This window comes from Serratia sp. CY38905, assembly GCF_052168875.1.
Classification (GTDB): Bacteria; Pseudomonadota; Gammaproteobacteria; order Enterobacterales; family Enterobacteriaceae; genus Serratia; species Serratia sarumanii.
The window spans coordinates 171,130-228,800 of sequence record NZ_JBJNLV010000004.1; the positions used below are offsets into that span (position 1 = coordinate 171,130).

50 protein-coding genes and 1 other annotated feature (2 of these 51 only partly in view) are annotated in these 57,671 nt (G+C 60.5%); of the genes, 16 read left to right on the top strand and 34 right to left on the bottom strand.

The window, feature by feature from the left end; all coding sequences use genetic code 11:
- The 4 genes from kefC to carA all read right to left on the bottom strand — a co-directional run.
- On the bottom strand, positions 1-1,085 hold the 5' portion of the coding sequence (kefC, locus tag ACJ8MK_RS12110) for a glutathione-regulated potassium-efflux system protein KefC (RefSeq protein ID WP_033637070.1). It extends 769 nt beyond the left edge of the window; the window shows 1,085 of its 1,854 coding nt (coding positions 1-1,085); the start codon lies at positions 1,083-1,085; its stop codon lies off the left edge, out of view.
- Positions 1,078-1,635: a glutathione-regulated potassium-efflux system oxidoreductase KefF gene (gene kefF, locus ACJ8MK_RS12115; RefSeq protein ID WP_342134364.1), complete on the bottom strand. Its 558-nt coding sequence runs from the start codon at positions 1,633-1,635 to the stop codon at positions 1,078-1,080. Before kefF ends, kefC begins: the two co-directional genes overlap by 8 nt.
- 176 nt (positions 1,636-1,811) lie before the next feature.
- On the bottom strand, positions 1,812-5,036 hold the full coding sequence (carB, locus tag ACJ8MK_RS12120; RefSeq protein WP_038873387.1) for a carbamoyl-phosphate synthase large subunit: 3,225 nt from the start codon (positions 5,034-5,036) through the stop codon (positions 1,812-1,814).
- Between the two features lie 18 nt (positions 5,037-5,054).
- Positions 5,055-6,203, bottom strand: coding sequence for a glutamine-hydrolyzing carbamoyl-phosphate synthase small subunit (gene carA, locus ACJ8MK_RS12125; RefSeq protein ID WP_048232622.1), 1,149 nt, complete (start codon positions 6,201-6,203; stop codon positions 5,055-5,057).
- 116 nt (positions 6,204-6,319) lie between these two features.
- Here carA and ACJ8MK_RS12130 point away from each other — a divergent pair, with 116 nt between their 5' ends.
- Positions 6,320-6,547, top strand: a complete 228-nt coding sequence (locus ACJ8MK_RS12130) for a hypothetical protein (protein WP_342176428.1) — start codon at positions 6,320-6,322, stop codon at positions 6,545-6,547.
- Between the two features lie 126 nt (positions 6,548-6,673).
- Here the strand turns inward: ACJ8MK_RS12130 and dapB are convergent, their stop codons facing one another.
- The 4 genes from dapB to pvcA form a co-directional block, all read right to left on the bottom strand.
- Complete coding sequence (dapB, locus tag ACJ8MK_RS12135; protein ID WP_033649157.1) at positions 6,674-7,495, bottom strand: 4-hydroxy-tetrahydrodipicolinate reductase; 822 nt, start codon at positions 7,493-7,495, stop codon at positions 6,674-6,676.
- A 263-nt stretch (positions 7,496-7,758) separates the two neighbouring features.
- On the bottom strand, positions 7,759-9,018 hold the full coding sequence (locus ACJ8MK_RS12140) for a glycosyltransferase (protein WP_060419492.1): 1,260 nt from the start codon (positions 9,016-9,018) through the stop codon (positions 7,759-7,761).
- Between the two features lie 24 nt (positions 9,019-9,042).
- The gene (locus ACJ8MK_RS12145; RefSeq protein WP_442517767.1) at positions 9,043-9,906 is read right to left on the bottom strand and encodes a TauD/TfdA dioxygenase family protein; all 864 of its coding nucleotides are present in this window, start codon (positions 9,904-9,906) and stop codon (positions 9,043-9,045) included.
- A gap of 96 nt (positions 9,907-10,002) precedes the next feature.
- Complete coding sequence (gene pvcA / locus ACJ8MK_RS12150; RefSeq protein ID WP_033637062.1) at positions 10,003-10,968, bottom strand: L-tyrosine isonitrile synthase; 966 nt, start codon at positions 10,966-10,968, stop codon at positions 10,003-10,005.
- Between the two features lie 211 nt (positions 10,969-11,179).
- On the opposite strand from pvcA, the gene ACJ8MK_RS12155 reads away from it, so the two are divergent.
- Entirely contained in the window at positions 11,180-12,085 is a 906-nt protein-coding gene (locus ACJ8MK_RS12155) for a LysR family transcriptional regulator (RefSeq protein ID WP_230199958.1), read from the top strand.
- Positions 12,086-12,358: 273 nt separating this feature from the next.
- Here the strand turns inward: ACJ8MK_RS12155 and ispH are convergent, their stop codons facing one another.
- The 5 genes from ispH to ribF are packed head-to-tail and all read right to left on the bottom strand — an operon-like array spanning position 12,359 to position 18,075.
- A complete protein-coding gene (gene ispH / locus ACJ8MK_RS12160) occupies positions 12,359-13,312 on the bottom strand; it encodes a 4-hydroxy-3-methylbut-2-enyl diphosphate reductase (RefSeq protein WP_033637058.1) in 954 nt (317 codons plus the stop codon).
- A complete protein-coding gene (gene fkpB, locus ACJ8MK_RS12165; RefSeq protein ID WP_033637057.1) occupies positions 13,293-13,763 on the bottom strand; it encodes an FKBP-type peptidyl-prolyl cis-trans isomerase in 471 nt (156 codons plus the stop codon). The genes ispH and fkpB overlap by 20 nt, the downstream gene beginning before the upstream one ends.
- Position 13,764: 1 nt before the next feature.
- On the bottom strand, positions 13,765-14,274 hold the full coding sequence (gene lspA, locus ACJ8MK_RS12170; RefSeq protein ID WP_041033196.1) for a signal peptidase II: 510 nt from the start codon (positions 14,272-14,274) through the stop codon (positions 13,765-13,767).
- Between the two features lie 13 nt (positions 14,275-14,287).
- Entirely contained in the window at positions 14,288-17,104 is a 2,817-nt protein-coding gene (gene ileS / locus ACJ8MK_RS12175) for an isoleucine--tRNA ligase (RefSeq protein WP_442517768.1), read from the bottom strand.
- Positions 17,105-17,136: 32 nt separating this feature from the next.
- Positions 17,137-18,075, bottom strand: coding sequence for a bifunctional riboflavin kinase/FAD synthetase (gene ribF, locus ACJ8MK_RS12180; RefSeq protein WP_033649147.1), 939 nt, complete (start codon positions 18,073-18,075; stop codon positions 17,137-17,139).
- A gap of 390 nt (positions 18,076-18,465) precedes the next feature.
- Between ribF and rpsT the strand changes: the two genes are divergently transcribed.
- Positions 18,466-18,729 carry a 30S ribosomal protein S20 gene (gene rpsT, locus ACJ8MK_RS12185; protein WP_004932960.1) on the top strand — a complete coding sequence of 88 codons (264 nt, stop codon included), beginning with the start codon at positions 18,466-18,468 and terminating at the stop codon, positions 18,727-18,729.
- Between the two features lie 71 nt (positions 18,730-18,800).
- Here rpsT and nhaR read toward each other — a convergent pair whose 3' ends face one another.
- From nhaR to dnaK, 4 genes are all read right to left on the bottom strand, one after another.
- Positions 18,801-19,700 carry a transcriptional activator NhaR gene (gene nhaR, locus ACJ8MK_RS12190; protein ID WP_004932962.1) on the bottom strand — a complete coding sequence of 300 codons (900 nt, stop codon included), beginning with the start codon at positions 19,698-19,700 and terminating at the stop codon, positions 18,801-18,803.
- Positions 19,701-19,892: 192 nt separating this feature from the next.
- Positions 19,893-21,059 carry a Na+/H+ antiporter NhaA gene (gene nhaA / locus ACJ8MK_RS12195; RefSeq protein ID WP_442517769.1) on the bottom strand — a complete coding sequence of 389 codons (1,167 nt, stop codon included), beginning with the start codon at positions 21,057-21,059 and terminating at the stop codon, positions 19,893-19,895.
- A gap of 236 nt (positions 21,060-21,295) precedes the next feature.
- Complete coding sequence (dnaJ, locus tag ACJ8MK_RS12200) at positions 21,296-22,420, bottom strand: molecular chaperone DnaJ (RefSeq protein WP_033637051.1); 1,125 nt, start codon at positions 22,418-22,420, stop codon at positions 21,296-21,298.
- Between the two features lie 106 nt (positions 22,421-22,526).
- On the bottom strand, positions 22,527-24,440 hold the full coding sequence (dnaK, locus tag ACJ8MK_RS12205) for a molecular chaperone DnaK (protein ID WP_004932972.1): 1,914 nt from the start codon (positions 24,438-24,440) through the stop codon (positions 22,527-22,529).
- A gap of 325 nt (positions 24,441-24,765) precedes the next feature.
- On the opposite strand from dnaK, the gene satP reads away from it, so the two are divergent.
- Complete coding sequence (satP, locus tag ACJ8MK_RS12210) at positions 24,766-25,365, top strand: acetate uptake transporter (protein WP_033649275.1); 600 nt, start codon at positions 24,766-24,768, stop codon at positions 25,363-25,365.
- A gap of 44 nt (positions 25,366-25,409) precedes the next feature.
- Here satP and ACJ8MK_RS12215 read toward each other — a convergent pair whose 3' ends face one another.
- The 3 genes from ACJ8MK_RS12215 to tal all read right to left on the bottom strand — a co-directional run bounded on the left by ACJ8MK_RS12215 (position 25,410) and on the right by tal (position 28,533).
- Positions 25,410-26,717 carry an MFS transporter gene (locus tag ACJ8MK_RS12215; protein WP_033637050.1) on the bottom strand — a complete coding sequence of 436 codons (1,308 nt, stop codon included), beginning with the start codon at positions 26,715-26,717 and terminating at the stop codon, positions 25,410-25,412.
- Positions 26,718-26,841: 124 nt separating this feature from the next.
- The gene (mog, locus tag ACJ8MK_RS12220) at positions 26,842-27,429 is read right to left on the bottom strand and encodes a molybdopterin adenylyltransferase (protein ID WP_004932980.1); all 588 of its coding nucleotides are present in this window, start codon (positions 27,427-27,429) and stop codon (positions 26,842-26,844) included.
- Between the two features lie 150 nt (positions 27,430-27,579).
- Positions 27,580-28,533 carry a transaldolase gene (gene tal, locus ACJ8MK_RS12225; protein WP_033637049.1) on the bottom strand — a complete coding sequence of 318 codons (954 nt, stop codon included), beginning with the start codon at positions 28,531-28,533 and terminating at the stop codon, positions 27,580-27,582.
- Between the two features lie 383 nt (positions 28,534-28,916).
- Between tal and ACJ8MK_RS12230 the strand changes: the two genes are divergently transcribed.
- Both ACJ8MK_RS12230 and yaaA read left to right on the top strand, forming a co-directional pair.
- Positions 28,917-30,353 carry an alanine/glycine:cation symporter family protein gene (locus ACJ8MK_RS12230; protein WP_033637048.1) on the top strand — a complete coding sequence of 479 codons (1,437 nt, stop codon included), beginning with the start codon at positions 28,917-28,919 and terminating at the stop codon, positions 30,351-30,353.
- A 106-nt stretch (positions 30,354-30,459) separates the two neighbouring features.
- The gene (gene yaaA, locus ACJ8MK_RS12235) at positions 30,460-31,236 is read left to right on the top strand and encodes a peroxide stress protein YaaA (protein WP_033652891.1); all 777 of its coding nucleotides are present in this window, start codon (positions 30,460-30,462) and stop codon (positions 31,234-31,236) included.
- A gap of 46 nt (positions 31,237-31,282) precedes the next feature.
- Here the strand turns inward: yaaA and thrC are convergent, their stop codons facing one another.
- The 5 genes from thrC to ACJ8MK_RS12260 form a co-directional block, all read right to left on the bottom strand.
- Entirely contained in the window at positions 31,283-32,572 is a 1,290-nt protein-coding gene (gene thrC, locus ACJ8MK_RS12240; protein WP_033649143.1) for a threonine synthase, read from the bottom strand.
- 3 nt (positions 32,573-32,575) lie between these two features.
- A complete protein-coding gene (thrB, locus tag ACJ8MK_RS12245; protein WP_047569370.1) occupies positions 32,576-33,505 on the bottom strand; it encodes a homoserine kinase in 930 nt (309 codons plus the stop codon).
- A gap of 1 nt (position 33,506) precedes the next feature.
- On the bottom strand, positions 33,507-35,966 hold the full coding sequence (thrA, locus tag ACJ8MK_RS12250) for a bifunctional aspartate kinase/homoserine dehydrogenase I (RefSeq protein ID WP_033649141.1): 2,460 nt from the start codon (positions 35,964-35,966) through the stop codon (positions 33,507-33,509).
- Between the two features lie 24 nt (positions 35,967-35,990).
- Positions 35,991-36,108: a sequence feature (Thr leader region), on the bottom strand.
- The gene (gene thrL, locus ACJ8MK_RS12255; protein WP_071525951.1) at positions 36,047-36,133 is read right to left on the bottom strand and encodes a thr operon leader peptide; all 87 of its coding nucleotides are present in this window, start codon (positions 36,131-36,133) and stop codon (positions 36,047-36,049) included. (Overlaps the previous feature by 62 nt.)
- Positions 36,134-36,327: 194 nt before the next feature.
- A complete protein-coding gene (locus ACJ8MK_RS12260) occupies positions 36,328-37,014 on the bottom strand; it encodes a tRNA/rRNA methyltransferase (protein ID WP_033652888.1) in 687 nt (228 codons plus the stop codon).
- Between the two features lie 629 nt (positions 37,015-37,643).
- Between ACJ8MK_RS12260 and arcA the strand changes: the two genes are divergently transcribed.
- A complete protein-coding gene (gene arcA, locus ACJ8MK_RS12265) occupies positions 37,644-38,360 on the top strand; it encodes a two-component system response regulator ArcA (RefSeq protein WP_004933003.1) in 717 nt (238 codons plus the stop codon).
- A 51-nt stretch (positions 38,361-38,411) separates the two neighbouring features.
- On the opposite strand, the gene creA is transcribed toward arcA, so the two are convergent.
- Entirely contained in the window at positions 38,412-38,891 is a 480-nt protein-coding gene (gene creA / locus ACJ8MK_RS12270) for a protein CreA (protein ID WP_033637043.1), read from the bottom strand.
- Positions 38,892-39,233: 342 nt separating this feature from the next.
- Between creA and robA the strand changes: the two genes are divergently transcribed.
- Entirely contained in the window at positions 39,234-40,103 is an 870-nt protein-coding gene (gene robA / locus ACJ8MK_RS12275) for an MDR efflux pump AcrAB transcriptional activator RobA (protein ID WP_033637041.1), read from the top strand.
- Here the strand turns inward: robA and gpmB are convergent.
- Positions 40,100-40,747: a 2,3-diphosphoglycerate-dependent phosphoglycerate mutase GpmB gene (gene gpmB, locus ACJ8MK_RS12280; protein ID WP_025305227.1), complete on the bottom strand. Its 648-nt coding sequence runs from the start codon at positions 40,745-40,747 to the stop codon at positions 40,100-40,102. The genes robA and gpmB overlap by 4 nt on opposite strands.
- Positions 40,748-40,848: 101 nt before the next feature.
- Here gpmB and yjjX point away from each other — a divergent pair, with 101 nt between their 5' ends.
- The gene (yjjX, locus tag ACJ8MK_RS12285; protein ID WP_033637040.1) at positions 40,849-41,367 is read left to right on the top strand and encodes an inosine/xanthosine triphosphatase; all 519 of its coding nucleotides are present in this window, start codon (positions 40,849-40,851) and stop codon (positions 41,365-41,367) included.
- Positions 41,368-41,378: 11 nt separating this feature from the next.
- Here yjjX and trpR read toward each other — a convergent pair whose 3' ends face one another.
- Positions 41,379-41,708 carry a trp operon repressor gene (gene trpR / locus ACJ8MK_RS12290; protein ID WP_004933017.1) on the bottom strand — a complete coding sequence of 110 codons (330 nt, stop codon included), beginning with the start codon at positions 41,706-41,708 and terminating at the stop codon, positions 41,379-41,381.
- Positions 41,709-41,762: 54 nt separating this feature from the next.
- Entirely contained in the window at positions 41,763-43,691 is a 1,929-nt protein-coding gene (gene sltY, locus ACJ8MK_RS12295; protein WP_033637039.1) for a murein transglycosylase, read from the bottom strand.
- A 633-nt stretch (positions 43,692-44,324) separates the two neighbouring features.
- On the opposite strand from sltY, the gene ACJ8MK_RS12300 reads away from it, so the two are divergent.
- The 4 genes from ACJ8MK_RS12300 (at position 44,325) to ettA (ending at position 48,526) form a co-directional block, all read left to right on the top strand.
- Complete coding sequence (locus ACJ8MK_RS12300) at positions 44,325-44,936, top strand: YfiR family protein (RefSeq protein ID WP_369783288.1); 612 nt, start codon at positions 44,325-44,327, stop codon at positions 44,934-44,936.
- Entirely contained in the window at positions 44,933-46,180 is a 1,248-nt protein-coding gene (locus ACJ8MK_RS12305) for a diguanylate cyclase domain-containing protein (RefSeq protein ID WP_033637037.1), read from the top strand. Before ACJ8MK_RS12300 ends, ACJ8MK_RS12305 begins: the two co-directional genes overlap by 4 nt.
- Before the next feature lie 38 nt (positions 46,181-46,218).
- Positions 46,219-46,716: an OmpA family protein gene (locus tag ACJ8MK_RS12310; protein ID WP_033649136.1), complete on the top strand. Its 498-nt coding sequence runs from the start codon at positions 46,219-46,221 to the stop codon at positions 46,714-46,716.
- Between the two features lie 142 nt (positions 46,717-46,858).
- The gene (gene ettA / locus ACJ8MK_RS12315) at positions 46,859-48,526 is read left to right on the top strand and encodes an energy-dependent translational throttle protein EttA (protein WP_025159620.1); all 1,668 of its coding nucleotides are present in this window, start codon (positions 46,859-46,861) and stop codon (positions 48,524-48,526) included.
- Between the two features lie 29 nt (positions 48,527-48,555).
- Here ettA and ACJ8MK_RS12320 read toward each other — a convergent pair whose 3' ends face one another.
- Complete coding sequence (locus ACJ8MK_RS12320) at positions 48,556-49,461, bottom strand: AraC family transcriptional regulator (protein WP_047569381.1); 906 nt, start codon at positions 49,459-49,461, stop codon at positions 48,556-48,558.
- A gap of 163 nt (positions 49,462-49,624) precedes the next feature.
- On the opposite strand from ACJ8MK_RS12320, the gene ACJ8MK_RS12325 reads away from it, so the two are divergent.
- Both ACJ8MK_RS12325 and ACJ8MK_RS12330 read left to right on the top strand, forming a co-directional pair.
- Positions 49,625-50,593 (top strand): SDR family NAD(P)-dependent oxidoreductase, encoded by a 969-nt coding sequence (locus ACJ8MK_RS12325; RefSeq protein ID WP_103829914.1) that lies wholly within the window; start codon positions 49,625-49,627, stop codon positions 50,591-50,593.
- A gap of 13 nt (positions 50,594-50,606) precedes the next feature.
- Entirely contained in the window at positions 50,607-51,602 is a 996-nt protein-coding gene (locus ACJ8MK_RS12330) for an NADP-dependent oxidoreductase (protein ID WP_103829913.1), read from the top strand.
- 41 nt (positions 51,603-51,643) lie between these two features.
- Here the strand turns inward: ACJ8MK_RS12330 and ACJ8MK_RS12335 are convergent, their stop codons facing one another.
- Positions 51,644-52,555, bottom strand: coding sequence for a LysR family transcriptional regulator (locus ACJ8MK_RS12335; protein WP_033637033.1), 912 nt, complete (start codon positions 52,553-52,555; stop codon positions 51,644-51,646).
- Positions 52,556-52,652: 97 nt separating this feature from the next.
- Between ACJ8MK_RS12335 and ACJ8MK_RS12340 the strand changes: the two genes are divergently transcribed.
- Entirely contained in the window at positions 52,653-53,654 is a 1,002-nt protein-coding gene (locus ACJ8MK_RS12340) for a zinc-binding alcohol dehydrogenase family protein (RefSeq protein WP_033652880.1), read from the top strand.
- A gap of 31 nt (positions 53,655-53,685) precedes the next feature.
- Here the strand turns inward: ACJ8MK_RS12340 and ACJ8MK_RS12345 are convergent, their stop codons facing one another.
- The 3 genes from ACJ8MK_RS12345 to radA form a co-directional block, all read right to left on the bottom strand.
- Positions 53,686-55,119 (bottom strand): glycosyltransferase family 39 protein, encoded by a 1,434-nt coding sequence (locus ACJ8MK_RS12345; protein WP_033649129.1) that lies wholly within the window; start codon positions 55,117-55,119, stop codon positions 53,686-53,688.
- 132 nt (positions 55,120-55,251) lie between these two features.
- A complete protein-coding gene (gene nadR / locus ACJ8MK_RS12350) occupies positions 55,252-56,526 on the bottom strand; it encodes a multifunctional transcriptional regulator/nicotinamide-nucleotide adenylyltransferase/ribosylnicotinamide kinase NadR (RefSeq protein ID WP_033637030.1) in 1,275 nt (424 codons plus the stop codon).
- A 58-nt stretch (positions 56,527-56,584) separates the two neighbouring features.
- A protein-coding gene (radA, locus tag ACJ8MK_RS12355; protein ID WP_025159617.1) for a DNA repair protein RadA crosses the window boundary here: on the bottom strand, positions 56,585-57,671 show its 3' portion. It continues 299 nt past the right edge of the window; the window shows 1,087 of its 1,386 coding nt (coding positions 300-1,386); the start codon falls outside the window, past its right edge — the gene reads right to left on this strand; the stop codon is at positions 56,585-56,587.

Below are 57,671 nucleotides of genomic sequence, written 5' to 3' on the forward strand. Positions count from 1 at the left end.
GTCAGCGACTTGGCCCATTCGACCGGCAGTACGCCGGCCAGCTGCGCGGCGCTGAAGATCACGAAGGCGAATTCACTGCCCTGCCCCAGCAGAATGGCAAACAGGCCGCGCTGGCGCTTCGGCACGCCGAGCAGCGGCCCAATCAGCCACAGCAGCGCCGCCTTGATCAGCATAAAGCCCAGCAACAGAGAGGCGATCAGCAGCGGGTGATGGAACAGCGTGCCGAAGTCGATCGACATGCCGACGCCGATAAAGAACAGCCCCAGCAGCAGCCCTTTGAACGGCTGAATATCGCTCTCCAGCGCGTGGCGGTATTCCGAGCTCGCCAGCAGCACCCCGGCGAGGAACGCCCCCATCGCCATCGACAGCCCGGCCATCTCCAGCAGGATGCCGAAGCCGAACACCAGGAACAGCGCCACGGCGCTGAACACCTCGCGCATGCCCGAACGGGCGACGAAGTGCAGCAGCGGGCGGGTGACGTAGCGGCCGAGCAGCACCACCATCGTCAACGCGCCCACCACCTTGGCCGCCGACAGCACGAAAGCGCCCAGCGTGGTGGTGGCGCCGCTGCTGGCCAGCAGCGGGATCATCGCCACCAGCGGGATCGCCGCGATATCCTGGAACAGCAGCACCGCAAACGCGCTGCGGCCGATCGGCGACGGCGTCAAATTACGTTCACTCATCGCCTGCATGGCGATGGCGGTGGATGAGAGGGCCAGCGTCAAACCTATCAGCAGCGCCACCTTCCAGTTGAGGCCGAGGAAGTAACAGAAGGCGCTCAGCGCCAGGCCGCAGCCCACCATCTGAATGCTGCCGCCGCCGAATACCGAGGCGCGCAGCGTCCACAGCCGCTTGGGATCCAGCTCCAGGCCGATGATAAACAGCATCAGCACCACGCCGATCTCGGCGAAGGTCAGGATCGATTCGGCGTCCGACACCAGCTTCAGCCCCCAGGGGCCAATGATGCAGCCGGCGATCAGGTAGCCGAGCACCGAGCCCAGCCCCAGACGCACCGCGATCGGCACGAACAGCGCGGCGGAGCCGAGGTAGATCAGCCCCTCGATCATCATGTGGTGATTATCCATGGCTGGCCTCCCGAGTTTCCGCTTCGGCATGTTCCATCAGATAGTCGACCAACCGCTGCCGGTAGGCTTCGCCGGCGGCGAGCAGCGCCGGTTCGTTGCAGGTAAAAGTATTATGTACGGCAAAATAGGGTTGCCAGTTCATGCCGCAGTAGATCGCCGTGGCCTGCAGCGGCTGCGCCAGCGCAGCGAAGTTGGGAAAGTCGCCCAGCTCGAAGTGGTGCTCGTCGCCGCCGCTGGTCACCGCCCACAGGCAGTCTTTACCCACCAGCTCGTTGCCGTCGTGGCCGTAGGCCCAGCCGTGCTCCAGCACTTTGTCGATCCACAGCTTCAACAGCGGCGGGAAGCTGTACCACTGCATCGGATGCTGCAGCACCACCAGGTCGGCGCGCTCCAGCGCCCGCTGCTCGGCGTTGATATCGATATTGAAATCGGGGTACAGCTCATACAGCGAGCGCACCTCTACCTCGGGGAGATCCCTCACCGCCTGCAGCAGGCGCTGATTGGCATGCGAATGCCGGGGATACGGGTGAGCGTAAATTATCAGAATCATTGTTATCGTCGTTCCTTCGTTCCTTGCCAATACACCAAGCATATACCAATCACACAGGGTGACAGTTTGGCCACTGATTGATAGCGGAAATTTTTAACGCCTGCCGACAAATTCGCTGAATAAAAAAAGGGCGCTGCATTGAACTGCAGCGCCCCTGGCGTAGCGTTATCGCGCGGTTACTTGCCGATGCGCGCGTGCATTTCCTGCACCGACGTCACCTGCTCGGTCGGATCCGCTTTCAGCGCCATCGCGGTGGCGAAGCCGCCGTTCAACGTGGTGTCGTAGTGCACCTTGTACTGCAGGGCGCTGCGGCGAATCAGCTTGGAGTCCTCAATCGCCTGACGGCCGGCCGTGGTGTTGACGATGTAGGTGTACTCACCGTTCTTGATACGATCCTGAATGTGTGGACGCCCTTCGTGCACCTTGTTGACCAGGCGCGGGTTGATGCCCGCTTCGCCCAGCACCACCGCGGTGCCGTGGGTGGCGTCCAGCTCAAAGCCTTGCTTCAGCAGGCTGGCGGCCAAATCGACCACGCGAGCCTTGTCGCCTTCACGCACCGACAGCAGCGCGCGGCCCTGTTTCTTCATGCCCGAGTTGCTGCCCAGCATCGCTTTGGAGAAGGCTTCCGCAAAGGTGCGGCCCACGCCCATCACTTCCCCGGTAGAGCGCATTTCCGGCCCCAGAATCGGGTCGACGCCCGGGAATTTGTTGAACGGCAGCACCACTTCTTTCACCGAGTAGTACGGCGGGATAATTTCTTCGGTCACGCCCTGCTCGACCAGCGTTTTGCCCGCCATCACGCGCGCGGCCACCTTGGCCAACGGCACGCCGGTCGCTTTGGAGACGAACGGCACGGTGCGCGCGGCGCGCGGGTTGACTTCAATCAGGTAGACTTCGTTGTCTTTCACCGCGAACTGCACGTTCATCAGGCCGCGTACCTGCAGCTCGAACGCCAGTTTTTCCACCTGGCGACGCATCACGTCCTGAATTTCCTGGCTCAGAGTGTACGCCGGCAGCGAACATGCGGAGTCGCCGGAGTGCACGCCCGCCTGCTCGATGTGCTCCATGATGCCGCCAATCAGCACGCGCTCGCCGTCGCAGATGGCGTCGACGTCCACTTCCACCGCGTCGTCCAGGAAGCGGTCCAGCAGCACCGGCGCATCGTTGGACACGCTGACCGCAGTCTGGAAGTAACGGCGCAGGTCGGTTTCGTCATAGACGATTTCCATCGCCCGGCCGCCCAGCACGTAGGAAGGGCGCACCACCAGCGGATAGCCGATGCCCGCCGCCTTCTCCACCGCCTGCTCGATGGCGGTGACGGTGGCGTTGGCCGGCTGCTTCAGGCCCAGACGGTTAACCGCCTGCTGGAAGCGCTCGCGGTCTTCGGCGCGGTCGATGGCGTCCGGGCTGGTGCCGATGATCGGCACGCCCGCGGCTTCCAGCTCACGCGCCAGCTTCAGCGGGGTCTGGCCGCCGTACTGCACGATCACGCCCTTCGGCTTCTCAATGCGCACGATTTCCAGCACGTCTTCCAGCGTTACCGGCTCGAAGTACAGACGGTCGGAGGTGTCGTAGTCGGTGGAGACGGTTTCCGGGTTGCAGTTGACCATAATGGTCTCGTAGCCGTCTTCGCGCAGCGCCAGCGAGGCGTGCACGCAGCAGTAGTCGAACTCGATGCCCTGGCCGATACGGTTCGGCCCGCCGCCCAGCACCATCACTTTCGGCCGGTCGTTGGTCGGGTTGGACTCGCACTCTTCTTCATAGGTGGAGTACATGTAGGCGGTGTCGGTGGCGAATTCCGCCGCGCAGGTATCCACGCGCTTGTACACCGGATGCAGGCCGTGGCTGTGGCGCAGCTTGCGAATTTCGCTCTCGGCGACGCCGGCCAGCTTGGCCAGACGCGCATCGGCGAAGCCCTTGCGCTTCAGGGTGCGCAGGAACGCTTTGTTCAGGCCGTTGATGCCCGCTTCGGCCACCTGCTCTTCCAGGCGCACCAGCTCTTCAATCTGCACCAGGAACCAGCGGTCGACGTTGGTCAGGTTGAAGACGCCGTCAACCGACAGCCCGGCGCGGAAGGCGTCGGCGATGTACCAGATGCGGTCGGAACCGGCGTCTTTCAGCTCGCGGCGGATTTTAGTCAGCGCTTCCGGATCGTCCAGGCTCACTTTCGGGTCGAAGCCGGTGGCGCCCACTTCCAGGCCGCGCAGCGCTTTTTGCAGCGACTCCTGCTGGGTGCGGCCGATGGCCATCACTTCGCCGACCGATTTCATCTGGGTGGTCAGGCGGTCGTTGGCGCCGGCAAACTTCTCGAAGTTGAAGCGCGGGATCTTGGTCACGACGTAGTCGATGGACGGTTCGAACGATGCCGGGGTGCGGCCGCCGGTGATGTCGTTCATCAGCTCATCGAGGGTGTAGCCCACCGCCAGCTTGGCGGCGATCTTGGCGATGGGGAAGCCGGTGGCTTTCGACGCCAGCGCCGAAGAGCGCGACACGCGCGGGTTCATTTCGATAACGATCAGGCGGCCGGTTTTCGGGTTGACCGAGAACTGCACGTTGGAGCCGCCGGTTTCCACGCCGATCTCACGCAGCACCGCCATCGAGGCGTTGCGCATGATTTGGTATTCCTTGTCGGTCAGGGTCTGGGCCGGCGCGACGGTGATCGAGTCGCCGGTGTGGATGCCCATGGCGTCGAAGTTTTCGATGGAACAGACGATGATGCAGTTGTCGTTCTTATCGCGCACCACCTCCATCTCGTACTCTTTCCAACCGATCAGCGATTCATCGATCAGCAGCTCGTTGGTCGGCGACAGATCCAGACCGCGTTCGCAGATCTCTTCGAACTCTTCGCGGTTGTAGGCGATGCCGCCGCCGGTGCCGCCCATGGTAAAGGAAGGGCGGATGATGCACGGGAAGCCGACGTCAGCGGCGACCGCCAGCGCTTCTTCCATGGTGTGCGCAATGCCGGAACGCGCGGTGTCCAGACCGATTTTCTTCATCGCCACGTCGAAACGGCGACGGTCTTCGGCCTTGTCGATCGCATCGGCGGTGGCGCCGATCATGGTCACGCCGAACTCGGCCAGCACGCCCTGACGCTCCAGCTCCAGCGCGCAGTTCAGCGCCGTCTGGCCGCCCATGGTCGGCAGCACCGCATCCGGGCGCTCTTTTTCGATGATCTTGCGCACCACTTCCCAGTGGATCGGCTCGATGTAGGTCGCGTCGGCCATTTCCGGGTCGGTCATGATGGTCGCCGGGTTGGAGTTGACCAGAATGACGCGGTAACCCTCTTCGCGCAGCGCTTTACACGCCTGGGCACCCGAGTAGTCGAACTCACACGCCTGGCCGATAACGATCGGGCCAGCGCCGAGGATCAGGATGCTTTTTATGTCTGTACGTTTTGGCATTTTTTTTACTGCTCCTGATTATTTGGCGTTAGAACGGTAAGTCTCAATCAGTTCGATAAAGTGATCGAACAGCGGCGCGGCATCGTGCGGGCCTGGGCTGGCTTCCGGGTGACCCTGGAAGCTGAACGCCGCCTTGTCGGTGCGGTGAATGCCCTGCACCGTGTGGTCGAACAGCGATTTGTGCGTGACGCGCAGGTTCGCCGGCAGGTTGTTTTCATCGACGGCGAAGCCGTGGTTCTGCGCGGTGATCATCACGGTGTTGTTGTCCAGATCCTTCACCGGGTGGTTGCCGCCGTGGTGGCCGAGCTTCATCTTCATGGTTTTCGCCCCGCTGGCCAGCGCCAGCAGCTGGTGGCCCAGGCAGATGCCGAACACCGGAATGTCGGTTTCCAGGAACTGTTTGATGGCGGCGATGGCGTAGTCGCACGGCTCCGGGTCGCCCGGGCCGTTGGACAGGAAGATGCCGTCCGGATTCATTTTCAGCACCTCGTCGGCCGGGGTCTGCGCCGGCACCACGGTCAGGCGGCAGCCGCGATCCACCAGCATGCGCAGGATGTTGCGCTTAGCGCCGTAGTCGTAAGCCACCACGTGGAACGGCAGCTCCGCGGCGGTTTTGGCTTCGGGCAGGTCGCCTTCAAGCGTCCAGCTGCCTTGCTGCCAGCTGTAAGCCTCTTGGGTGGTGACCTCTTTCGCCAGATCCATGCCCTTCAACCCCGGGAAACCTTGCGCCTTGGCCAGGGCCAGCGCGGCGTCCGGCGAGTCGGCGGCGATGATGCAGCCGTTCTGGGCGCCCTTCTCGCGCAGCAGGCGGGTTAATTTACGGGTATCGATATCGGCGATCGCCACGATGTTGTGACGCTTGAGGTAGTCGGACAGGCTTTCTTCGTTGCGGTAGTTGCTGGCGATCAGCGGGAGGTCACGAATGACGAGGCCTTGGGCGTGTACTGCGGAGGATTCTTCGTCGGAAGCATTGGTGCCGACATTGCCGATATGAGGATAAGTAAGAGTAACGATCTGGCGGGAATAGGAAGGATCAGTGAGGATTTCTTGATAACCGGTCATCGACGTATTGAAGACCACTTCCCCCACTGCCGTTCCCTCTGCCCCGATGGCCCGACCGTGGAATTGGGTTCCGTCTTCCAGAACCAATAGCGCTGACTTTATCAAAACATCCTCCGAGGAATAATCAATCACAATATTTGCATATTAATTCAGATATCGCGATCTAAATCAATGCAAAAACCGTCCGCGAGGCCAATTTTTGGCAAATTGGGCGCATTTTAATGATGAGTGCCCGGCTTGTCTACCCAAACTGCCGTTTTTTGTTTTATTTTTGCAGTTCTCGGCGCTCATGCGGCTTGAGCGCCGATAAAAACACAGAAAACCGAGGCTGGAAAACGGTTGCGAAGCTGAATGACGGAAAATGGCGCCAGAATGGGCTTAAAAAGACGCTGAAATGGGATCTGGTGGATGAAAACGGGGTGATTAGCGAGATAATCATCGATAAATAACAATCACGACAACAAAAACACACCAACATTTCATTTTTCATGTTAAAAAAAAGGACAATAAATTTATTGTCCGATTATCATAGCATTATGATCAATACAACCACATCACGATGGTATGCAAATCAATTATAATTGGTCCAAATTCAACACGTCGCGCATATCAAACAGACCTTTATCACGGTTATGTAACCAGGAAGCCGCGCGCACCGCGCCGCTGGCAAAAGTCATACGGCTAGAGGCTTTATGGGTGATTTCCACCCGTTCACCGATGTCGGCGAACATCGCGGTGTGCTCGCCGACGATGTCGCCGGCGCGAATGGTGGCAAAGCCGATGCTTTTCGGATCGCGCTCGCCGGTATGGCCTTCGCGCGCATAGACCGCGCAGCTTTTCAGATCGCGCCCCAGCGCGCCGGCGATCGCTTCGCCCATGGCCAACGCAGTGCCCGACGGCGCGTCCACTTTGTGGCGGTGGTGCGCCTCAACGATTTCGATATCGGTATAGTCGCCCATCACCTGCGCGGCCTTCTCCAGCAGTTTCAGCACCAGGTTGACGCCGACGCTGAAGTTGGCGGCGAACACGATGCCGATATGCTGCGCCGCATCGCGGATCGCCTGCTTGCCGGCGTCATCGAAGCCGGTAGTGCCAATCACCATCGCCTTGTGGTGCGCCACGCAAAAATCCAGGTAGCCCCGGGTGCTTTCCGGGCGGGTGAAGTCGATCAAAATATCGAACTCGTTCGCCACCTTCTCCAGACTGTCGCTCACCTTGACACCCAGCGCGCCAATGCCCGCCAGCTCACCGGCGTCGACGCCGATCAGGCTTGAACCCGGGCGCGACAGCGCCGCCCCCAATACCACGCCTTCCGCCTGCTGCACCGCCTGGATCAACTGACGGCCCATCCGGCCGCCGGCGCCCGCAATCGCAATGCGGATTTGTGTATCACTCATGCTTGCTCTCTTCTTGATTTGACGCCTATCCCATTAGGCTATCGATTCAGGGTAACCGCCCCGCTTCAGCGTCGCCAGAGGATTCATTTCATAATTAGAAAATTATGATATTCCCCCGCTTTCATCAGCGGCGCTGTCGTGAGATTAACATTCAACCGATTTGGCGGCCTGCGACGATTGTACATAATCATGCAGTTTCCATGGCAAAAAAATGCGGGATAAAGGCGCCGAAAACGGCGCCTGGGGAAGGGAGAACGGCGAGGTCAGGCGGTGATAGCGGCCACTTCGTTGGCGATCGCCGTCAGCGCGTCGTGGCGGGCATAGTCCTCACGCACCAGCGCCGCACGTTGCCGATAGATCGGCTGCTGTAGAATGCGCGTCGCCGCCGCCAGGATCTGTTCGGCGCTCGGCGTGCTGGTGTGCAGGCTGATGCCGCAGCCGGCGGCCACCACGCGCGCGGCCGCCTCCAGCTTGTCCTCGCCGGTGCCGGCGACGATCAGCGGCACGCCGCTGTCCAGCGCATAGTTGATCGAGCCGTAACCGCCGTTGGTGATCAGCAGCGCCGTCTCCGGCAGCCAGCGTTCGAAGGAGATAAACTCCCGCACTCTGGCATTGCCCGGCAGCGCGTCCATCAGCCCTTCCGTCGCCCGTCCGCCGGTGGTGGCCAGCACTCGCACCGGCAAATGCGCCAGCGCTTGCAGCGTCGGCACGATCAGCTGATGCAGATCGACATTGGCCAGCGTGCCCTGAGACACGATCACCAGCGGCCGGCGATCGTCCGCCTCCCACAGCGTCTCTTCCGCCGCCGGCTGGCCGCCGCTGCGCAGCGGGCCGACGAATCGCACGCCGCTCGGCAGATCGTCACGCTCATATTCCAGCGCCGTGGTAGCCAGCTGCAGGAAACGCTCGCAGCCGCCGATCAGCGCGTCGGTGAACGGGCGATCCAGCGCCCGCCCGCCCGCCTGCAGCAGCGCCGCATCGAAGCTCTGCTGCACGTCATCGATCAGCACGCGCGTTTCCTCATCCACCAACTGCTCACGGGTCAACGCCTGCGGCAGCAGCGCCGGCGGGATACGCGGGCCATAAAAAATAGCATCGCGCGAAGAATACGACAGCGGCGTAACGCCGATACCGAAGACCGGCGGCCGCTCGGCGGACTGCAGCAGCGGCAGCACGCCGTAGAAGCAGTTCTCCACCATCAGCAGATCGGTCTTTTCGGCGGCGATGGCCGCACGCAGCTGCCGATCCAGCAACGGGATCGGTGCGGCGAAGAAATCCTTCAGCGCCAGCGCCATCTGCGCATTGCCCGGCGGCAGCGCGGCGCGCTCGGGGAAGTGCTCTTCCAGGTGGCGGTAATCGAAATCCACCTGCGCGTCGAACGGCACGAAGCTCGCGCCCGCCGCCTCGGCGCGTTCGCGAAACAGCGCGCCGGTCATCACCCGCACCTGATGCCCTTGGGCAATCAGGTGGCGAGCGATGGCTAACATCGGGTAGACGTGCCCCGGAGTGGCGACCGCCGCCATCAGTATCCTTGCCATAATGCTCCTTTACGCTTCTGCGTTGGCCGGCTTCAGCGCCAGATTGGTGCACACCGGGTTGCTCTGAATATGCACGCGCTGCAAATGACGCGCGGAACGGGCGGTAAAGCCCTCACGGCCGTGCAGCAGCGAGAAGTTGTCCGCCACCACCACGTCGCCCTGTTGCCATTGGTGGGCATAATAGTGACGCGGATCGTACAGATGCTGCTGCAGAGTGTGGTGGAACTGTTCCTGCTGCTGTTCCGGCACGCCGTGGTATTCCAGCGCATGTTGATTGAGGAATTTTTTTCCTTCCGTCGGCGGTTCATTGTAGCGCATGATTAAGCCCCTGCCGTTCGGGTGCTGCACCACCAGCGGCGAACAGACTTCGCCGCCGTAATGCACCACCTGCTTGATGCGGTAGGTGATCGAGACCGACAGCCACTGATCCAGCAGCGCTTCGTCCGCATTGGCCAACAGCCGCGTAGTGTCGACGAAGGTGGTGCATCCGCCTTCGTCCGGCGACGGCGCCGCCACGCAGTGGAACAGCTGGAACTCGGGGATGGTCGGCTTATACATGCCATCCCAGTGCAGCGGGACGTAGCTGCTGTCGAAGATATGATCCTTGGCGTCCGGATGCTCCTTCACGTCCAGCACCGCGCCGAACGGCCACATCATGATCTCGCCCCACTGCTCAGCGTAGCGAGTCAGAACTTCCGCCTCGCTGAAACCCGAGTCGAATCCGCGCAGCACCAGCAAGTGGTGTTCCTGCGCCAGCGCCCGCAGCGCCGCCACCGGCAGCTCGCCGATCTTTTGCCCCGGATGCTGCGGCGTCAGGATCGCGCCAAACGGGGTATTCGGTTGAATATGGCAATTAAGCGGTTGGTTGTTCATCGGTGATTCTCCTTGCATCGAATGTGCTGCTCACACGGCAACGTGCCGTCAAAAACGCGCCCGCCAGGATTTCGGGCGCAAAAGCCCGCCACGGCCTCAGGCCATCTGCGGTTGTTCGATCAGGTAATGGCTCGGCGTGCCGCGGATCTCCACCAGTTCGCCGTCCAGGCTCTGCGCGTCTTTACGCTTCATCAGCACGAACTGGCCGTTCACGTTGGCCGCCACGCCGTGCCACGGCGTCAGCCAGTCGTCTTTGGTCGGCATCATGTGGATGCCCATTTTCAGGCTGTCGGCCGGCTGCGGGTGAATCGACAGGCGGATCGCCGCCGGGAAATGCTGCGCCAGCAGGTTGCCCCAGGCCCAGCTGCGCTGGATCACGCCGCAGGCGCGTTGTTTGGCGTCTTTCTGCAGCGCGGCGTTGGAACCGCTGTAGCCCGGCAGCTGGCTGTCTTCATACAGGAAGCGCGTGATGGCGCGGTACAGCAAGAGGCCCTGTTCGTCCTGCATCAGCTGTTGCTTGATCGCCTCTTCCGATTCGGCATAGCCCTCCACCAACAACCGGCGCAGCAGATCGTAATCATCGGTATGTTCCGCCAGGCCTTTGACGTCGCCGAGGTTGAACACGCTCAGGTGCGTCGCGCCCACTTCATGCAGCAGGCTTTCAATCTCACGCTGATAGTGGTTGATCGCTTCATCGCTGACGCGGATCAGATCGCCGAACACGTGGCCGTCGGAGCAGATAACGATATGCGCCCCCGGCGGGTAATAGAGTTGAATGCGCTGGCACAGCGAGTTGAGGAAGATCAGCGACAGCCGCTCCGCCATGTCCGGCACCGCGCCGATCACCTTGTTGGTGTTGGGCGACTTGGTGGGAAAGGCCGGCAGCACGAATTCGATACGTTGCTCGTTTTCAATGAATGCCCGAATGCGCGGCAATTGCACCTGAGTGACCCGCCGTTCTTCTTCGGCAATCGAGGTATCGTCACCGGGGAAGCGGCGGCGGTATTGCAATAATTCACGTAGAATTTTTAACGATATTTCTTCTTTCTGAGCGCTGTCCACAATGAGCTCCTGTTGCGATGTGGCGCGGGTGAATTATTGATAAGCGCAATAAGATTTATCAAAAAGAGAAAAAACCCTGCGAAATAATAATCAGCCCGGCGTTTATATGCTTCAGGCAATATAGAAGAGATAGTGCTATATTATTAGCCCGTATAATTCACAATCTTGGTTAAGTTGTGCTTAACAAACTATGAGCAATATTTTAAAACGCATGGCCATTTTCTCAAAAGTGGTCGATTGCGGCGCATTCAGCATGGCGGCAAAAGAATTGGGCATGACGACTTCCGCCGTCAGCCAGCATATTCGCCAGTTGGAGGAACATCTGGGCATTCAATTACTGCTGCGATCGACGCGTTCATTGAGTCTGACCGAAGCCGGATTGTGCTTTTATGAAGATTGCCTGCTGATGATCCACGCCGCCGAACGTGGCCAACAACGGATCGCCGCGCTGCGCGGCGAACTGGTCGGTGAGCTGCGCGTCGCCACCTCCACCGAATTCGCCACTCACTACCTGGTGCCTGCGCTGCAAAGTTTTCTCGACGAACATCCCCGTCTCACGCTGCGGCTGGAAATCCACGATGAGAAGATAGATCTCATCACGCAGCGCATCGATCTGGCGATACGCGGCGGCGTGCTGGCCGACTCCAGCTACGTTTCCACGCGGCTGGCGTGCTGCCGCGAAGTGCTGTGCGCCTCGCCGGCTTACCTGGCGCATCACGGCGTGCCGGATTCGCCACAGGCGCTGACGCACCACCAATGGGTCACCTTTACGCCGCTCGGCAACCCGCAGTTTGTCCGTCTGATCCATCGTAACGGCGGTGAACACCGCATGCGCATGACCGGGCGCTTGTTCACCAACAGCGGTATGGCGATGAAGGAGTTGGCGCTGACCGGCAAGGGTATCATTCGCAATTTCTTCGCCAACGTTGAACGTGAATTGCGCAGCGGCGAGCTGATTGAAATATTGCCCGATTGGCGGTTACCGGAAATTAATTGCTATGCCATTATGCCGCGCAGGGAGAGCCAGCCATTAAAAGTCAGACGATTGCTGGAGCATATGAAACTCTATTTGCAGGAGAAGGGATTAAGCGCCGTAGAACATATCCGTCAGGAATAAAATAAGAAACATCTGCAATATCTATTATTGTAATTATTGTAATCACCTTACCAACACCGGGTCCTATTTAGATTGCAGCCTAATGATATCTTTATTAATAACTTTTCGCCAGCCTATATAATTAATCACACCGACGTTATTTCAAATACTCAGAATAAATTTGGCTTTAGTTAGCAGAAAATTTGAATATGCATGGAATATTATTTTTTACGCGGCGCGCTTTCCAAAAAAAACGGGAAGCCTAAGCTCCCCGTTGTCACCCGCCGGCGCATGTCAATCGATCTGACGAACGTCCACGCGCAGCTCTTTAGGCACTTCAAACACGATGTTCTCTTCACGCCCGCTGATTTCATGCACGTCCAGGCCACCCAGCGCTTTCAGGCGAGAGATCACCTCCTGCACCAGCACGTCCGGTGCCGAGGCGCCGGCGGTAACGCCGATATTGCGCGCTTCGCTCAGCCAGCTTTCCTGAATATCCGCCGCCGAGTCGATCAGATAAGCCGGTTTGCCGACGCGCTGCGCCAGTTCCGCCAGACGGTTGGAGTTGGAGGAGTTCTTCGACCCCACCACCAGCACCACGTCCGCATCGCCGGCCAGGTTGCGCACCGCTTCCTGACGGTTGGTAGTGGCGTAGCAGATATCATCCTTACGTGGCCCGATAATTTTCGGGAAACGCTGACGCAAGGCGTCGATCACGTCCGAGGTATCATCCACCGACAGCGTGGTCTGCGTCATAAAGCACAAGTTGTTTTCGTCTTTCACCTGCAGCTTCCACACGTCTTCCGGCGATTCGACCAGGTACATGCCACCCTGCGGGTTGCTGTACTGGCCCATGGTACCTTCCACCTCCGGGTGCCCGGCGTGGCCGATCAGGATCGCTTCGGTGCCGCGGCGGCTGGCGCGCGCTACTTCCATATGCACCTTGGTCACCAGCGGGCAAGTGGCGTCGAACAGCATGGTCAGATCGCGCGCCTTGGCTTCGGCGCGCACCGCCTGAGAAACGCCGTGCGCCGAGAAGATCAGGATAGAGCCGTCCGGCACTTCGGCTATCTCTTCGATAAACACCGCGCCGCGCTCACGCAGGCTGTCGACCACGTAGCGGTTGTGCACCACTTCATGCCGCACGTAGATCGGCGCGCCATACAGCTCCAGCGCGCGTTCCACGATGCTGATCGCACGATCAACCCCGGCGCAGAAGCCGCGCGGGTTAGCCAGCAATATTTGCATGCATCTCCTCCTGCTGCGGATCGATCTCCAGCACTTCGATATCGAAGGTCACCGGATGGCCCGCCAGCGGATGGTTGAAATCGACGGTGATCGAATCTTCCGCCACCGCGCGCACCACGCCCGGCATTTCACTGCCGTCGATGGCGGTAAACAGCATGATGGTGCCCACGTCCGGCACGCCGGTTTCCGCGAAGTCGCGGCGCGAGAAGAACTGAACCAGATCCGGGTTCTCCGCGCCGAACGCCGCTTCCGGCTGCAGGGTAAAGGCGCATTTGTCGCCCGCGCGCAGGCCGAGCAGCTGCGCCTCCAGCGGCGCCGACAGGCTGCCGTCACCCAGGCGGAACAGCGCCGGCTTGCCGCTGCTGCGGGTGGATTCGGCGGTCGAACCGTCTTCCAGTTTCAGCGTAAAGTGAACCAGCACCGCGCTGTCACTGATAACCTGAGCCGTCATATTACTCACCTTTACTCTTTGCGCTTTTGTTCGCCGGCGACAGGAAACCTTCCAGCACGATCATCGCCGCGCCCACGCAGATAAAGCTGTCCGCCAGGTTGAAGGTCGGGTAGTGCCAGTCGCCGACGTAGAAGTCGATGAAATCGACCACGAAACCGTGCCACAGGCGGTCGAACAGATTGCCCAGCGCCCCGCCGATGATAAAGGCGTAGGCGATGTTGTTCAGCTTCTGCTGCGCCGCACTGCGGTACATCATCACCAGCAGCACCGCAACGATGGCGATGGCGATGCCGGCGAAGAACCAGCGCTGCCAGCCGCCATGGTCGGCCAGGAAGCTAAACGCAGCGCCGTAGTTGCGCGCGTAAAACAGGTTGAACGACGGGATCAACGGCTGGGACTGCCCCAGCGTAAAGTTAGCGAGGATCCACTGCTTGCTGCCGAAATCCAGCGCCAGCACCGCCACCACAACCCACAGCCAACGCAGGCCGGTCGAACAAATTGATTTACTCATCAGGCGCGAGTTCTCAGGCAAAGTTACGCTTCTCGCCGTCACCGGCGACGTTGCTTACACAGCGGCCGCAGATGTCTGCGTGCTCCGCCACCAGGCCGATATCGGTGGTGTAATGCCAGCAGCGCGGGCACTTCTCACCCGGCGCCGTGCTGAAGGCGATCTTCAGCCCTTTCAGCAGCTCGGAAGCCTGCGCGTCGGCCGGCGCATCCGCCAATGGCGCAACGCTTGCCGCAGAGGTCAGCAGCACGAAGCGCAGCTCATCCTGCAGGCTGTTCAGGCGCGCCGCCAGCTCGCTGTCGGCATACAGCGTTACCGCCGCTTCCAGCGAACCGCCGAGGCGTTTGTCGGCACGCGCCTGCTCCAGCACCTTGTTCACTTCGCCGCGCACTTTCAGCAGCTCGGCCCAGAAAGCGTCGTTCATCGGCTCGCCTTCCGCCAGCCCGAACAGGCCGTCGTACCACTCTTCGGTGAACACGTACTGCGCGCGCTTGCCCGGCATGAAGCCCCAGATCTCGTCCGCAGTGAACGACATGATCGGCGCCATCCAGCGCACCAGCGCTTCCACGATGTGATACAGCGCGGTCTGGCAGCTGCGGCGGGCGACGCTGTCGCTCTTCGCGGTGTACTGACGATCCTTGATGATATCCAGGTAGAAGGAGCCCATCTCGACCGAGCAGAACTGCATCAGACGCTGCACCACTTCATGGAAATCGTAGTTGGCGTAAGCCTGCTCGATATCCTGCTGCGCCGCCAGCGCACGGCCGACCGCCCAGCGATCCAGCACCACCATGTCTTCCGGCGCCACGCAATCGGTGCTCGGCTCGAACCCGTTCAGGTTGGCCAGCAGGAAGCGCGCGGTGTTGCGGATGCGGCGATAAGAGTCGGCGGAACGCTTGAGGATCTCGTCGGACACCGCAATCTCGCCGGTGTAATCGGTCGACGCCACCCACAGACGCAGAATGTCGCCGCCCAGCTTGTTCATCACGTCCTGCGGGCTGACGGTGTTGCCGATCGACTTGGACATCTTGCGGCCCTGGCCGTCAACGGTGAAGCCGTGGGTCAGCACTTCTTTATAAGGCGCCTTGCCTTTCATCGCGGTGGAGATCATCAGCGATGACATGAACCAGCCGCGGTGTTGGTCGGAGCCTTCCAGATACATGTCGGCGCTGTGGCCGTGGAACTCAGGACGCACGTCGACCACCGAAGCGTGGGTGGAACCGGAGTCGAACCACACGTCCAGCGTATCCGGCACTTTCACGTAGTCGGCGGCGTCCGCGCCGAGGATGTCGGCGGCGTCCAGATCCCACCAGGCCTGAATGCCGTCTTGCTCGACGCGCTTGGCCACTTCTTCCATCAGCTCAACGCTGCGCGGGTGCAGCTGCTCGGTTTCTTTATGCACGAACAGCGACATCGGCACGCCCCAGGTGCGCTGACGCGAGATGCACCAGTCCGGGCGGTTGGCCACCATCATTTCGATGCGCGCCTGGCCCCAATCCGGGATCCACTGCACGCCTTTGATCTCTTCCAGCGACTGCTGACGCAGGCCTTTCTGATCCATGCTGATGAACCATTGCGGCGTGGCGCGGAAGATGATCGGCGTCTTGTGGCGCCAGCAGCACGGGTAGCTGTGCAGGAACTTCTCGACGTGCAGCAGCGCGCCTTTCTCACGCAGCAGGTCGACGATCAGATCGTTGGCCTTGAAGACGAACTTGCCGTCCAGCAGCGGATGGGTACCGGTCAGGTAGCAGCCGTTCGGCCCTACCGGGTTGGCGATCTCCAGACCGTATTTTTGGCTGATGACGAAGTCATCCGGACCGTGGCCACCTGCGGTATGCACCGCACCGGTACCGGCGTCCAGCGTCACGTGCTCGCCCATAATGGCCGGCACGTCGAAGCCCATAAACGGGTGTTTGAAGCGCAGCTGCTCCAGATCGGCGCCTTTGCAGCTGCCCAGCACCGTCCATTCGGTGATGCCGGCGCGTTTCATCACGCTTTCCACCAGCTCGGCCGCCAGGATCAGGCACTGGCCGTCAACCTGCACCAGCTGATAGGTGAAGTCCGGGTGCAGCGAGATCGCGCGGTTGGCCGGCAGGGTCCACGGGGTGGTGGTCCAGATAACCAGGGAGATGGCGCCGCTGAAGTTGCTCACGCCGAACTTGGCCGCCACGGCAGCCGCGTCGGCCGCATGGAAAGTCACGTCGATCGACGGCGAAGTCTTGTCGTAATACTCCACTTCCGCTTCCGCCAGCGACGATCCGCAGTCGGTGCACCAGTGAACCGGCTTGGCGCCTTTCAGCAGGTGGCCGTTGCTGATGATCTTGCCCAGCGCGCGGATGATGTTGGCTTCGGTTTTGAAGTCCATGGTCAGGTACGGACGATCCCAGTCGCCCAGCACGCCCAGGCGGATGAAGTCCTTTTTCTGGCCTTCAACCTGCTCGGCCGCGTACTCGCGGCACTTCTGGCGGAACTCGGCCGCCGTCAGCTTCTCGCCCGGTTTGCCGTACAGCTGTTCAACCTTCAGTTCGATCGGCAGGCCGTGGCAGTCCCAACCCGGCACATAAGGCGAGTCGAAGCCGGCCATCCCTTTCGACTTGATGATAATGTCTTTGAGAATCTTGTTAACCGAGTGACCAATGTGAATGCTGCCGTTCGCATACGGAGGGCCGTCATGCAAAATGAAGGTTTTTTTGCCCTTTTTGGCAGTACGAATAATCCCGTACAGATCCTGTTCATACCAACGTTGCAGCATGCCAGGTTCGCGCTTGGCGAGATCGCCGCGCATCGGGAACCCTGTTTCCGGCAAGTTCAGGGTATTCTTGTAGTCACTCATTAGATTCTCGGTTCCGTTTTCGGCTATAGAGATTAAACCGGTGTCTGTAGCCCGAAGAACTTCCGGGCCGTCACCACATCATTGGCGATTTGCTGCTTCAGGGCATCGAGCGAAGCAAACCGCTGTTCATTGCGCAATTTTGCGCGGAGCACCACCTCAATATGGCGCCCGTAAAGATCCATTGTGACATCCAGCAGATGCACTTCCAGCTGCTGGCGCACGCCGGCGACGGTCGGGCGCGTACCGATATTGGCCACGCCCGGCAGCGGCTGCGGCCCCAGGCCGTACACTTCCACCGCATACACCCCTTTCACCGGCGCCACCAGGCGCTTGAGCGGCAGGTTGGCGGTCGGGAAGCCGATGGTGCGGCCCAGCTCGTCGCCATGCACCACGCGCCCGGAGATGCTGTACGGGTGGCCCAGCAGGGTCTCCGCCAGCGGCAGATCGTCCTCGCTCAGCGCGGTGCGGATCGCGGTGCTGCTGATGCGCCGATCGCCTTCGCGGAAGGTCGGGGTGCTGACCACCTCGAAGCCGTACTCTTTTCCGGCCTGCTGCAATAGCGGAAAATCGCCCTGGCGCCCGGCGCCAAAGCGAAAATCATCCCCCACCATCAGGAATTTGACGCCCAGCTTTTCCACCAGCAGCTCGGCGACGAACGCCTGCGCGGTGTTGGCGGCAAAACGCGGATCGAACTTGACGCACAGCAGGTAATCGACGCCCGCCTGCGCCAGGTAGTTGGCCTTGTCGCGCAGGCGCGTCAAGCGGGCCGGCGCCTTGTCTGCGGCGAACATCTCCAGCGGCTGCGGCTCAAAGATCATGACCATCACCGGCAGCCCGAGGCGTTGCCCTTGTTGCTTCAACTGCTCCAGCAACGCCTGATGACCGCGATGCACGCCGTCAAAGTTGCCGATGGTGAGCACGCAACCATGGTGGCGCGCCCGGATATTGTGAATGCCGCGAATTAGCTCCATAGCTGGCTCAAAACAGTGGAAATCGGCGGATTATACCTTGTACAGCCGGTAAGGTTAACCCGCGATTGGTGCCTTTATGTAATAGACACACCATACCGGAGATAATCTGCACGTGAAACGGCTTCGCCGCAGTTTATCCGGCGCCGCCGGGCCGATTCTCGACCGCAGCCAACGGCTTGCGCCCGCCGCGGCAAAACATTGGCGAATTTTCTCGCGAAACACTGTATTCCCAAGAGCGAAGCTGGTAAAATCCTGCGCCATCACAACGTAGCGAGTGCCGCCTGTACAAACGGCGCTTATTTGCACAAATCCATTGACAAACGAAGGCTAAAAGGGCATATTCCTCGGCCTTTGAATTGTCCTCAATAGAATATATTTGGGAGTTGGACCTTGGCTAATATCAAATCAGCTAAGAAACGCGCCGTACAGTCTGAGAAACGCCGCAAGCATAACGCAAGCCGTCGCTCAATGGTGCGTACCTTCATCAAGAAGGTAGACGCAGCTATCGCAGCTGGCGACAAAGAAGCAGCACAAAATGCATTCCTGGTAATGCAGCCACTGGTGGACCGTCAGGCAGCTAAAGGCCTGATCCACAAAAACAAAGCAGCGCGTCATAAGTCAAATCTGACTGCACGCATCAACGCAATGCAATAAGCATTTCGTTATCTGCTTGATAAAAAAACCGGCTCAGGCCGGTTTTTTTACGTCCTGCGTTCAGTGAACCGCTAGCAGGAAAACAGCGCAGAAAAATCTTTGTTGCACACGCGCTGCACCGCCGGATGCTGGATCATGCGTTCGGCGAAGATGATGTAATACTCCTCCTGCACGCTGTCGATGCGCCCAATCTCCACCACGTTGTCATCGTTGTAGGTATCCTGCGCATACAGCGTCGGCGCCACGAAAATCGCATTGTGATACATGCCGAAGGCCTTCATCAGCGCCGCATCGTCGAACTCGCCCAGGATCTCCACCTGAATGCCCTGCGTATTGAACCAGTTGAGCAGCTTGCGCCCCAGCATCGAGCGGCGGCCGGGGATCAGCAGTTTGCGCTGCTCCAGACAAGCCGGGAACGGCAGCTCCGGCGCCGGCTGGCGGCAGAAGAAGCTGATGCCGCACTCGCCCAGCTTCAGCGAGAACAGCCCTTCCTGCTGGCTGGAGTCCACCGGACAATCCGACAGGATCATATCCAGCTTGTGCTGGCTGAGCTGCTCCAGCAGCATCTCGTGCGTCGATTCAAAGCAACGCAGGTGGATCTGTTCGTTGTCCACCACCACCGCCGTTTCCAATACCTGGCTGACCAGGCGCTTCGACAGCGCATCGGCCACGCCGACGTCGAACAGCAGATTCGACTCTTTGCGGTAGTTGACGATATCCAGCATTTCCTGGCTGAGCATAAACATCTTGTCGGCATAACGAAACACCAGTTGCCCCAGCTCCGAAGGCACCAACCCGCGCCCCTGACGTTTGAACAGCTTGCCGTCCAACCGCTCTTCCAGCGCTTTGATCTGGCCGGTGATGGTCTGCGGCGTCAGAAACAACGCTTCGGCGGCACCGACCACGGAACCGGCCTTGCAGACCTGCCAGAAATAGTAAAGGTGATTAAAGTTGATATGCGACATCCTCACGAGCGGCTCTCCTTAACAACGTTTCGCAGCGGCAAACGGTGTGCCGTGACGAGCGACAAACTTCCTTTCCCTGCTTCAGACAACGTATAGCCCCATTAGTCCCAACGAACAACGGCCGAAGCTGCACATATTTTATACCGTGCAGCTCCGACCAGCCATTTTATTATGTGCCCTTACCGGGCACATTCAGGATTAACGTACGCGCGGCAACGCCAGACGCAGCAATCCATACCCTACCACCGCCGCAGAGGTGGAGCCCAACAAGATCCCCAGGCGGGAATAGGTGCTGAGCGCCGCATCCGCATCGCCGAACGCCAGCGAGGCGATAAAAATCGACATGGTGAAACCAATGCCGCAGAGCACCGAAACGGCAAACACCTGTTTGAAGCCGATGCCTTCAGGCAAACGGGCGATGCCCATTTTCACCGCCAGCAGGCTGAAGAGGAAAATCCCCAGCGGCTTACCGATAAACAGGCCGGCCGCAATCCCAACCGGCAGCAGCGACGTCAATCCTTCCAGCGATACGCCCTGCAAAGAAACCCCGGCGTTGGCGAAAGCGAACAGCGGCAGGATCATAAACGCAACCCAGGGGTGCAGCTCATGTTCCAGCGTTTCCGACGGCGACGGCCCCTTCTTCACGTTCAGCGGGATCATAAAGCCGACGATCACCCCGGCCAGCGTCGCATGCACCCCGGACTTGAGGATCGCTACCCACAACACCAGGCCGACCATCATATACAGCGAGGTTTTACCCACGCCACGCCAGTTCATTACCGCCAATAGCACCGTCGCCGCCGCCGCCACGCCCAGCGCCACCATCGACACTTCGTGGGTGTAGAACAGCGCGATGATGATAATCACGCCCAGGTCATCGATGATCGCCAACGCCAGCAGGAACACTTTCAGGCTGGTCGGCACCCGGTTGCCCAGCAGCGCCATTACGCCCAGCGCGAAGGCGATATCGGTCGCGGCCGGGATCGCCCAGCCCTGGCGGGTGACTTCATCCGCGCCGTTGAACAGCAGGTAAATCAGCGCCGGCGCCAGCATGCCCCCCAGCGCGGCGATCGCCGGAAACACCGCCTTGTCGCGCCCGGACAGCGAGCCTTGCATCAACTCGCGCTTGACCTCCAGCCCCACCACCAGGAAGAAGATGGCCATCAGGCCGTCGTTGATCCACAGCAGCAGCGGCTTGGCGATCTCCAGCGAAGCAATCTTCACCATCACCGGCAGGTTAAGGAATGCCTGATAGATCCCCTGCGCCGGGGTGTTGGCCATGATCAGGGCGACGGTTGCCGCCGCGATCAGAATGATGCCGCCCGCAGCTTCCTGACGTAAAAATTGACGAATGATATTGGTCACAGTACGTCTCTCCAAATCTGTGCAGGGCGCAGCGCCCTGCAAACCACAGTCATGAAGTGAGTATAGAGGGCGTTTTAGTTCGAAAAAATAAGTTTATAAATGCTAAATAGCTCGATAAAACCGATCAAAAGCACGAATAAGTCACATTATTTATAGGGGATTAGGGGCATGGCGTGCAAATAAAAACCCCGGGACAAACGCCCGGGGTTAGAACATAAACCAACAGAAACAGCAGGTTAACGAGTCAGATCGTCAAAGAACTTTTTCACCCCGTCGAAGAAGCTCTTCGAACGCGGGCTGTTCTTGTCGCCGGACGGGCCACCCAGGCTCTCTTCCAGCTCACGCAGCAGCTGCTTCTGCTTGTCGTTCAGATTGACCGGAGTTTCCACCACCACGCGGCACAGCAGGTCGCCCTGGCTGCCGCCACGCACCGATTTCACACCCTTGCCGCGCATGCGGAACAGCTTGCCGGTTTGGGTCTCCGAAGGCACCTTCAGTTTCACCCGGCCGTCCAGCGTCGGCACTTCAATCTCGCCGCCCAGCGCCGCCATGGCGAAGTTGATCGGCACTTCACAGTACAGGTTATTGCCTTCACGCTCGAAGATCGGGTGCGCCTTCACCTGCACCTGAACGTACAGATCGCCCGCCGGTGCGCCGTGCTCGCCGGCTTCGCCTTCACCCGCCAGGCGGATGCGGTCGCCGGTATCGACGCCGGCCGGAATTTTCACCGACAGCGTTTTGGATTTCTCTACCCGGCCGTGGCCGTGGCACTTGTTGCACGGATCTTTGATGATCTGACCGCGGCCATGGCAGTGCGGACACGCCTGCTGCACGGTGAAGAAGCCCTGGCGCATCTGCACCTGGCCCTGGCCGTGACAGGTTGGGCAGGTCACCGGCGAGCTGCCCGGCTTGGCGCCGCTGCCGTGGCAGACGTCGCACTCTTCCAGCGTCGGGATGCGGATCTCTTTGGTGACGCCACGTACCGCTTCCTCGAGGGTCAGCTCCATGTTATAGCGCAGATCGGAACCGCGGCTGGCGCGCTGACGGCGGCCTCCGCCGAAGATGTCGCCAAACACGTCGCCAAAGATATCGCTGAAGTCGGCACCGCCGCCAAAGCCGCCGCCGCCCATGCCGCCCTGTTCAAAGGCCGCGTGCCCATACTGGTCGTAGGCCGCGCGTTTCTGGTCGTCGGTCAGGACTTCGTAAGCTTCTTTAACTTCTTTAAACTTGATTTCGGCGTCTTGTTCCTGGTTGCGGTCAGGATGGTATTTCATCGCCAGGCGTTTGTACGCCTTTTTGATCTCACGTTCATCCGCCGTCTTGCTGACGCCGAGAATCTCGTAATAGTCTTTCTTCGCCATTCTTTTGCTTACCCTTAACATGCGTGCACGGGCGCAGAGTTGCCTCGACGCCCGTGCTGGTTTCCGGGAACGGCACCTCGGCCGCCCCGTGCCCGCTTAAGGGCGATTATTTTTTGTCTTTAACTTCTTCGAACTCAGCGTCAACCACGTCGTCGTCTTTCTGCGCCGCGTTGTCCGCGCCGGCGTCAGCACCCTGCTGAGCCTGCTGCGCCTGAGCCATTTCCAGCAGTTTGCCGGAAACCTGCACCAGAGCCTGAGTCTTCGCTTCGATCTCGGCTTTGTCTTCGCCTTTCACCGCCGCTTCCAGATCTTTCAGCGCCGCTTCGATCGCCGTTTTGTCTTCCGCCGGCAGTTTGTCGCCCGCTTCTTCCAGCTGCTTGCGCGTGCCGTGGATCAGGTGATCCGCCTGGTTACGCGTCTGCACCAGCTCTTCGAACTTGCGGTCGGCTTCAGCGTTCAGCTCGGCGTCGCGCACCATTTTCTGGATTTCGTCTTCGTTCAGGCCAGAAGATGCCTTGATGGTGATCTTCTGCTCACGGCCGGTGTTCTTGTCTTTGGCAGACACGTGCAGGATGCCGTCGGCATCGATATCGAAGGTCACTTCGATCTGCGCCATGCCGCGCGGTGCCGCCTGGATGCCGTCCAGGTTGAACTGGCCCAGAGATTTGTTATCGCTGGCGCGCTTACGCTCACCCTGCAGCACGTGGATGGTTACCGCAGACTGGTTGTCTTCAGCGGTAGAGAACACCTGGCTGTGCTTGGTCGGGATCGTGGTGTTTTTGGTGATCAGCGGCGTCATCACGCTGCCCATGGTTTCGATACCCAGCGACAGCGGGGTCACGTCCAGCAGCAGAACGTCCTTCACATCACCGGCCAACACGCCGCCCTGTACCGCAGCGCCCACGGCAACCGCTTCGTCCGGGTTCACGTCTTTACGCGGCTCTTTGCCGAAGAAGTCTGCGACTTTCTTCTGCACCATTGGCATACGGGTCTGGCCGCCCACCAGGATCACGTCCTGAATGTCGGAAACCGACAGGCCTGCGTCTTTCAGCGCCACTTTCAGCGGCTCGATAGAGCGCGCAACCAGATCTTCAACCAGCGACTCGAGTTTGGCGCGAGTCACTTTGATGTTCATGTGTTTTGGACCGGTCGCGTCTGCAGTGATGTACGGCAGGTTAACGTCGGTCTGCTGAGCGGAAGACAGTTCGATCTTCGCTTTCTCAGCGGCTTCTTTCAGGCGCTGCATCGCCAGCGGATCGTTGCGCAGATCGATACCCTGATCTTTCTTGAACTCTTCCACCAGGTAGTTGATCAGACGGCTGTCGAAGTCTTCGCCACCCAGGTGGGTGTCACCGTTGGTCGCCAGCACTTCGAAGGTTTTTTCGCCGTCAACGTCGTCGATTTCGATGATGGAGATATCGAAAGTACCGCCGCCCAGGTCATAAACCGCGATGGTGCGGTTGCCGACTTCTTTGTCCAGGCCGTAGGCCAGGGCCGCAGCGGTCGGTTCGTTGATGATGCGTTTTACTTCCAGACCCGCGATGCGGCCGGCGTCTTTGGTCGCCTGACGCTGGGCGTCGTTGAAGTAAGCCGGTACGGTGATAACCGCTTCAGTTACCGGTTCGCCCAGGTAATCTTCCGCCGTTTTCTTCATTTTTTTCAGCACTTCCGCAGAGATCTGCGGCGGAGCCATTTTCTGGCCTTTCACTTCCAGCCAGGCGTCGCCGTTGTCGGCTTCGACGATTTTGTACGGCATGATCGCTTTGTCGCGCTGCGCTTCTTCATCCTGGAAGCGGCGACCGATCAGGCGCTTGATGGCGAACAGGGTGTTTTCAGGGTTGGTCACTGCCTGACGCTTAGCCGGCTGGCCAACCAGAGTTTCACCGTCCTGGGTATATGCGATAATAGAAGGAGTGGTGCGGTCGCCCTCGGCGTTTTCCAGCACGCGTGCCTTGGCACCATCCATAATTGCTACGCAAGAGTTGGTAGTACCCAGGTCGATACCAATAATTTTGCCCATCTAAACGTCTCCACTAAAAAATTCATAATCAGTCAGGTTGCTAACCTATATGCGGGCGATTTTTTGCTTTTCAACTGCCCGATATCTCAGTGCGGCCCGCGGTTAGCAGCTGCGGTTGCAAATAAGATGGGGCCATCCAATCCGGCATCAAGGGGCAAGGCGAAAAAAATTTCTTTTTTTTATCGTCATTCAGATCATTGTTTCCGGCTGCGGGGATCATTATGATGCGCGCGCTCTGGTGGAAAACTTCGATTTTTTGGCCATTCAGACCATTTATTATTTTACTTCGCTGTTTCCGTTAATTTTCTGTTATCGCAGAGGACTTATGCACACCAACAAGTTGGCAAATCCCGGCCCTCTCGGCCTGATGGGCTTCGGGATGACCACCGTCTTGCTGAACCTGCACAACGCGGGCTTTTTCCCACTGAACTCCGCCATCATCAGCATGGGGATTTTCTTCGGTGGCCTAGCCCAGATCCTGGCCGGTCTGCTGGAATACAAGAAGGGCAACACCTTCGGCATGACCGCTTTCACCGCCTACGGCAGCTTCTGGCTGAGCTTGGTCGGCCTGCTGCTGCTGCCGCGTCTGGGCCTGGCTGAGGCCACCGAGGCGCACGTGCTGGGCATCTACCTGGCGCTGTGGGGCGTATTCACCCTGTTCATGTTCTTCGGCACCCTGGGCGCCAACCGCGTACTGCAGTTCGTGTTCGCCAGCCTGACGCTGCTGTTCGCCCTGCTGGCCGTCGGCAACATCACCGGCAACCACGCGCTGCTGACCTTCGCCGGTTATGAAGGCATCATCTGCGGCGCCAGCGCCATTTACCTGGCGATGGCCGAAGTGCTCAACGAGCAATACGGCCGCACCGTGCTGCCGATTGGCGAACCGGCCCCGGCCCGCGTCGCGACCTCACCGGTCACCGCATAATCGCCCTTCCCTGACGAAAAAGCCCTGCATTGCAGGGCTTTTTTTTAGCTGTAGGAATCGGCTTGCCGCTCCCCGGCTTCGCTGTTCAGGTCGCGATGCAGGTAGACGCCGAGCAGCAGCCCGATGAGCGACAGCGCCAATACGTAGTAAGCGGGTGCTAACGGGGTTAATTTCATGATCAGCGTCACAAAAATAGGGGTTAGACCGCCAAAAATAGCGTACGAGACGTTATATGAGAACGAGATACCGGTAAACCGCACTTCCGCCGGGAAAGCCCGCACCATCACGTACGGCACGGCCCCCACCACGCCTACGCTGAACCCCACCAGGGCATAGCAGGCGAACAGCATTTCCGGGCGCACGCCCACCGTTTGATAGAACAGCCAGCTGCAGCCGGCCAGCAGCACGCTGCCGACCACCAGCGTTTTGCTGGCGCCGAAGCGATCGGCCGACAAACCGGCGACGATGCAGCCGGCGATCAGCATGATGGTGGCGATGCTGTTGGCCTGCAGCGTCAAGGCCGGCGCGATGCCGAACTGCTTTTGCAGATAGGTCGGGGTCATCAGGATCACCACCACGATGCCGGCGGAGAGCAGCCAGGTCAGCAGCATCGATACCGCCACCTCCCGTTTGTGGTTGAGCACCACCGACTTCAGCGGCAGCTCTTCGGCCAGCGCTTTACGCGCCTGCATCTCGATGAAGATCGGCGTTTCCTGCAGCCAACGGCGCAGGTACATCGCCACCAGGCCGAACATGCCGCCCAACAGGAAAGGAATGCGCCAGCCGCCGCCGGCAATGCTCTGCGGGCTGAGCGTGGTGTTGATCACCGTCGCCACCACCGAGCCCAGCAGGATGCCTACCGTCAGCCCGGCGGTCAGCGTGCCGCAGGCGAAGCCGATGCGCCGGCGCGGCACGTGTTCGGCGACGAAGACCCAGGCGCCCGGCACCTCACCGCCGATCGCCGCCCCCTGCAGCACGCGCATCAACAGCAGCAGCAGCGGCGCAGCGATGCCGATGCTGGCGTAGGTCGGCAGCAGGCCCATCGCCAGCGTCGGCAACGCCATCAGCAGAATGCTCAGGGTAAACATCTTTTTGCGGCCGACCAGATCGCCAAAGTGCGCCATCACGATGCCGCCCAGCGGACGGGCCAGATAGCCGGCGGCGAAGATGCCGAAGGTTTGCACCAGCCGCAGCCATTCCGGCATGTCCGCCGGGAAGAACAGATCGCCGACCACGGCGGCAAAGAACACGAAGATGATGAAGTCGTAAAACTCCAGCGCGCCGCCCAACGCGGCCAACGTCAGCGTTTTGTAGTCTTGCCGGTTCAGCCGGCGATTATTGTCGTGAGGCATAGGGCACCGTCGGTAAAGGCTGTAAAAATAAAAGCCGCAGGCTTTCTGTAAAAGAATCCTTACTATAGCGGCAAATTATTTTCACACCAGACGGGCTGAAGCCGATCTCGCAGAACGCTGAAATTTAGAGGTTTATCTCGCGACGCGCGCTCTTTGGCCGAAATGCTGCTACCACCGCGGCGTGCGTTTCGACGTAAGGCCCGTCGAGCAGTTGAATGCAATAAGGCACGCTGGCGAAGATGCCGTGCACCACCGCATTGCCCTGCTCATCTTTTACCCCTTCCAGCGTTTCCTTGATCGACTTCGGCTGGCCGGGCAGGTTGATGATCAGCGCCTGCTTGCGGATCGCCCCCACCTGGCGAGAAAGAATTGCCGTTGGCACATAGTGTAGGCTGATCTGACGCATTTGCTCGCCGAAGCCAGGCATCACGCGATCGGCGATCGCCAGCGTGGCGTCGGGGGTGACGTCGCGTCGCGCCGGCCCGGTGCCGCCGGTGGTCAGCACCAGATGGCAACCCATTTCGTCCACCAGCTCGCACAGCGTCTGTTCAATTTGCGTCTGCTCATCGGGGATCAGCCGGGTTTCCAGCTTGAACGGCGTCGCCAGCGCGCCGCTCAGCCATTCCTCCAGCGCCGGAATGCCTTTATCCTGATAAACGCCGCCGGAAGCGCGGTCGGAAACGGAAACCAAACCAATACGTAAAATATCCATGCGTAACCTCTACAGCCTGATGGGGTCCGAACGGGTTCGTCCCCGTTCTGTTGTCATTGCCGAGAGTATAAGGGCTTCCCCCGCCGGCGGGTGCGTCGGGCATAAAAAAAGGTGGCCTGAGCCACCTTTTTACTGCGCGATCTGCCGGAATTACAGCAGGTCGGCGATCATTTTTTCCAGTTTGCCCTGGTCTACGGCGAACTTGCGGATGCCGTCGGTCAGTTTCTCAACCGCCATCGGATCCTGGTTGTGCTGCCAGTAGAACTCAGGTTCGGTCAGTGCGGCAGGACGCGCCTTCACTTCACCGGTGTAAGACAGTTTGCGCTCCAGCGCGCCTTCGCTCTCCGCCAGCTCTTTCAGCAGCGCAGGGGCGATGGTCAGACGGTCGCAGCCGGCCAGTTCGATGATTTCGCCGACGTTACGGAAGCTGGCGCCCATCACCACGGTGTTGTAACCGTGCTGTTTGTAGTACTGGTAAATCTCGGTCACGGAGATCACGCCCGGATCTTCATGCGGGGCGAACTCTTTCTTGTCGCCGTTGGCTTTGTACCAGTCGAGGATACGGCCGACGAACGGCGAGATCAGGTAAACGCCGGCTTCGGCACAGGCGCGAGCCTGAGCGAAGGAGAACAGCAGCGTCAGGTTACAGTTGATGCCTTCTTTCTCCAGCTGCTCCGCCGCGCGGATGCCCTGCCAGGTCGAGGCCAGTTTGATCAGAATGCGATCGTTGCTAATGCCGGCTTCGTTGTACAGCTTGATCAGGCGCTTGGCCTTGGCCACGCTGGCATCGGTGTCGTAAGACAGACGTGCATCCACTTCGGTGGAGATGCGGCCCGGAACCAGTTTGAGGATTTCCAGACCGATATTGACCGCCAGCTTGTCGGCGGCGTCGGCGATCTGCTGCTCACGATCGCTGCTCTGGCCGCGCGCCCAGGCGATGGCTTCGTCAATCAGTTTACGGTATTCAGGAATTTGGGCTGCATTGAGGATCAGCGAAGGGTTGGTTGTGGCGTCCTGCGGTTGATACAGCTTCATTGCCGCGATATCACCCGTATCTGCAACCACCGTGGTCAGCTGGCGCAGGGAAGTTAATTTGTCGGTCATGTTGGCATTATCTCATCGTTTGTGCATGAACTTTTGGCATTGTTCAACCATGCCCTGCCCTGATAATAACATGCGCCAAGCCCGGTGCAAGGCTGGAAAACCGCGGCGCGCAGGCATCTGTTTTATCCTTGGGCGAGCAACCGTTTACGCCGATATCTTTCGCCATTACCGAGCGGATGGAAAGGCAATAACGTGCTATTGTCCGAATAAATTATGTTAAATTCGAAAAAATTGATGCAATTCGTCCGCTAATCTGCGAAAAATCTTAATCGACTGACGCCGGACAGATTCCAGCTAAGCTCTTGTAAAAAATAGGCCAATGTTTTTCACCTGCGGTGGATGCTGCAAGGTGCGCATTAAATTTCGATAAAAGGAGGGATCCCTTGACGGACCTGATGAATTTTATAAACAACATTTTGTGGGGGTCGGTGCTGATTTATCTGCTGCTCGGCACCGGCATCTACTTCACGTTGCGCACCCGCTTTATCCAGCTCCGCCACTTCAGCCACATGTTCTCGGTGTTGAAAAACAGCAATAAGAGCGACAGCGCCGGCATCTCCTCTTTCCAGGCGCTGTGCACCACGCTGGCGGCGCGCGTCGGCACCGGCAACCTGACCGGCGTCGCCATCGCCCTGACCGCCGGCGGCCCCGGCGCCATCTTCTGGATGTGGGTGGTGGCGTTTATCGGCATGGCCACCTCATTTGTGGAAAGCTCGCTGGCGCAGCTCTACAAAACCAAAGACGATAACGGCAACTACCGCGGCGGCCCGGCCTACTACATGGAAAAGGGCCTCGGCATGCGCTGGATGGGCGTGCTGTTCTCGATCTTCCTGATCATCGCTTTCGGCCTGGTGTTCAACGCCGTGCAGGCCAACTCCATCGCGCAGGCCTCCGCCGTCGCCTTCCATTTGCAGCCGCTGCACGTCGGCATCGGCCTGGTGCTGCTGAGCGGCGTGGTGATCTTCGGCGGCATCCGCTCCATCGCCAAAGTGGCCGAGCTGGTGGTGCCGCTGATGGCCGGCGCCTACCTGTTGCTGGCCCTCTGGGTGATTGGCCATAACATCGAACACATGCCGGCGATCCTGACGCTGATCTTCAAAAGCGCCTTCGGCCTGCAGGAAGCCGCGGCCGGCGCCGTCGGTTACGGCATTTCCCAAGCGATGACCCAGGGCGTGCAGCGCGGCCTGTTCTCCAACGAAGCCGGCATGGGCTCGGCGCCCAACGCGGCGGCGTCCGCTTCACCTTATCCGCCGCATCCGGCCTCACAGGGCTATGTGCAAATGCTCGGGGTGTTTATCGATACCATCGTCATCTGCAGCGCCACCGCGGCGATCATCCTCTCCTCCGGCATTCTCGATCAGCCGACCGACAGCATCAGCGGCATCGATCTGACCCAGCGCGCGCTGTCGACCGCCGTCGGCAGCTGGGGGGCGCCGTTCGTCGCCATCGCCATTTTCTTCTTCGCCTTCACCTCGATCATCGCCAACTACGCCTATGCCGAGAGCAACCTGGTGTTCCTCGAGCACAACCATCCGGGCGGCCTGCTGATTTTCCGCTGCGTGGCGTTGGGCATGGTGATGTTCGGCGCGCTGGCGGAGCTGCCGCTGGTGTGGAAAATGGCGGATACCTCCATGGCGCTGATGGCCATCACCAACCTGACGGCCATCCTGTTGCTGTCGCGGGTGGCGCTTAAGCTGGCCGATGACTACCATCGCCAACGCCGTCTGGGCAAGCTGCCGACCTTTGACGCCAACCGTTATCCGGAGCTGAAGTCGCAGCTGGAGCCGGGCGTGTGGGACGACCAAAAGCCGCCGCGCTGAGTTTTCCGGGGCGCGTGCGGTGCGCGCCCCTGCCTATTGGACCGATTGCCCCTTTTTCCCGCGCTTTTTGCTACAGTATCCGCACTTGGATAAACAGGATCTGGCCATGCTCGTTATTATTTCCCCTGCAAAAACGCTCGATTACGACAGCCCGCTGGCGACAGAACGCTTCACGCAGCCCGAAATGCTGGACAAGTCGAAACAGCTGATCAAAATTTGCCGCGAGCTGACACCGGCGCAAATCGCCAGCCTGATGAGCATCAGCGACAAGCTGGCCGGGCTGAACGCCGCGCGCTTTAGCGAGTGGCAGCCGAAATTTACCCCAGACAATGCCCGTCAGGCGCTGCTGGCGTTCAAGGGCGACGTTTACACCGGCCTGCAGGCGCAGGATTTCAGCGAAGCCGATTTCGACTTCGCCCAGCAGCATCTGCGCATGCTGTCCGGCCTGTATGGCGTGCTGCGCCCGCTCGATCTGATGATGCCGTACCGGCTGGAGATGGGCATCAGGCTTGAAAACCCGAAAGGCAAAGACCTGTACAGCTTCTGGGGCGATAAAATCACCCAAAAACTCAACGAAGCGCTGGAGCAGCAGGGCGACGACGTGGCGGTCAACCTGGCGTCCGACGAGTATTTCAAGGCGGTGAAGCCGGCCAAACTGCACGGCGCGCTGATCAAACCGGTGTTCCTCGACGAGAAGAACGGCAAGTACAAGGTCATCAGCTTCTACGCCAAGAAAGCGCGCGGGTTGATGAGCCGCTTTATCATCAAAAATCGCCTGACGCGCAGCGAGCAGTTGGTGGACTTCAACCTGGAAGGCTACGCCTTCGACGAAGCCGCCTCGCAGGGCAATGAACTGGTGTTCAAACGCCCGGAGCAGGCATAAAAAAAGCCGTCGCAAGACGGCTTTTCGCATTCTAGCCTGCCGAACCTCAGGCCGGCAGCGCCATCAGGAACTTGCGCAGCTCGGCAAAGCCGGCCGGCAGCGTGTGCGACAGCAGCGGCAGATCGGCCCGCAGCGCCAGCGCTTTCGGCAACGGCAGCTCCTGGCCGAGGATCGCTTCCACGCTCTCTTTAAACTTGGCCGGGTGCGCCGTGCCGAGGAACAGACCGAACTCCCCTTCCTGCAGCCTATCGCGCAGCGCGCGATAGGCAATGGCCGCGTGCGGTTCGGAGATATAACCCAGCTCGGCCAGTTCACGCATCGTTTCCTTGGTGGTCTCATCGCTGACCGCCGCGTGGCCCAGCTCTTTCAGCTGCCAGACCTTACGACGGAACAGCTCTTCCACGCGCGGCCAGTTGTTCGGCTGGCTGACGTCCATGGCGTTGGACAGCGTCGCGACCGTGGCGTGCGGCTGCCACTGGCCACTGGTCAGGAAGCGCGGCACGGTGTCGTTGGCGTTGGTGGCGGCAATAAAGCGCTTCACCGGCAGGCCCAGCGACTTGGCCAGCAGCCCGGCGGTCAGATCGCCGAAGTTGCCGCTCGGCACCGAAATCACCAGCTGATTGCGCGCTTCCTGCGGCAGCTGCGCCACCGCTTCGAAGTAGTAGCAGATCTGCGCCAGCAAGCGGCTGATGTTGATCGAGTTAGCCGAGTTCAGGTGCAGCGCGTCCTTCAATTCCCGATCGTCGAACGCCTGCTTCACCAGCGCCTGGCAAGCATCGAAGTCGCCGTCGATCGCTACGGTGTGAATGTTGCCGCCCAGGGTACAGAACAGCTTCTCCTGCAGCGGGCTGATTTTGCCCTGCGGATAGAGGATCACCACCCGGACGTTTTTCAGGCCGTAGAAGGCGTGCGCCACGGCGGCGCCGGTGTCGCCGGAGGTGGCGGTCAAAATGGTCACCGGCTGATCGCCGGCCACTTCCGCCAGCATCTGCGCCATAAAGCGGCCGCCGAAGTCTTTGAACGCCAGCGTCGGGCCGTGGAACAGCTCCAGGCAGGAGACGTCTTCGGTCACTTTCGCCACCGGCGCCGGGAACTCAAAAGCGGCCTGCACGCGCTTCTTCAGCGCCGCTTCCGGTACCTCTTCGCCGATAAAGGCCGACAGAATACGGCTGCTGCGGGTGACAAAGTCCTGCTCCAGCAGTTGGTCGATCTCGGTCAGTTCGAACTCCGGCAGCTCCAGCGGGAAGAACAGCCCCTGCTGCTTGCCCAGGCCTTGTTTGATCGCCTGCGCGAAGCTGACCTGCTCGTTGTGATCCTTAAGGTTGTACAGTTTCATGCGTTATCCCAGTAGTCGAGCGCCTGCGGTATCCAGACGGCAAATATGAACAAAACCTTCGTCGTTTTGCAGATAGTGTTGTTGCAGCCAGGCGGCCATGCGCTGCGCGGTGGCGCCGTCGTTGCAGACGGCGAACAGCGTCGGGCCGGAGCCGGAGATGCCGCAGGCCAGCGCGCCGATGTCCTGCGCCGCCTTGCGCGCTTCGGCGAAGCCCGGCAGCAGCCGGGTGCGGTACGGTTCGGCGATCACGTCCTGCATCAATTTGGCGGCCAGCTGCGGCTGCCGGGTGTGGCAGGCATGGATAAAGCCGGCCAGATAGCGGCCGTGGCTGATGCAATCCTGGCGACGGTATTGCGCGGGTAAAATGGCGCGCGCTTCGGCGGTGGAGACCTTGATGCCCGGATAGGCCATGACCCACAGCCAATCGTCGAAGCACGGCACCTCCTGGCTGATGATGCCTTCTTCTTCCAGCATCAGCTGCAGGCCGCCAAGGTAGCAAGGCGCCACGTTATCGTAATGCACGCTGCCGGAAATGCGGCCTTCCAGCTCGCCCATCAGGCCGAGCAGCGTCGTCTCATCCAGCGGCCGATCGCAGAATTCGTTCATCGCCATCAGCCCGGCCACCACCGAACAGGCGCTGGAGCCCAGCCCCGATCCGATCGGCATGTTCTTTTCCAACCGCATCGCCACCGGCACTTCGCGGCCGATCTCCTGGCAGAAGCGCTCCCAGCATTGATAAACGATGTTCTCTTTCGGCTCGGCCGGCAGCTTGCTGACGAAGCGCCCGGCATTCTGCAAACTGAACGTCTCGGCGGCTTCTACGCTGACGCAGTCGCCCAGCAGCGTGCCGTCGATCGGCGAAACCGCCGCGCCCAGCACATCGAAACCGACGCTGACGTTACCGATCGAGGCCGGTGCATACACCTTAACCATATTAAACTCCCAACTTCCATGACAGTGTGCGCAGCAGATCGGCGAACACGCCCGCTGCGGTCACATCGTTACCGGCGCCGTAGCCGCGCAGCACCAGCGGCAGCGGCTGATAGTAGCGGCTGTAGAAGGCCAGCGCGTTCTCGCCGTTCTTCACTTTATACAACGGATCGTTGCCGTCCACCGCCTCGATGCGCACCTTGCAGCGGCCTTCGTCGATCAGGCCGACATAGCGCAGCACCTTGCCTTGCTCGGCGGCGTTGGCCACGTTGCGCGCGAACTCTTTATCCAGCTCCGGCAGGCGCGCCAGGAACTGATCCACGTCGCCCGACGCGTCGAAGGACGGCGGCAGCACCGACTCGACCTCGATATCGCTCAGCTCCAGCTTGTAACCGGCCTCGCGCGCCAGGATCAGCAGCTTGCGCGCCACGTCCATACCGGACAGATCGTCGCGCGGATCCGGCTCGGTGTAGCCGTTGGCCCGGGCCTGCAGGGTCGCCGCCGACAGCGACAGCCCTTCATCCAGCTTGCCGAAGATAAAGGACAGCGAGCCGGACAGGATGCCGGAGAAGCGCACCAGCTCATCGCCGGCGTTCAGCAGGTTTTGCAGGTTCTCAATCACCGGCAAACCGGCGCCGACGTTGGTGTCGTAGAGAAACTTGCGGTGCGAACCGGCGGCGGCCGCGCGCAGTTGCTGATAATAGTTCATCGACGAGGTGTTGGCCTTTTTGTTCGGCGTCACCACGTGGAAACCGTCCGCCAGGAAGTCCACATACTGATCGGCCACCGCCTGGCTGGAAGTGCAGTCGACGATCACCGGGTTCAGCAGGTGATACTCCTTCACCAGGCGGATCAGGCGGCCGAGATTGAACGGCTCCTGCGCGCCGGCCAGCTCGTCGCGCCAGCTGTCCAGCGCGATGCCGTGTACGTTGGTCAGCATCACGCGTGAATTGGCGATGCCGCACACCCGCAGGTCGATATGCTTTTGCTTCAGCCACGGCTGCTGGCGGTAGATCTGCTCGATCAGCGCTCCGCCGACGCCGCCGACGCCGATGACGAACACTTCGATCACCTGATCGGTGTTGAACAGCATCTGGTGACTGACGCGCACGCCGGTGGTGGCGGATTCATTGCTGACCACCACCGAGATTGAACGCTCGGAAGAGCCCTGGGCGATGGCGACGATATTGATGTTGGCGCGCGCCAGCGCGGAGAAGAAGCGCGCGGAGATGCCGCGTAGGGTACGCATACCGTCGCCGACTACCGAGATGATCGCCAGGCGTTCCATCACGTCCAGCGGATCCAGCACGCCGTCTTTCAACTCCAGATAGAACTCCTCCTCCAGCGCGCGGCGCGCGCGCAGCAGTTCGCCCTGCGGCACGCAGAAGCTGATGCTGTATTCGGAAGAGGATTGGGTGATCAGCACCACCGAAATTCCGGCGCGCGACATCACGGCGAACACCCGCGCGGCCATGCCGACCATGCCTTTCATGCCCGGGCCGGAGACGTTGATCATCGCCATGTTGTTCAGGTTGGTGATGCCTTTCACCGGCATCGCGTCATCGGTGCTGTCTTTGCCGATCAACGTGCCGGGGGCCTGCGGGTTGGAGGTGTTTTTAATCAGGCAAGGGATTTGGAACTGGGCAATCGGCGTGATGGTGCGAGGATGCAGCACTTTGGCGCCGAAATAGGAGAGCTCCATCGCCTCCTGGTACGACATCGACTTCAGCAGCCTGGCGTCCGGTACGGTGCGCGGATCGCAGGTATACACGCCGTCGACGTCGGTCCAGATCTCGCAACAGTCGGCGCGCAGGCAGGCGGCCAGCACCGCGGCGGAATAATCGGAGCCGTTGCGGCCCAACACCACCAGTTCACCCTTGTCGTTACCGGCGGTGAAACCGGCCATCAGCACGATGTGGTCGGCCGGGATCGCCGCCGCGGCGATGCGCAGCGTGGACTCGGCGATGTCCACGGTGGACTCCAGGTAGTGGCCCTGCGCCAGCAGTTTCTCCACCGGGTTGATCACCGTGACCGGGTAGCCCTTGGCGCGGAACACCCCTTCCATGATGGCGATGGAGAGCTTTTCGCCGCGGCAGATGATCGCCGCGTTTACGCTGTCCGGGCACTGCCCCAGCAGCGAAACGCCGTGCAGCACCTGTTTGAGCTGCGCGAACTCCTGATCGACCACGCCTTTCAAGCGATCGTATTCAAAGCCCGGCAGCGCCTGCGCCAGGCCGCTCAGCAGATCGGCAAAGATCCGCTCGGCGTCGCTGATATTCGGCAGAATGTCCTGGCCCGCCACCGTTTTGTCGATCATCGCCACCAGATGGTTGGTGATCTTTGCAGGGGCGGACAAGACCGTGGCTACCTGTCCCTGACGCGCATTACTCTCCATGATGTCGGCAACGCGCAGAAAACGTTCTGCATTCGCCACCGAGGTTCCGCCAAATTTCAGCACTCGCATGTGTGATCTCTCCGAATTTAAGCCGAAAAAAAAGCCCGCACTGATTAGGTGCGGGCTTTTTTCTGTGTTTCCTGTGCGCGTCAGCCCGCCCCGTTACCTGTGGTATCGGTGGTGGTAATAATTGTGGTTTTCAGGCTGATGTTGCGCATGTTGTCTGTCTGTCTCATGAAATACTCTGTCCCCTCTATTGGTTAAAGCAATCGCTATCCCAAGTCAAACGATTTCTTTTTTTTGCTTATTTTCCGTTCAGCGACGGTAATGCGCGATGCAACAGGTGAAAAGCAAAACGACAGAACAAAAAAACAACTTAAAGCCGATTTACCAGTGGATCACGCTGGGTAACCGTCTGATGGAGCCGCTATCACTTGGCGAGTTTTTTTTCGATGTCGTGCAGCAGCGTATGCAACATCGCCGTATCGCGCTGTTGCAGCGCGCCGAGCCGCTGGTGCAGCCAGTCGCGCAATTTTTGGTCATCGCCGACATCCAATGCGTTCAACAAGGCATCGGCGCGGCGGCGCAGCGCCTTGAGCTGCCCTTCCGACGCCGCCGTTTCCTGCGGCGTGCTGACGCCCATCAGGCTCGCCAGCTGGTAGCAGTAAACCATCACCGCCTGGCCCAGGTTAAGCGACGGATAGTCCGCCTGCATCGGCACGCCGGTCAGCAAATCCGCCAGCGCCAGCTCTTCGTTGGTCAGGCCGGAATCTTCGCGGCCGAACACCAGCGCGGCCTGGCCGACCCACTGCTTGCGCTCGCTCAGCTGTTCCAGCAGCTCGGGCGGCGTGCAGTAATAGTGAAAACGCGCGCGGCTGCGGGCGGTGGTGGCGACGGTGAAATCCACGTCCGCCAGCGCCAGTTCCAGCGTGGCGAACGTTTGCACGCCGTCGAGGATCTCGCCGGCTCCGTGCGCCACCCAGCGCGCCGCCGGCTGCAGGTGCGCCTCGCTGTCGACGATGCGCAACGACGTGAAGCCCATGGTTTTCATCGCGCGCGCCGCCGCGCCGACATTTTCCGGCCGCGCCGGAGCCACTAAAACAATATGAAGCTGCATCACTCTTCCACCGAAGGCAGGCCTGCGCTTTTGACGGTGGCGCAGCACCCGCTTATATTTACAATTGCGTAACAATAAACGCGTTAATAGCAACAAACAAGATTAAACGGCTCGTTGAGCTAATAAACCCGTCGTAATAGTCATTATTCGTGCTTATGTTTTACTGCATTTATTTATCAATGAGTTAAAACAAGGCGATGATCAATAAGCGAATAATTGTATCCTATCGGGCCGGATAATGCTGAATCGTTCACAGAATTTGAGGTTCTGTGACTTAAACTGGCATTTCTGTAAGTGTTTTTCACAAATCTGTTAACGTGCTACAATTGAATTTGATATATGTCAACAAAGCGTAGTTTTGTTGGGTGATGAATTCGGCACGCGCTGTTATATTGCTGTTAATGGGGTTAGGATATGCGCCAATTTGGCACCCCAGGGGTTGTAGGGAACAGCATCCCCACCAGGCTAGCGATCTTGTTGACATGAGATGGAAAGTGCATCAAGAACGAGTTTACGTACTTTAGTCATTTGCTGAGAGGGAACGTGGCGCTATCTCTGCCCTCCTCTAAGAAAACAAAGACTTCTGTACTTCCTATTTTCTATTTTGTTGGCAATTTTAGGTAGCAAATATGCAGACCCCGCACATTCTGATTGTCGAAGACGAGTTAGTCACTCGTAACACCCTGAAGAGCATTTTCGAGGCGGAAGGCTACATTGTTCATGAAGCCAATGATGGTGCAGAGATGCACAATATCCTGTCTGAAAATGATATCAATCTGGTCATCATGGACATCAACCTGCCAGGCAAAAACGGCCTGCTGTTGGCGCGCGAACTGCGTGAACAGGCCAGCGTCGCCTTGATGTTCCTGACCGGTCGCGATAACGAAGTGGACAAAATCCTCGGCCTGGAAATCGGCGCCGACGATTACATCACCAAGCCGTTCAACCCGCGTGAGCTGACCATCCGCGCGCGCAACCTGCTGTCGCGCACCATGAACCTGGGCAGCCTCGGCGAAGAGCGCCGCCTGGTCGAGAGCTACAAGTTCAACGGTTGGGAGCTGGACATCAACAGCCGCTCGCTGATCAGCCCGGCCGGCGAACAGTACAAGCTGCCGCGCAGCGAATTCCGCGCCATGCTGCACTTCTGCGAAAACCCGGGCAAGATCCAGTCCCGCGGCGAACTGCTGAAGAAAATGACCGGCCGCGAGCTGAAGCCGCATGACCGCACCGTGGACGTCACCATCCGTCGCATTCGCAAACACTTCGAATCGACGCCGGACACGCCGGAAATCATCGCCACCATTCACGGCGAAGGCTACCGCTTCTGCGGCGATCTGGAAGAGTAATTCCGGCCTGCCGTCATGAAAACGGGGTTCAGCATGCTGAACCCCGTTTTTTTATTTCGTCTCAGCCCACGGCATGATCGGCACCGCGCTCAGCGCGTTCTTCGGCGAACCGTCGATCACCTTGTCGGAGTAGCTCAGGTAAATCAGCGAATTGCGCTTGGCGTCGTAGAAGCGCACCACCTGCAGCTTCTTGAACACCAGCGAGGTGCGTTTCTGGAATACCACCTCGCCTTCCGACTTGCCGTTTTTGATCTTGTCGCTCAGCTCGATAGGACCCACCTGCTGGCAGGAAATGGCCGCGTCGGCGGTGTCTTCCGCCAGCCCCAGACCACCTTTGATGCCGCCGGTTTTGGCGCGGCTGATATAACAAGTTACATTTTTAACATCCGGATCGTCGAATGCTTCCACCACGATTTTGTGGTCCGGCCCCAACAATTTAAACACGGTATCAACGGAGCCCACCTGCTCCGCCTGCGCGCTGCCAACGGTTGCGCAAACCAAACCGAATAAAAATATCCAGCCTTTTTTCATTTACTTAACTCCGATATAACCTTGCCGCAAAAATAGGTTCGGCGATCGCCATTATTTATGTCTAAGCTCACGGAATCGGTTTTTTACGGGTCCGCACCGTCCGTTTTAGCACAGAGCGTGACAAAAATCTTTGAGAGTCGCGGAGTAAAAAAATTGCTATGATGCGGCGTCGTTATTTCTTTGCGCCCACTACGGTGTACCCCAATCCAACTCTGGCGCGGCAAGCGCAGCAGAGGCAAAGAGTGCAACGCATAATGGCTCATGGATCGGTCTGATAGCGCAGCACCAGCGTGACGAATCAACAGTTCGGGTTCCTACCCCCAAGCTTTACGAGGAAGATCTATGGATCAAGCCGGTATCATTCGTGATCTGCTTAGCTGGCTGGAAAGCCATTTGGACCAACCCTTGTCGCTGGATAACGTGGCGGCCAAGGCCGGCTACTCCAAATGGCACCTGCAACGGATGTTCAAAGATATTACCGGTAACGCCATCGGTGCTTACATCCGGGCAAGGAGGCTGTCCAAAGCCGCCGTCGCGCTGCGTTTGACCAGCCGGCCGATTTTGGATATCGCCCTGCAGTATCGCTTCGACTCGCAGCAGACCTTCACCCGCGCCTTCAAAAAACAGTTTGCGCAAACGCCGGCGCTGTACCGCCGCGCCGAGGACTGGAACGCATTCGGCATCTGCCCGCCGATCCGTCTGGGGGCTTTCACCCTGCCGCAGCCGGAATTCGTCTCGCTGCCGGACAAGCGCCTGGTCGGCCTGACCCAAAGCTACTCCTGTACGCTGGAACAGATCACCACCGTGCGCACCGAGCTGCGCTCGCAGTTCTGGCGCCAGTTCCTCGGTGACGTCGAAACCCTGCCGCCGGTACTGTACGGGCTGCACCACTCGCGGCCGAGCCAGGAGAAGGACGACGAACAGGAAGTGCTGTACACCACGGCGCTGGAGCCGGATCAGGTGCCTGACAAGGCGCAGGAAGGCCAGCCGCTGGTGTTGCCGGGCGGTGAGTTTGCGATGTTCAGCTACGAAGGGCCCACTGAGGGCCTGCAAGACTTTATTCTGACGGTCTACGGCACCTGCCTGCCGGCGCTCCAGCTGACGCGCCGCAAAGGGCACGACATCGAACGCTTCTACCCGAAAGGCGAGCGCCGTCCGCATCAGGCGCCTATCGAGATCAAGTGCGACTACCTGATCCCGATTCGGCGTTAACGCTGCAGTTCGTCCAACGCGGGCATGTCCAGATGCGTGACATCGCCCGCGGTCTCCACGATCCAGCCGGAAGCCAGCCACGGGCTCTGCTGGTGATCGACGCGCGACAGTGAACAGTTGCGCAAGCGCAAACGGCGTTCCGCATAGGCCGGCAACCCCAGCACCGTACTGATCAAACACCCCAACGCGATGCCATGGCTGACGAGCAGCGGCTTGCTGCCTTCCGGCAGCATCAGGCAGCTCTCCAGCGCGGCGCGCATGCGCTCGCCCAGTTCCTCCATGGATTCGCCTTGAGGGATACGGCCGTCAGGAGTACCATCGACCATCTGTTTGCGCCACTGCTCTTCCTGCGGCGTCAAACTGTCGATCAGGCGTTCTTCCAGAACCCCCATGTGCAGCTCACGCAAACGCGGATCGCCTATCACTTCGCAGCCACAGGCTTCGGCGATGATCTGCGCGGTGCGGCGCGTGCGCCCCAGATCGCTGGTAATGATGTGCGTAATGCCTTCCTTACTGACGCGCCTGGCGACCAGACGGGCCTGGTGTTCACCCATGGCGGTTAACGGGCTGTCGGACTGACCCTGGATGCGGCGAGCCGCGTTCCATTCCGTTTCGCCATGGCGAACGAGGTATACCTGTAACATTTTTGTTTTCCGTTATACTGCGTGAAATTTGCGTTTATCCCCGGCCCGGCGGCGCTTTTGCCGCTGCCCGGCGTATCGGCCAGAAGGATATCAAACCCGTTATGTACCATGTTGTCGCTGCAACTACCAACCCGGCAAAGATCAAGGCTATTCAACTGGCCTTCGATGACGTCTTTGGCGCGAACCAATACCGCATTGAATCCGTTGACGTCGCCAGCGGCGTCTCGCTGCAGCCGATAGGCAACCACGAAACCCGCACCGGCTCGCGTCAACGCGTCATGGAAGCGCGCCAGGTCAGGCCCGAGGCCGATTTTTGGGTCGGCGTGGAAGCCGGGATTGAAGAGAATATGACCTTCGCCTGGATGACCATCGAGAACCCGCACATCCGCGGCGAATCCCGCTCGGCGAGCCTGATGCTGCCGGAAGTCATCTTACAAGGTATTCGCGCCGGTCGCGAATTGGGCAGCGAAATGGCGGCGATCACCGGCAATGCCGAGGTGAAGCGCCAGGGCGGCGCCATCGGCGTCTTCACCGACGGCCGGCTGAGCCGCACCAGCGTTTACCACCAGGCGCTGCTGCTGGCGCTGGTGCCGTTTCACAACGCCATCTATCAGCAATAGCACCGAGCCCGCTAGGGCGCGTCGTGCAACAGCTGCTGCTCAAGCCACTGTTTCAGCTCGGGTGAAGCCGCTTTCAGGCTGTTCGAGCCGCGGGTGATGGTGGCGATCCCCGCGCCCAGTTCATTTTTCAGCTCGCGCTGGCTCATCTCGCCGCGCATCAGTTCCTGAATGATCCGCACCCGGGTGCCCAGCGCGGTGCGCTCGTCCGGCGTCAGCATCAGCTGCAGCAGCGGTTGATGCAGCTCTTGCGCAAACGAATTCTGCAGCAGCGCGACGAAGCGCAGCCAATCCTCATTGCCTTGTTCTGAAAGAGCGGGGTCGTTTAACGATAATTGCGTCATGGCAGCCACCATACTATTTAACTAGTACAGCAGCATACCATAGGGCCGTCAAAATCAATAACGTCTCTGCCACTCGGCGTCGGTCAACACCTTGGCCGGCCGGTGCGTCAGATAACGGTAAAACGCATCGTAGGCCAGCACATTCTTGACGTAGCCGCGGGTTTCCGAGAACGGAATGCTTTCGATGAACGCCACCGGATCGATACGCCCCGCGCTGTTGCCCAGCCAGGTGTTCACCCGTGACGGGCCGGCGTTATAGGCGGCGCTCGACAGGATGCGGTTGCGGCCGAACTGCTGATAGACCGACTCCAGATAGCTGGTGCCGATGGTGATGTTGGTCTGCGGATCGAACAGCTGGCTCGGGCCGACGTAGCCGGGAATATTGAACATCTGCACCGTATGCTGCGCGGTGCGCGGCATCACCTGCATCAGGCCGGAAGCGCCAACCGGCGACTGCGCCTTCGGATTCCAGGCGCTCTCCTGGCGCGCTATCGCCATCGCGTAGCTGGTGGTGATCCCCTTGTCATCGGTGGCGCGGCGGAACTCCTGCGGCCAGGCGACCGGGAAGCGCTCCTCCAGATGATCCCACAGCTTGCCGACGATGGTCGCCTGCACGCTCAGATCGGCCCATTTTTGCTCAAAGGCGTAGCGCGCCAGCGCCTCTTGTTCCGGTCGGCTGCGGCTGGCGACGTAGGAGCCCCACTCGCTGCGGGCCAGGTTGTCCATGTTCCAGTACATCAGCTCGCGCACCCGGGCAACCTCCGGCCCGTCGACCAGCGACGCGCGCGGCTTGGCCGCCACCGCCACCATCACCGGATAAGTGGCGTTCAGCTTCTGCGCCGCCGCCATCGGATAGAAGCCGCGTTCGGTCATCAGGTTACGCAATATCTCCTCGCCTTCGGCGCGTTTGCCTTCGTCCATCAACTGACTGGCGCGCCAGTAGCGCCACTCATCCTTGTTGCGCGACGCCTCCGGCAGGCGGGCCAGCCAGGTCGCCACGCCCTGCCGATCGCCGTTGCCCAACGCCATGCGCACCCGGCGCTCCAGCAGCGAAGGCGAACGGCTGCGCAGAATCACCCGATCGCGCCACTGCGCCTGTTCATAGGTGGCATCGCTGCCCATCAGGCGCCAGGCCACCGCCTCTTCCAGCCCCAGCCGCTCGTCGTCGCTCATTTTCTGCAGCCGCGCGAGCGTCGGGATCATCGCCCGCGCGTTTTCCACATCCTGCCGCGCCAGGCGTTCAAAGGCGATGCCGGTGGCGGCGCGGGTAAAGTCGGTCGGCCCCACGCTGCGGGCGAAGGCTTCCACGGTGGTCGGATCGTTTTGCAAGCGCACCAGGGCGTTGCCCATGGTTTGGTAGTCGGCCGGCAGCTGGCTGTAGAGGTTGCTGACCAGCGAACTGTTGCCCTCCTTCAACGCCAGCTTCATGCGCGCCAGAATATCCAGCGGCGTCTGCTTGCCTGCGCCGCGCCAGACGCTGAACAGCCGATCGCAGGCGCCCGGCAGCGTTTTGCCGTTCAGCCACAGTTCGTCGGCGCCGCTCCAGGCCGCCTGCTGATCGCCGGTGGCCCACTTGGCGTAGTAATAATTGCAGCGCGCCGCCACCGGTTTGGGCGGCTGCGGGCTGAAGGCCAACAGGGTGCGCCAGTCTTCGCGCCGCGCCAGCTCATTGACGAAGCGCGGGGCCAGTGATTTCGCCGGCGGCAGCGTCGGGTTGCGTTTGATAAAGTCGTTCACCTCGGAGAACCCCGCCTGGCTCAGATCCTGTGTCAGCTCGCGGTATTCCAGGTAAGGATAAAGCGGATAATCGCGCAGCGTCGGCATCAGCTGCGCCACCACGCCCATCTGATTGCCGTCCCATGCCTGTTTGATCTGCTGGTAGCGCTGACGTTGCGCATCCAGAGAATCCGCCAGCGCCGCGCCTGAAAACGCCGTCAGGCACAGGCCCATTGCCAACAGCCGTCGCTTGTCCACCTTGACCATCCTCGCTCTTTCCTCACTGGTTGGACCGCAGGAGCCGCCCAGCTCCCCGGTGACCGCCGCGCCACGGCACAGCGGGACAAAATAAAGCCGGGCGCACGGCCCGGACGCAGATATCTACCATAGACAGCGCAATCGCTCATCCATTCAATACTGTAGAAGAAGAAGTGTATCGCCATGACGGGAGCCAGGTAAAAAACGTTTACTTTGGCTGACAAATCAGGCCGACGGGATATTTCCAGCCACCGGATTTTTATTAGCCACCCCGGCATTTATAAGAGAAGTAAAATAATTTTTAATTATTAGCTATGACATTATTGCATTTGTGAGATGACGCCACCGTTGCGCAAATCGCCTGACAGCTGGCCAAACGCGCCAACTTTGCAGAAAAGCGGTGGCAAACCCGGGTAGGCATTTTTATACTATCAAAAATAAGTAGGATAATTCCGAGAAAACAGCACATAAAGCGCCCAACGAAGACATCTTATAATACAATCCGCGCCAATTATGGGTGAGATAGTGTTCATTAGGCAGTGCGACTGACAGCTTTCAGCAAAACGATTGTCCCTTCAAGCGGGCCGAACTTTTCCTTGTCAGGCCACGGCCTGCGGGCGGTGGATCAGGCCGGAATGGCGGGTGAAGATGGCGAATAAGACCGCGATAGCGATGCGTTGCGCAAAAAGCCCCGTGCCGGGCTTCCTTGGCGCACGTCTGAATATCGGTCGCCTGCTGCTGATCGTGTTGTTGGTGCTGCTGACGTTGTCCGGGCCTGCGCGCGCCGCTGATGATCCCTATCAAAAACGCACGCACGCCGTGACGACCGTGGTGGTAGGCATCATCAGCTACGCCCGCTGGTCGCGTGAACCCAATCCAATCCGCTTGTGCGTGACCGCACCCACCCAGTATGCCGAAGGGCTGTTCGATCCGATCCTGCTGAGCGCCCCGCGTCCGATTAAAGCCGAGCGTGTGCCGTTCGACAGCCCAACGCTGAGTACCGGCTGCGATGTCATCTACTTAGGGAACATCACCGCCGCGCAGAGACAAAATTTCATGCAGCGCATTTCCGGCAACTCCATTCTCAGCATCAGCGAGAACGATAGCGAATGCTCCGCCGGCAGCGCATTTTGCCTGCAGATCGATGGGGACCAGGCCAGTTTCAAGGTCAACCTGGATGCTCTGGCGCGCAGCGGCGTGCGCGTTCACCCCAACGTGCTGCAGCTGGCACGCAAACAGGCGCCGCCGCTATGAGGCTGTTGCACAGAAACCGCGCCGGCAATGCGCGCCCGACGCTGGGCCGAGTGCTGCAGCGGGTGCATCTTGGGCTGGCGCTGATCGCCGTCGGCACCGCCGGCATCTTTTTGACGCTGGTGGCGCTGTTTGCGCTGCGCGCCTATGCCGACCACAACCTGCACCTGATCGCGCGCTCCATCAGCTATACCGTCGAGGCCGCCGTGGTGTTTGAAGACGGCGTCGCCGCGCGTGAGGCGCTGATGCTGATCGCCTCCAACGAAGAGATCCTGGAGGCGCGCATTCTGGATAATAAAGGCAAGATGCTGGCCAGCTGGCGCCATCCCTCCGACAGCCCGCTGCACGGTCTGGAGCAGATGGTTGCGCACTGGGCGCTGCCCGAGCCGGTCATCCTGCCTATTTCTCACGGGGGCAAACAGGTTGGCCAGGTCTGGTTGAGCGGCAACGGCGGCAGCCTGTTGCGTTTCCTGTTGCGCGGCCTGGTCGGCATGATCGCCTGCATGGTGCTCAGCACCCTGTGCGCTCTGGTGTTGTCGCGCCGTATGCTGGTCGGCATCGTCAGTTCGCTGGACGACATCGCCAACGTGGCGCACGCGGTGCGCCGCGATCGCACCTTCGGCCTGCGGGTGCCGTCGGCGCCGATCGCCGAGCTGCATGAGCTCAGCAACGATTTCAACGGCTTGCTCGACGAGCTGGAGGCCTGGCAGGCCCATCTGAAGCAGGAGAACGACTCGCTGGCTCACCGGGCGACGCACGACAGCCTGACCGGCTTGCCGAACCGCGCCTTCTTCGAAGGGCGGCTGAGCCGGGCGCTGGGCGATATCGAACCGCCGGCGAAATTGGCGGTGCTGTTTATCGACGGCGATCGCTTCAAGGAGGTGAACGACAGTTACGGCCACGCCGCAGGCGATGCGGTGCTGACCACCATTGCCGGGCGCATTCGCGCGCAGCTGCGCGAGACCGATCTGGTCGCGCGTCTGGGCGGGGATGAATTCGCCGTGCTGCTGGCGCCGGTACACGGCACGGAAGATGTCCTGCAGATCGCTGACAACATCATCGATTGCATGACGCAACCGGTCATTTTGCCGAACGACGAGGCGGTCATTACCTCTCTGAGTATCGGTATTGCGCTGTACCCTGATCACGCGTCGACGCCTCAGGGTCTTTTGCACGAAGCTGACGATGCGATGTATCAGGCAAAGCATCGTTATAACGGAGGCTGGCGGCTGGCTATACATAAATAAGAGCCCCGGCTATAACACTTGAACTAGGGATTTTGACTATGATACAGCAACTGTTTAAAGGTCGTTTTTCACTGCTGACGATGGTGTTCGTCGCCCTGCTGGCGCTCGCCGGCTGCCAGAGCAAACCGCAGGGCCTGACGCCCGAGCAGATCGCGCTGCTGCAATCGCAGGGCTTCAAGCTGACCGATAACGGCTGGGAGTTCGGCCTGTCGGATAAAGTGCTATTCGGCAACAACATCGGCAAGCTGAACCCGGAAAGCACCGAGACGGTGCAGAAGATGGGCCGCGCGCTGCTGAGCGTCGGCATCACCAAGTTCCGCCTGGACGGTCATACCGACAACTACGGTGAAGACAGCTATAACGACCAGCTCTCTCTGCGCCGCGCCGATGCGGTGGCCGATCTGCTGGCCAGCGTCGGCATTCCGCGCGCCAATATCGAAACCCGCGGCATGGGCAAACGCGATCCCGTTGCCGACAACCGCACCTCCAGCGGCCGCGCGGAAAACCGCCGCGTCGCGATCGTCGTCACGCCATAAGCCACCAATATGCGCCTTTATCGGCGCATAAACGGTTATACTTAGCGATCGCTGAGCGATGTCTGGGATCCGAGATCGAAACGGGCTACACTCATGCCGCCAGACATCCTATAAATACTGATATAGAGAGGCTTAGAGCAACGTGGCTCAATACGTCTATACCATGCACCGCGTCGGCAAGGTGGTACCGCCGAAGCGTCATATTTTGAAAAACATCTCCCTGAGCTTCTTCCCCGGGGCCAAAATCGGCGTACTGGGTCTGAACGGCGCCGGTAAGTCCACCCTGCTGCGCATCATGGCCGGCATCGATACCGATATCGAAGGGGAAGCGCGCCCGCAGCCGGGCATCAAGATCGGTTACCTGCCGCAGGAGCCGCAGCTTAACCTCGAACACACCGTGCGTGAGTCGGTGGAAGAAGCGCTGGCGGAAGTGGTCGGCGCGCTGAAGCGCCTGGACGAAGTGTACGCGCTGTACGCCGAAGAAGGCGCAGACTTCGACAAGCTGGCCGCCGAACAGGGCCGCCTGGAAGAGATCATTCAGGCGCACGACGGTCACAACCTCAACGCCCAGCTGGAACGCGCCGCCGACGCGCTGCGCCTGCCGGACTGGGACGCCAAAATCGCCCACCTGTCCGGGGGTGAACGCCGCCGCGTCGCGCTGTGCCGCCTGCTGCTCGAAAAGCCGGACATGCTGCTGCTAGACGAACCGACCAACCACCTGGACGCCGAGTCCGTGGCCTGGCTGGAACGCTTCCTGCACGACTTCGAAGGCACCGTGGTGGCGATCACCCACGACCGTTACTTCCTGGATAACGTGGCCGGCTGGATCCTCGAACTGGACCGCGGCGAGGGCATTCCATGGGAAGGCAACTACTCTTCCTGGCTGGAGCAGAAAGACGCGCGTCTGGCGCAGGAAGCGTCCGCCGAAGCCGCTCGCCGCAAGTCGATCGAGAAAGAGCTGGAGTGGGTGCGTCAGGGCGCCAAAGGCCGTCAGTCCAAAGGCAAGGCCCGTTTGGCCCGCTTCGAAGAGCTGAACAACACCGAATACCAGAAACGTAACGAAACCAACGAACTGTTCATTCCACCTGGCGCACGCCTGGGCGACAAAGTGGTCGAAGTCAGCAACCTGCGCAAGTCCTACGGTGACCGCCTGCTGATCGACGACCTGTCGTTCTCGGTGCCGAAAGGGGCAATCGTCGGCATCATCGGCCCGAACGGCGCGGGTAAATCCACGCTGTTCCGCATGATGTCCGGCCAGGAACAGCCGGATTCCGGCAGCATCGTGCTGGGCGACACCGTCAAGCTGGCCTCCGTCGATCAGTTCCGCGACAGCATGGACGGTTCGAAAACCGTGTGGGAAGAAGTCTCCGGCGGGCAGGACATCATGCGCATCGGCAACACCGAGATGCCGAGCCGCGCCTATGTCGGCCGCTTCAACTTCAAGGGCGTCGATCAGGGCAAACGCGTGGGCGAGCTGTCCGGCGGTGAGCGTGGCCGTCTGCACCTGGCCAAGCTGCTGCAGGTTGGCGGCAACGTGCTGCTGCTCGATGAACCGACCAACGACCTGGATATCGAAACCCTGCGCGCGCTGGAAAACGCCCTGCTGGAATTCCCTGGCTGCGCCATGGTGATCTCGCACGACCGTTGGTTCCTCGACCGTATCGCCACCCACATTCTGGACTACCAGGATGAAGGCAAGGTGGAATTCTTCGAAGGCAACTTCACCGAGTACGAAGAGTACAAGAAGCGTACGCTGGGCGCCGACGCGCTCGAACCGCACCGCATCAAGTACAAGAAGATCGCCAAGTAATGCCCGAGGCGCCGCATGCGGCGCCTTTTTTACGCCTGCGCCCGGCGATAGTCGCGCGGTGAGCACGCCATCACGCGTTTGAACGCGTGGCTGAAAGCGCTGTCGGAATCGTACCCCAAACGCTGCGCGATAGCGGAGATCGGTTCGCCGCCGGTACGCAGCGCCCGCGCCGCCAGCAGCATGCGCCAGCGCGACACGTACTCGAGCGGCGCCATGCCGGCTTTCTGCTTGAAGCGCAGCGCCAACGTCGAACGGGAAACGCTCGCCGCGTCGGCCAACGCCGCCACCGTCCAGCGCCGGGCCGGATCGGCATGTACCGCCTGCATCGCGGCGCCGATGCGCGGATCGAACAAAGCGGGTAGCCAGCCGGACGCCGCACTCTCCTCCCCCATCAGGTAAATCCGCAGCGCCTGGGTCAACATGATTTGCCCCAGATGATGCGCCATCAACGTACTGCCCGGCGAAGGCCTCACCAGCTCATCCGCCAGCCGCTGCAGCGCCCATTGCAGCACGGCTGCCTCTTCCGTGCCCCCGCGGATCACCATCAACGCGGGCAGGCTGCCGAACAGCCGCTCCACCTCCTCGCCAAAGCTAAAACGGCCGCCGATAAACAGGCACGTTTCCCCCTCGCCGCAGCGCGCCACGCCGTTTTGCGCCTGCAGATAAAGCGCGTCGGCGTCGAGCGCCGGAAGAGACAAGTCGCTGCCGACGGTCAGCGGCAGGCTGCGAGTCAGCAGTAAACAGTCGCCGGCCGCCAGCCACAGCGGTTCTGCCAGCCCTTCCGCCGCCAACCAACAGCCGCCGCGCACCACCGCGTTGAACTTCCCGCCTTGCGGAGCGGGAAAATGAACGGCCCAGTCGCCGCCGGCCTTCAGGCCGCCGAAAAACGCATTCTGGCTGTTCAGTGGCGCCAGCACTTCCGATAAAGGATCCATATCCTCTCCCCATAAAGATCTTGCAAGAGCATAACCCGCGCGATGCGCTGGTCGAAGGCTTTAGGACGATGGCGACAGAAATTAGGTTTTTGTTGCATTCATCCGCAGGATAGCGCCGATTTACACTCCCTGTGTCACAGCCAACCACAGCGAGGAATCCCCAATGAATAAACAAACGCCCATCGGCTCTGGCTTCAACGCCACCGCCACCGCCGCCGACGTGCTCAAAGATCGTCAACTGGCCGGCATGACGGCGCTGGTCACCGGCGGCCATTCCGGCCTGGGGTTGGAAACGACTCGCGCATTGACGCAGGCGGGAGCACAGGTGATCGTCGCCGCCCGCGATCCCGTCATCGCCCGCACACGTCTGGCCCTCGCCGGTATCAGCAACGTCGACATTTATGAGCTTGATTTGGCCGATCTGAACAACATCAGAGAGTTCGCGCAACATCTTCTGGCGACCGGCGCCCACCTCGATATGGTGATCTGCGGCGCCGGCATCATGGCCTGTCCTGAAACCCGCATCGGTCCAGGCTGGGAGGCTCAATTCGCGATCAACCACCTGGGGCATTACGCGCTGGTGAACCACCTCTGGCCGGCATTGGCGGGCGGCGCCCGCGTTGTCGTCATCTCCTCTTCCGGCCACCATGCCAGCGCCATACGCTGGAATGACGTGCAGTTTCACAGCGGCTATGACAAGTGGCGGGCCTACGGCCAGTCGAAAACCGCTAATGCGTTATTCGCCGTGCACCTCGACAAACGAGGACGAGCCGCCGGTGTACGCGCCTTCACGCTGCATCCCGGCATGATCCCCACGCCACTGCAGCGTTACCTCTCGCAGGAAGAGATGCTCGCATTGGACTGGATCGACGCCAACGGCAAACCCGCACACCCGGAAATGCTGAAAACGCCGCAACAGGGTGCGGCAACCCAGGTGTGGGCGGCGACATCGCCTCAACTCAATGGCCTTGGCGGATTGTATTGCGAAGACTGCGATATCGCCCGGCGCAACGATGACGAGGGCCTTTCCTTCAGCGGCGTAAAAAGCTACGCCGTCGATCCTGAACAGGCCCAACGCCTGTGGGAGTTGTCGGCGCAACTCACCGGCATCGACATCTTCGGCAAGATTTAAACAGGAGCCCCCTATGCAGAATCGCCAAATCATCCTCGGCAAACTCCCACAGGGAAAGCTGACCGTCGATTGTTTTCAGACTCGCGAGACCCCGATGCCGATCCCCGGCCCCGGAGAGGTTCTGTTGCGCACGCTTTACGTGCCTTTGGATGCGGCCAGCAGAGCCTGGATGCAGGGCGTCACCTATCGTTCCGGATTGCAGCCAGGAGACATCATGGCCGCGACGACGCTGGCCGAAGTCGTCACGTCGCGCTCTCCCCTGCTGGCCGCCGGCGATATCGTGTTGGCGGAAACCGGCTGGCAAACCTTCACGGCCCTGCTGGCGGCTGAGGCGCTCAAACAGCCGGACATCGTTCCGCATACGCACTTGCTCAGCGTTTACGGCGTGCCCGGACTCACCGCTTACTTCGGCCTGCTGGAATGCGGACGCCCCAAGGCCGGTGAAACCGTCGTCATTTCCGCCGCCGCGGGGGCGGTAGGCATGTTCGCCGGACAAATCGCCCGGCTCCACGGCTGCCGCACGGTGGGCATTGCCGGCGGCGCCGCCAAAACGGCTCTGCTGACGGACAGGCTGGGTTTCGACGCGGCGATAGATTATAAGGCGGGGAATCTGCATGACGGCCTGCGCCGCTCGTGCCCCAACGGCATTGACGTGCTGTTCGACAACGTCGGCGGCGATATTTTGGCGGCCTGCCTGCCGCACATGGCGAAACAGGGGCGCATTGTTTGCTGCGGCGCGGTGTCGCAGTATGATACGGCCTCCCCACCGGCCGCGCCGGCCGGGATCCCCGGTTTGCTGATCGTCAACAGCTTGACGATGCGGGGGTTCCTGTTGGCCGACTTCCTTCACCGACAAGAACAGGCGCTGACGGCGCTCACGGCCTGGGTCGCGGAGGAGAAATTAGCGGTCATCGAAGATCTGATCGCCGGTTTTGAGCTGCTGCCCGCGGCCTTGGTTGGCCTGCTGGCGGGGGAGAACACAGGAAAACGCATCGTGCAAGTGACGTAATATCTTGTTTAACCCAGGAGCGGCCTGGGCTTCCTTGGTTCTTATTCCCGCGGCAGCTCGCGGGCGTAGTCGTCGAACGCCGGATGCTGCAGCACCACATCGATGAAGCAGGCCAGCGCCGGGGAGTTCAGCTTGCGGCTCGGGTAAACCAGATACAGCTCGTTGCCCTCCGCGCGCCACGCCGGCAAGACTTCCACCAACAGCTTCTGCGCCACCACCTCGCGGCTGAGAAACGCCGGCAACAGCGTGATCCCCGCGCCGGCGATAGCGCATTCACGCGCATACAGCAGGTTGTCGGTGGTGTGCGCCAGCGGCAGCTGCCAACGGTAGTAGTCGTCGCCGCAGCGCAGGTTCCAGGCCGTCCAGGCGCGGTGGGCAATGCAGCGATGCTGTTGCAGTTGCTGCGGGTGTTCGATCGGCGGATGCTGCGCCAGATAGGACGGCGCGGCCAACAGATAGCGCGGCGCATACCCGAGACGGCGACCGATCAGCGAAGAATCCTGCGGCTTGCCGGTGCGCAGCGCGGCGTCGAAGCCTTCCTGCACCAGATCCACCATGGCGTCGGACACCGACACCTCCAGCGAAACGTCCGGGTATTGGCGCTGAAAATCCGCCGCCAGCCGCGCCACCAGGGTCGCCCCCAGCCCGGCGGGCGTTGAAATGCGCAGGCGGCCGCTCGGGTTATCGCGCAGCCGCTGCAACGCCAGATCGGCGCGTTCCGCGGCGGACATCATCGCCTGACAATGTTCCAGATAGCGCTCACCGGCGAAGGTCAGGTTCAGCTGGCGCGTGGTGCGATTGAGCAAGCGCAGCCCCAGCGTCTGTTCGAGCTGGCTGATGCGCTGGCTGACGCTGGATTTCGGCAACCCGACGCGCTGCGCGGCGGCGGTGAAGCTGCCGCACTCCGCCACCAGCGCGAACAGCGCCATGTCCTGCAGCTGTTTGAATTCCATTGTTCACCTTAAACGAATACTCCGTTAGATATTGTCCATCTTATCACCCCACTGCCGCGGGTCTACACTGGGGACATCATTTAAAAGGAGCACAATCATGTCGATAAAAGCCATTGCCGTAGACCCGCAGAACCCCGCCGGTTTCATCGAAATCTCACCGGAGATGCCGGTTCCCGGCCAGTACGATCTGCTGGTGGCAGTGAAAGCGGCGTCGGTCAACCCAGTGGACACCAAAGTGCACGCCGGTCTGCAAAAGAGCGGCCTGCAGCAGCCGCGCATCCTCGGCTGGGACGCCAGCGGCGTGGTGGTAGACGTGGGCAGCGGCGTCAGCGGCTTCAAGCCCGGCGATGAAGTGTGGTACGCCGGCGACATCACCCGCCCCGGCAGCAACAGCAGCCACCAGCTGATCGACTCACGCATCGCCGCGCACAAGCCGCGCAGCCTGAACTGGGCCGAGTCCGCCGCCCTGCCGCTCACCGCCCTCACCGCCTGGGAAGCGCTGTTCGAACACCTGAACATTCAGGACGCGCCGGAGAACAAGACGCTGCTGATCATCGGCGGCGCCGGCGGCGTCGGCTCGCTGGCCATTCCGCTGGCCGCGCTGCGCAGCAAGGTGAAAGTGATCGCCACCGCCTCAAGGCCGGAATCCGCCGCCTGGTGCCGTGAGCGCGGCGCCGATCTGGTGGTGGACTACCGCGATCTGAAGGGCGAGCTGGCGCAGCACGGCATCGAGCAGGTGGATTACATCCTGTGCCTGAACGATACCGACGGCCACTGGCCGGCGATGGCCGAGCTGGTCGCGCCGCTGGGCCATATCTGCACCATCGTCGAGAACGCGCAGCCGTTGGATCAAAACGCGCTGAAGCTGAAAAGCGCCGCGCTGCACTGGGAATTCATGTTCACCCGCAGCATGTTCACCACCCCGGACATCGCGCAGCAGGGCCAGATCCTCCAACAGGTGGCGCAGCTGCTGGACGAGGGCAAGTTGAGCACCACGTTGAGCGAAACCCTGCACGGGCTGTCGGTAGAAACGCTGACCGCCGCGCATCAACGGCTGCTCGGCGGCCATATGCAAGGCAAGCTGGTTATCGCTTACTAAGCCTGAATCGCGGCGGCGTTTTGCGCCGCCGTTACTGCGGACGAACGAAGCCGACGCACAGCGCTTGCTCGTCGGCATGCGGATCGGCGCGGAACGTCAGCGTCTGCTGCCAATCGAGGCGCATCTTCGGCCAGTGGGCCAGCTCGCCGCCGAAGTCGCTGTGCGCGCAGTCTTCACCCAACCGCCCGAACAGGGCGACGCCGTGCTGCGCAATCTGCGGATAGCTGATGTTGACGTTGTAGATATTCGGGCGCGTATGATTAGACCAGCGCGTAATGGTCTGCGGCCGGGAGCCGGCGTACACCGTCATCCACTGCGACAGGTATTCGCCGCCGACGTAGCGCAGGCTGACGCCATACCGCTCCTGCCACAGCCGCTCCACTCCGACGCTGAACGCCTTGATACCCACCATTTTCTGGCCGGCGTTGCGCACGTTGCCCAGCATCACCGCGGCATACCCCAGATAGACCGCCAACGCCGCGCACATCAGCCCGATGGTCGCCGCGCGCAGCGAACGCACCGGCGGCTGGCGCACGCAGCCGACCAGCAACGCGGGCGCCAGCATGAAGAACGGCTGCAGCCACTCGGTCAGCCGGCCGCCGACGTTGAAAGAGAACCAGAAGGTAATGATGCCGAGCGGCAACAGGTAGACCCACAGCAACACCCGCATCGGCAACGCCGCTGGCCAGGCCAGCACCGCCCCGCTGCGCCGCAGGATCACCCACAGCGCGAGCGACGGATAGAACACCAGCAGCAGCGACTGCAGCATATCGAGGTTGAGCTGCATCTTGATCTGCGAATCCACCCACTTGAAGGCGGCGAAGTCATGGTTCCACAGCCAGAACAGGTTCGGCAACACCAGCGCCAACCAGATCGCCACCGCCAGATAGAACTGCGGCTGGCGATAGCAGCGGCGGATCTGCGGTACGAACAGCGTCGACAGCGCCGCGAAATAGACGAAGGCGAAGGTCGAGTATTTAGCCATCATCGCCAGACCGGCCACCAATGCGAAAGCCGGCCACCAGTTGGCCGAACGCGAGATCGCCAGGTGGAAGAACAGCGCCATCCACGGCCACAGCATCACCAACAGGTAATTGTCGTTGTAGGGAATGATGTCGAAATTGATGATGCCGGACAGGTTGAGCGTCAGCAGCGCCATCCAGGCCAGCGAGGTGCTGCCGCTCAGGCGGCGCGCCAATAGCCAGACGCCCAACATGCCGATGGCGATGGCGATGAAGTGCCCGCCATACCAGTACAGGTTCAGCGGCAGCCACGGGAGCCAGATCGCCGGCTGCATCGCCGCACCGACCAGCCAAGGATTTTTCGGTGAGCCCCACTCGGCGTTGAGGCCCCAGTTGAGCGCCTCGACGGCGTCGTAAGGCAGAGTGGGATCGAGATGAACGGTCAGCAGCGTCCAGGCTGCGGCATAGCAGATCAACCAGAGAACGAGTAAGCGATAAGACATGTCTTCTTCTGAGCGTTATTGTAAAGAAAATCTTAACCTAGTCGCTACCGAATGAACCATGTTTAAACAAGCCGTTAAATGTGCGCCACAGAGGCGTTTCTGCCGCCGCGACCGCACATTCCGCTAATTTTCTCAGCCTGCGGCGTGGCGATGGGCGGGCGCATTCGCCAACCGGCCGGCGTCCGCCGCCAGCAGCTGCTGCACCAGCTCGACGCAGCGCAGGAAACGCTCTTCGTAATCGCTGGATTCAACGTGCACGTACTCGATGTTGTTGGCGCGCAACATCTCCTCCAGCAGGTGCTGGAACGCCAGGCGATCGGCGGCGCTGCCAAGGCTGCGCAGGCCGTCCGCCACCCACGGCGTGTTGTTTTCCAACAGGATCACCAGATCGAAACGGTATTCGTCGATCAGCGCCTGCACGAAGGGGTGTTCACGCCCCTCGTACTTTTTGCAAAACGCCTGGGTGGTAACGAAATCGGTATCGATAAACGCCACCTTGTTGGCGTACTTGACCGCGAAATCCACGTATTGCGCCTGCCCGAGAGCGATTTTGTCGTAGTCGGAGTACTGCAGCGCCATCTCGTCGCCGCCCAGGTGCGAAAACACGTAATCACGGCCATATTCCCAGGCGCTGGTGGTGTTGAAGATGTTGGCCAGCTTGTTGACCAGCGTCGATTTGCCGCTCGACTCGCCGCCGAGGATCGCCACGGTGCGTACGAAAAACGGCTTCACCTCGGTAGGGATGTAGTCCCAATAGCGGAACGGATCCTGGCGGATCTGATTGCCGCTGATGTTCATGAACGAACGCTCGGGATCGACCAAGATGGTTTCGATGCCCAGATGCTCGCGGTAGCGCGGCGCATCCTGCGCTTCGCTGGAATAGATGAAGCTCGGCACGATGCCCTTCTGTTCCATAAAGGCCTTCATGCCGTCGCTCCACACGTTCCAGCCGTGCGGATAGGGTTCGATGCCCTGCTCGTCGAACGAGTGGATATGGATGTTTTTCTGGTACTTGAAGGTCTGCAGCAGCCAGCGCAGGCGATCGCTGACCGTTGGCTGTTGCGACATCGAACTGTTCTCGAACAGCTCGCGGTCGCGCGGTTCATCGTGGCACAAGATAACGTGAAGTTCGTCCACCTGGCTGCAGGCGCGCTGGATCAGATAGATGTGGCCGGTGTGCAGCGGGTAAAATTTACCAAACACCACGCCGACTTTGACCTCTTTACGCGGGAACTCCAGCCCGAGAAAACGGTGCAGCGCCTCGAGCTTTTGCGCGCTCGGGCTTTTGATTTTGTCGTTCAACAGCTGGCTCAGATAGCCCTTGGTCATGCCGCTGGCATCCGCCACCTGCTGCAAAGTACAGCCCTTTTGCTTAATGGACGTCTTCAGGTAATCAAATTGCGGCATGGCCACCTCCGTTTAGTATGCTAAACAAAATAGCATATCTTACTCGCCGTCGGCGACATTAATAAAACTCTTCCAGCACGTCGAGCGCGTCCGCCAGCTTCTTGACCCCAAACACCTGCATGTTGGCCGGCGGCTTCTTCGGCATGTTGCCGTGCGGCACGATGGCGCGCTTGAAACCGTGCTTGGCCGCTTCGGAGATGCGCTCCTGGCCGCTCGGCACCGGACGGATTTCTCCCGCCAGCCCCACTTCGCCGAACACCACCAGATCGTTCGGCAGCGGCCGATCGCGCAGGCTCGACACCAACGACATCAGCAGCGCCAGATCGGCGCTGGTCTCGCTGACCTTCACCCCGCCGACCACGTTGACGAACACGTCCTGATCCGACATCTGCAGCCCGCCGTGGCGGTGCAGCACCGCCAGCAGGATCGCCAACCGGTTCTGCTCCAGGCCCACCGCCACGCGGCGCGGGTTGGACATCATCGAGTGATCCACCAGCGCCTGGATCTCCACCAGCAGCGGCCGGGTACCTTCCCACACCACCATCACCGAACTGCCGGAAGTGACTTCATCGCCGCGGCTGAGGAAGATCGCCGAAGGGTTGCTGACTTCGCGCAGCCCCTGTTCGGTCATGGCGAACACCCCCAGCTCGTTGACCGCGCCGAAGCGGTTCTTGTGGCTGCGCAGGGTGCGGAAGCGGGAATCGGCGTCGCCGTCCAGCAGCACCGAACAGTCGATGCAGTGTTCCAGCACTTTCGGCCCGGCCAGCGAGCCGTCTTTGGTGACGTGGCCGACCATGACGATCGCCACGCCGCGCGTCTTGGCGAAGCGCGTCAGGTAGGCGGCGGTTTCGCGCACCTGGGCCACGCTGCCCGGCGAAGACTGAATGTCCGCCATGTGCATCACCTGGATCGAGTCGATCACCATCAGCTTCGGCTGTTCCTGCTCGGCGATCAGGCAGATCTGCTCGATGCTGGTTTCCGACAGCATGTTCAGGCCGCCGGTCGGCAGCCCCAGCCGATGAGCGCGCATCGCCACCTGCTGCAGCGACTCCTCGCCGGTGACGTACAGGGTTTTCATCTGCTCGGACAGTTTGCACAGCACCTGCAGCAACAGGGTGCTCTTGCCGGCGCCGGGGTTGCCGCCG

Coding starts and splice junctions, on each gene's coding strand:
- ACJ8MK_RS12145 (WP_442517767.1), bottom strand. CDS start 9,906: ATGAACAACCAACCGCTTAATTGCCATATTCAACCGAATACCCCGTTT.
- ACJ8MK_RS12215 (WP_033637050.1), bottom strand. CDS start 26,717: ATGCCTCACGACAATAATCGCCGGCTGAACCGGCAAGACTACAAAACG.
- dapB (WP_033649157.1), bottom strand. CDS start 7,495: ATGAGTGATACACAAATCCGCATTGCGATTGCGGGCGCCGGCGGCCGG.
- tal (WP_033637049.1), bottom strand. CDS start 28,533: ATGACCGACAAATTAACTTCCCTGCGCCAGCTGACCACGGTGGTTGCA.
- ACJ8MK_RS12345 (WP_033649129.1), bottom strand. CDS start 55,119: ATGTCTTATCGCTTACTCGTTCTCTGGTTGATCTGCTATGCCGCAGCC.
- ileS (WP_442517768.1), bottom strand. CDS start 17,104: ATGAGTGACTACAAGAATACCCTGAACTTGCCGGAAACAGGGTTCCCG.
- ACJ8MK_RS12310 (WP_033649136.1), top strand. CDS start 46,219: ATGATACAGCAACTGTTTAAAGGTCGTTTTTCACTGCTGACGATGGTG.
- ACJ8MK_RS12130 (WP_342176428.1), top strand. CDS start 6,320: ATGATGAGTGCCCGGCTTGTCTACCCAAACTGCCGTTTTTTGTTTTAT.
- ACJ8MK_RS12155 (WP_230199958.1), top strand. CDS start 11,180: ATGGCCATTTTCTCAAAAGTGGTCGATTGCGGCGCATTCAGCATGGCG.
- ACJ8MK_RS12330 (WP_103829913.1), top strand. CDS start 50,607: ATGCAGAATCGCCAAATCATCCTCGGCAAACTCCCACAGGGAAAGCTG.
- creA (WP_033637043.1), bottom strand. CDS start 38,891: ATGAAAAAAGGCTGGATATTTTTATTCGGTTTGGTTTGCGCAACCGTT.
- arcA (WP_004933003.1), top strand. CDS start 37,644: ATGCAGACCCCGCACATTCTGATTGTCGAAGACGAGTTAGTCACTCGT.
- yaaA (WP_033652891.1), top strand. CDS start 30,460: ATGCTCGTTATTATTTCCCCTGCAAAAACGCTCGATTACGACAGCCCG.
- thrB (WP_047569370.1), bottom strand. CDS start 33,505: ATGGTTAAGGTGTATGCACCGGCCTCGATCGGTAACGTCAGCGTCGGT.
- ispH (WP_033637058.1), bottom strand. CDS start 13,312: ATGCAAATATTGCTGGCTAACCCGCGCGGCTTCTGCGCCGGGGTTGAT.
- satP (WP_033649275.1), top strand. CDS start 24,766: ATGCACACCAACAAGTTGGCAAATCCCGGCCCTCTCGGCCTGATGGGC.
- ribF (WP_033649147.1), bottom strand. CDS start 18,075: ATGGAGCTAATTCGCGGCATTCACAATATCCGGGCGCGCCACCATGGT.
- ACJ8MK_RS12320 (WP_047569381.1), bottom strand. CDS start 49,461: ATGGATCCTTTATCGGAAGTGCTGGCGCCACTGAACAGCCAGAATGCG.
- ACJ8MK_RS12140 (WP_060419492.1), bottom strand. CDS start 9,018: ATGGCGGCGGTCGCCACTCCGGGGCACGTCTACCCGATGTTAGCCATC.
- carB (WP_038873387.1), bottom strand. CDS start 5,036: ATGCCAAAACGTACAGACATAAAAAGCATCCTGATCCTCGGCGCTGGC.
- robA (WP_033637041.1), top strand. CDS start 39,234: ATGGATCAAGCCGGTATCATTCGTGATCTGCTTAGCTGGCTGGAAAGC.
- lspA (WP_041033196.1), bottom strand. CDS start 14,274: ATGAGTAAATCAATTTGTTCGACCGGCCTGCGTTGGCTGTGGGTTGTG.
- dnaK (WP_004932972.1), bottom strand. CDS start 24,440: ATGGGCAAAATTATTGGTATCGACCTGGGTACTACCAACTCTTGCGTA.
- thrA (WP_033649141.1), bottom strand. CDS start 35,966: ATGCGAGTGCTGAAATTTGGCGGAACCTCGGTGGCGAATGCAGAACGT.
- sltY (WP_033637039.1), bottom strand. CDS start 43,691: ATGGTCAAGGTGGACAAGCGACGGCTGTTGGCAATGGGCCTGTGCCTG.
- kefF (WP_342134364.1), bottom strand. CDS start 1,635: ATGATTCTGATAATTTACGCTCACCCGTATCCCCGGCATTCGCATGCC.
- fkpB (WP_033637057.1), bottom strand. CDS start 13,763: ATGACGGCTCAGGTTATCAGTGACAGCGCGGTGCTGGTTCACTTTACG.
- nadR (WP_033637030.1), bottom strand. CDS start 56,526: ATGCCGCAATTTGATTACCTGAAGACGTCCATTAAGCAAAAGGGCTGT.
- gpmB (WP_025305227.1), bottom strand. CDS start 40,747: ATGTTACAGGTATACCTCGTTCGCCATGGCGAAACGGAATGGAACGCG.
- ACJ8MK_RS12325 (WP_103829914.1), top strand. CDS start 49,625: ATGAATAAACAAACGCCCATCGGCTCTGGCTTCAACGCCACCGCCACC.
- thrL (WP_071525951.1), bottom strand. CDS start 36,133: ATGAGACAGACAGACAACATGCGCAACATCAGCCTGAAAACCACAATT.
- trpR (WP_004933017.1), bottom strand. CDS start 41,708: ATGACGCAATTATCGTTAAACGACCCCGCTCTTTCAGAACAAGGCAAT.
- ACJ8MK_RS12305 (WP_033637037.1), top strand. CDS start 44,933: ATGAGGCTGTTGCACAGAAACCGCGCCGGCAATGCGCGCCCGACGCTG.
- mog (WP_004932980.1), bottom strand. CDS start 27,429: ATGGATATTTTACGTATTGGTTTGGTTTCCGTTTCCGACCGCGCTTCC.
- thrC (WP_033649143.1), bottom strand. CDS start 32,572: ATGAAACTGTACAACCTTAAGGATCACAACGAGCAGGTCAGCTTCGCG.
- ACJ8MK_RS12335 (WP_033637033.1), bottom strand. CDS start 52,555: ATGGAATTCAAACAGCTGCAGGACATGGCGCTGTTCGCGCTGGTGGCG.
- ACJ8MK_RS12340 (WP_033652880.1), top strand. CDS start 52,653: ATGTCGATAAAAGCCATTGCCGTAGACCCGCAGAACCCCGCCGGTTTC.
- dnaJ (WP_033637051.1), bottom strand. CDS start 22,420: ATGGCGAAGAAAGACTATTACGAGATTCTCGGCGTCAGCAAGACGGCG.
- ACJ8MK_RS12260 (WP_033652888.1), bottom strand. CDS start 37,014: ATGCAGCTTCATATTGTTTTAGTGGCTCCGGCGCGGCCGGAAAATGTC.
- yjjX (WP_033637040.1), top strand. CDS start 40,849: ATGTACCATGTTGTCGCTGCAACTACCAACCCGGCAAAGATCAAGGCT.